The organism is Pseudodonghicola flavimaris (genome assembly GCF_030164425.1).
Taxonomy (GTDB): domain Bacteria; phylum Pseudomonadota; class Alphaproteobacteria; order Rhodobacterales; family Rhodobacteraceae; genus Pseudodonghicola; species Pseudodonghicola flavimaris.
Genome location: NZ_JASNJD010000016.1, coordinates 1 through 56,774, shown reverse-complemented (window position 1 = coordinate 56,774; position 56,774 = coordinate 1). Strand labels below are relative to the sequence as shown.

52 protein-coding genes (1 of these 52 running past the window's edge) are annotated in these 56,774 nt (G+C 66.6%); 31 read left to right on the top strand and 21 right to left on the bottom strand.

All coding sequences use genetic code 11. The features are described from left to right. The 3 genes from QO033_RS18130 to QO033_RS18120 all read right to left on the bottom strand — a co-directional run. Positions 1 to 899, bottom strand: the 5' portion of a protein-coding gene (locus tag QO033_RS18130) for an NAD(P)/FAD-dependent oxidoreductase (RefSeq protein WP_284482377.1). 433 nt of this gene lie to the left of the window's left edge; only the first 899 of its 1,332 coding nucleotides appear in the window; its start codon is at positions 897 to 899; the stop codon falls past the left edge of the window. Between the two features lie 33 nt (positions 900 to 932). Continuing rightward, positions 933 to 1,895 carry a DMT family transporter gene (locus tag QO033_RS18125; protein WP_284482376.1) on the bottom strand — a complete coding sequence of 321 codons (963 nt, stop codon included), beginning with the start codon at positions 1,893 to 1,895 and terminating at the stop codon, positions 933 to 935. A 97-nt stretch (positions 1,896 to 1,992) separates the two neighbouring features. After that, positions 1,993 to 3,651 (bottom strand): NAD+ synthase, encoded by a 1,659-nt coding sequence (locus QO033_RS18120; protein ID WP_284482420.1) that lies wholly within the window; start codon positions 3,649 to 3,651, stop codon positions 1,993 to 1,995. A 204-nt stretch (positions 3,652 to 3,855) separates the two neighbouring features. Between QO033_RS18120 and QO033_RS18115 the strand changes: the two genes are divergently transcribed. Then, complete coding sequence (locus QO033_RS18115) at positions 3,856 to 5,268, top strand: MORN repeat-containing protein (RefSeq protein WP_284482375.1); 1,413 nt, start codon at positions 3,856 to 3,858, stop codon at positions 5,266 to 5,268. Positions 5,269 to 5,367: 99 nt separating this feature from the next. On the opposite strand, the gene QO033_RS18110 is transcribed toward QO033_RS18115, so the two are convergent. The 3 genes from QO033_RS18110 to QO033_RS18100 all read right to left on the bottom strand — a co-directional run bounded on the left by QO033_RS18110 (position 5,368) and on the right by QO033_RS18100 (position 8,107). Next, positions 5,368 to 5,937, bottom strand: a complete 570-nt coding sequence (locus tag QO033_RS18110; RefSeq protein ID WP_284482374.1) for a peroxidase-related enzyme — start codon at positions 5,935 to 5,937, stop codon at positions 5,368 to 5,370. 183 nt (positions 5,938 to 6,120) lie between these two features. Beyond that, the gene (acuR, locus tag QO033_RS18105; RefSeq protein ID WP_284482373.1) at positions 6,121 to 6,765 is read right to left on the bottom strand and encodes an acrylate utilization transcriptional regulator AcuR; all 645 of its coding nucleotides are present in this window, start codon (positions 6,763 to 6,765) and stop codon (positions 6,121 to 6,123) included. 67 nt (positions 6,766 to 6,832) lie between these two features. Next, entirely contained in the window at positions 6,833 to 8,107 is a 1,275-nt protein-coding gene (locus tag QO033_RS18100) for an NAD(P)/FAD-dependent oxidoreductase (protein ID WP_284482372.1), read from the bottom strand. A gap of 412 nt (positions 8,108 to 8,519) precedes the next feature. Here QO033_RS18100 and QO033_RS18095 point away from each other — a divergent pair, with 412 nt between their 5' ends. The 7 genes from QO033_RS18095 to QO033_RS18065 all read left to right on the top strand — a co-directional run bounded on the left by QO033_RS18095 (position 8,520) and on the right by QO033_RS18065 (position 17,061). Next, positions 8,520 to 10,094 carry a 2-isopropylmalate synthase gene (locus QO033_RS18095; RefSeq protein ID WP_284482371.1) on the top strand — a complete coding sequence of 525 codons (1,575 nt, stop codon included), beginning with the start codon at positions 8,520 to 8,522 and terminating at the stop codon, positions 10,092 to 10,094. Positions 10,095 to 10,456: 362 nt separating this feature from the next. Then, positions 10,457 to 11,503, top strand: coding sequence for a rod shape-determining protein (locus tag QO033_RS18090; RefSeq protein ID WP_284482370.1), 1,047 nt, complete (start codon positions 10,457 to 10,459; stop codon positions 11,501 to 11,503). 59 nt (positions 11,504 to 11,562) lie between these two features. Then, positions 11,563 to 12,498, top strand: a complete 936-nt coding sequence (gene mreC, locus QO033_RS18085) for a rod shape-determining protein MreC (RefSeq protein ID WP_284482369.1) — start codon at positions 11,563 to 11,565, stop codon at positions 12,496 to 12,498. Beyond that, positions 12,491 to 13,030 (top strand): rod shape-determining protein MreD, encoded by a 540-nt coding sequence (locus tag QO033_RS18080; RefSeq protein ID WP_284482368.1) that lies wholly within the window; start codon positions 12,491 to 12,493, stop codon positions 13,028 to 13,030. Before mreC ends, QO033_RS18080 begins: the two co-directional genes overlap by 8 nt. Further along, positions 13,027 to 14,970 carry a penicillin-binding protein 2 gene (gene mrdA, locus QO033_RS18075; RefSeq protein WP_284482367.1) on the top strand — a complete coding sequence of 648 codons (1,944 nt, stop codon included), beginning with the start codon at positions 13,027 to 13,029 and terminating at the stop codon, positions 14,968 to 14,970. Before QO033_RS18080 ends, mrdA begins: the two co-directional genes overlap by 4 nt. Then, positions 14,967 to 16,106, top strand: coding sequence for a rod shape-determining protein RodA (gene rodA / locus QO033_RS18070; RefSeq protein WP_284482366.1), 1,140 nt, complete (start codon positions 14,967 to 14,969; stop codon positions 16,104 to 16,106). The genes mrdA and rodA overlap by 4 nt, the downstream gene beginning before the upstream one ends. Before the next feature lie 16 nt (positions 16,107 to 16,122). Beyond that, on the top strand, positions 16,123 to 17,061 hold the full coding sequence (locus tag QO033_RS18065) for an NAD(P)-dependent oxidoreductase (protein WP_284482365.1): 939 nt from the start codon (positions 16,123 to 16,125) through the stop codon (positions 17,059 to 17,061). Between the two features lie 157 nt (positions 17,062 to 17,218). Here QO033_RS18065 and QO033_RS18060 read toward each other — a convergent pair whose 3' ends face one another. The 6 genes from QO033_RS18060 to QO033_RS18035 form a co-directional block, all read right to left on the bottom strand. Further along, entirely contained in the window at positions 17,219 to 19,231 is a 2,013-nt protein-coding gene (locus tag QO033_RS18060) for a M3 family metallopeptidase (RefSeq protein ID WP_284482364.1), read from the bottom strand. Between the two features lie 151 nt (positions 19,232 to 19,382). Then, a complete protein-coding gene (locus QO033_RS18055) occupies positions 19,383 to 20,474 on the bottom strand; it encodes a HesA/MoeB/ThiF family protein (protein ID WP_284482363.1) in 1,092 nt (363 codons plus the stop codon). Then, positions 20,474 to 20,929, bottom strand: coding sequence for a dUTP diphosphatase (gene dut, locus QO033_RS18050; RefSeq protein WP_284482362.1), 456 nt, complete (start codon positions 20,927 to 20,929; stop codon positions 20,474 to 20,476). Before dut ends, QO033_RS18055 begins: the two co-directional genes overlap by 1 nt. 19 nt (positions 20,930 to 20,948) lie before the next feature. Further along, positions 20,949 to 22,145 carry a bifunctional phosphopantothenoylcysteine decarboxylase/phosphopantothenate--cysteine ligase CoaBC gene (coaBC, locus tag QO033_RS18045; RefSeq protein WP_284482361.1) on the bottom strand — a complete coding sequence of 399 codons (1,197 nt, stop codon included), beginning with the start codon at positions 22,143 to 22,145 and terminating at the stop codon, positions 20,949 to 20,951. Between the two features lie 102 nt (positions 22,146 to 22,247). After that, positions 22,248 to 23,060: a ChaN family lipoprotein gene (locus QO033_RS18040; RefSeq protein ID WP_284482360.1), complete on the bottom strand. Its 813-nt coding sequence runs from the start codon at positions 23,058 to 23,060 to the stop codon at positions 22,248 to 22,250. Beyond that, positions 23,057 to 23,935 (bottom strand): RNA polymerase factor sigma-32, encoded by an 879-nt coding sequence (locus tag QO033_RS18035; RefSeq protein ID WP_284482359.1) that lies wholly within the window; start codon positions 23,933 to 23,935, stop codon positions 23,057 to 23,059. Before QO033_RS18035 ends, QO033_RS18040 begins: the two co-directional genes overlap by 4 nt. 108 nt (positions 23,936 to 24,043) lie before the next feature. On the opposite strand from QO033_RS18035, the gene cobU reads away from it, so the two are divergent. From cobU to QO033_RS18015, 4 genes are all read left to right on the top strand, one after another. Next, positions 24,044 to 24,565, top strand: coding sequence for a bifunctional adenosylcobinamide kinase/adenosylcobinamide-phosphate guanylyltransferase (cobU, locus tag QO033_RS18030; RefSeq protein ID WP_284482358.1), 522 nt, complete (start codon positions 24,044 to 24,046; stop codon positions 24,563 to 24,565). Next, a complete protein-coding gene (locus QO033_RS18025; RefSeq protein ID WP_284482357.1) occupies positions 24,562 to 25,140 on the top strand; it encodes a histidine phosphatase family protein in 579 nt (192 codons plus the stop codon). The genes cobU and QO033_RS18025 overlap by 4 nt, the downstream gene beginning before the upstream one ends. A 106-nt stretch (positions 25,141 to 25,246) precedes the next feature. After that, positions 25,247 to 25,933 carry a glutathione S-transferase gene (locus tag QO033_RS18020; RefSeq protein WP_284482356.1) on the top strand — a complete coding sequence of 229 codons (687 nt, stop codon included), beginning with the start codon at positions 25,247 to 25,249 and terminating at the stop codon, positions 25,931 to 25,933. A gap of 111 nt (positions 25,934 to 26,044) precedes the next feature. Continuing rightward, positions 26,045 to 27,559: a YifB family Mg chelatase-like AAA ATPase gene (locus QO033_RS18015; RefSeq protein WP_284482355.1), complete on the top strand. Its 1,515-nt coding sequence runs from the start codon at positions 26,045 to 26,047 to the stop codon at positions 27,557 to 27,559. Here QO033_RS18015 and QO033_RS18010 read toward each other — a convergent pair. The 4 genes from QO033_RS18010 to rsmI all read right to left on the bottom strand — a co-directional run bounded on the left by QO033_RS18010 (position 27,525) and on the right by rsmI (position 30,697). Beyond that, positions 27,525 to 28,424: an alpha/beta hydrolase gene (locus tag QO033_RS18010; protein ID WP_284482354.1), complete on the bottom strand. Its 900-nt coding sequence runs from the start codon at positions 28,422 to 28,424 to the stop codon at positions 27,525 to 27,527. The two genes, QO033_RS18015 and QO033_RS18010, sit on opposite strands and share 35 nt — an antisense overlap. After that, positions 28,421 to 29,356, bottom strand: a complete 936-nt coding sequence (gene gshB, locus QO033_RS18005; RefSeq protein ID WP_284482353.1) for a glutathione synthase — start codon at positions 29,354 to 29,356, stop codon at positions 28,421 to 28,423. The genes QO033_RS18010 and gshB overlap by 4 nt, the downstream gene beginning before the upstream one ends. Positions 29,357 to 29,433: 77 nt before the next feature. Next, positions 29,434 to 29,835, bottom strand: a complete 402-nt coding sequence (locus tag QO033_RS18000; protein ID WP_284482352.1) for a YraN family protein — start codon at positions 29,833 to 29,835, stop codon at positions 29,434 to 29,436. Positions 29,836 to 29,839: 4 nt separating this feature from the next. Continuing rightward, a complete protein-coding gene (rsmI, locus tag QO033_RS17995; protein ID WP_284482351.1) occupies positions 29,840 to 30,697 on the bottom strand; it encodes a 16S rRNA (cytidine(1402)-2'-O)-methyltransferase in 858 nt (285 codons plus the stop codon). Between the two features lie 87 nt (positions 30,698 to 30,784). On the opposite strand from rsmI, the gene QO033_RS17990 reads away from it, so the two are divergent. From QO033_RS17990 to QO033_RS17975, 4 genes are all read left to right on the top strand, one after another. Further along, entirely contained in the window at positions 30,785 to 31,960 is a 1,176-nt protein-coding gene (locus QO033_RS17990) for a penicillin-binding protein activator (protein WP_284482350.1), read from the top strand. After that, positions 31,950 to 34,751 (top strand): [protein-PII] uridylyltransferase, encoded by a 2,802-nt coding sequence (locus tag QO033_RS17985; protein ID WP_407682132.1) that lies wholly within the window; start codon positions 31,950 to 31,952, stop codon positions 34,749 to 34,751. Before QO033_RS17990 ends, QO033_RS17985 begins: the two co-directional genes overlap by 11 nt. Before the next feature lie 36 nt (positions 34,752 to 34,787). Further along, positions 34,788 to 36,335, top strand: coding sequence for a murein biosynthesis integral membrane protein MurJ (gene murJ, locus QO033_RS17980; protein WP_284482348.1), 1,548 nt, complete (start codon positions 34,788 to 34,790; stop codon positions 36,333 to 36,335). 87 nt (positions 36,336 to 36,422) lie between these two features. After that, positions 36,423 to 36,614, top strand: coding sequence for a YgaP family membrane protein (locus QO033_RS17975; RefSeq protein ID WP_284482347.1), 192 nt, complete (start codon positions 36,423 to 36,425; stop codon positions 36,612 to 36,614). 51 nt (positions 36,615 to 36,665) lie between these two features. On the opposite strand, the gene QO033_RS17970 is transcribed toward QO033_RS17975, so the two are convergent. Continuing rightward, positions 36,666 to 37,352 (bottom strand): rhomboid family intramembrane serine protease, encoded by a 687-nt coding sequence (locus QO033_RS17970; protein ID WP_284482346.1) that lies wholly within the window; start codon positions 37,350 to 37,352, stop codon positions 36,666 to 36,668. 134 nt (positions 37,353 to 37,486) lie between these two features. Here QO033_RS17970 and trpS point away from each other — a divergent pair, with 134 nt between their 5' ends. The 12 genes from trpS (at position 37,487) to QO033_RS17910 (ending at position 48,351) form a co-directional block, all read left to right on the top strand. Further along, a complete protein-coding gene (trpS, locus tag QO033_RS17965) occupies positions 37,487 to 38,521 on the top strand; it encodes a tryptophan--tRNA ligase (RefSeq protein ID WP_284482345.1) in 1,035 nt (344 codons plus the stop codon). 133 nt (positions 38,522 to 38,654) lie between these two features. Further along, positions 38,655 to 39,518 (top strand): branched-chain amino acid aminotransferase, encoded by an 864-nt coding sequence (locus tag QO033_RS17960; RefSeq protein ID WP_284482344.1) that lies wholly within the window; start codon positions 38,655 to 38,657, stop codon positions 39,516 to 39,518. 70 nt (positions 39,519 to 39,588) lie between these two features. Then, entirely contained in the window at positions 39,589 to 40,044 is a 456-nt protein-coding gene (locus QO033_RS17955) for a universal stress protein (protein WP_284482343.1), read from the top strand. Between the two features lie 114 nt (positions 40,045 to 40,158). Continuing rightward, on the top strand, positions 40,159 to 40,722 hold the full coding sequence (locus tag QO033_RS17950; protein WP_284482342.1) for a NifU family protein: 564 nt from the start codon (positions 40,159 to 40,161) through the stop codon (positions 40,720 to 40,722). 18 nt (positions 40,723 to 40,740) lie between these two features. Further along, positions 40,741 to 41,391: a tRNA (adenosine(37)-N6)-threonylcarbamoyltransferase complex dimerization subunit type 1 TsaB gene (tsaB, locus tag QO033_RS17945; RefSeq protein ID WP_284482341.1), complete on the top strand. Its 651-nt coding sequence runs from the start codon at positions 40,741 to 40,743 to the stop codon at positions 41,389 to 41,391. Then, positions 41,388 to 41,816, top strand: coding sequence for a GNAT family N-acetyltransferase (locus tag QO033_RS17940; protein ID WP_284482340.1), 429 nt, complete (start codon positions 41,388 to 41,390; stop codon positions 41,814 to 41,816). The genes tsaB and QO033_RS17940 overlap by 4 nt, the downstream gene beginning before the upstream one ends. Before the next feature lie 144 nt (positions 41,817 to 41,960). Continuing rightward, the gene (locus QO033_RS17935) at positions 41,961 to 42,956 is read left to right on the top strand and encodes a BMP family lipoprotein (protein WP_284482339.1); all 996 of its coding nucleotides are present in this window, start codon (positions 41,961 to 41,963) and stop codon (positions 42,954 to 42,956) included. A gap of 2 nt (positions 42,957 to 42,958) precedes the next feature. Further along, positions 42,959 to 44,521 (top strand): ABC transporter ATP-binding protein, encoded by a 1,563-nt coding sequence (locus tag QO033_RS17930; protein ID WP_284482338.1) that lies wholly within the window; start codon positions 42,959 to 42,961, stop codon positions 44,519 to 44,521. Beyond that, entirely contained in the window at positions 44,521 to 45,615 is a 1,095-nt protein-coding gene (locus tag QO033_RS17925) for an ABC transporter permease (RefSeq protein ID WP_284482337.1), read from the top strand. Before QO033_RS17930 ends, QO033_RS17925 begins: the two co-directional genes overlap by 1 nt. After that, positions 45,615 to 46,580 (top strand): ABC transporter permease, encoded by a 966-nt coding sequence (locus QO033_RS17920; protein WP_284482336.1) that lies wholly within the window; start codon positions 45,615 to 45,617, stop codon positions 46,578 to 46,580. The genes QO033_RS17925 and QO033_RS17920 overlap by 1 nt, the downstream gene beginning before the upstream one ends. 75 nt (positions 46,581 to 46,655) lie before the next feature. Then, positions 46,656 to 47,579 carry a sulfite exporter TauE/SafE family protein gene (locus tag QO033_RS17915; RefSeq protein ID WP_284482335.1) on the top strand — a complete coding sequence of 308 codons (924 nt, stop codon included), beginning with the start codon at positions 46,656 to 46,658 and terminating at the stop codon, positions 47,577 to 47,579. 1 nt (position 47,580) lies between these two features. Beyond that, on the top strand, positions 47,581 to 48,351 hold the full coding sequence (locus QO033_RS17910) for a TIGR02186 family protein (RefSeq protein WP_284482334.1): 771 nt from the start codon (positions 47,581 to 47,583) through the stop codon (positions 48,349 to 48,351). 35 nt (positions 48,352 to 48,386) lie between these two features. On the opposite strand, the gene QO033_RS17905 is transcribed toward QO033_RS17910, so the two are convergent. The 3 genes from QO033_RS17905 to ccrA form a co-directional block, all read right to left on the bottom strand. Continuing rightward, the gene (locus tag QO033_RS17905) at positions 48,387 to 49,121 is read right to left on the bottom strand and encodes an SDR family oxidoreductase (RefSeq protein ID WP_284482333.1); all 735 of its coding nucleotides are present in this window, start codon (positions 49,119 to 49,121) and stop codon (positions 48,387 to 48,389) included. Beyond that, on the bottom strand, positions 49,118 to 50,653 hold the full coding sequence (locus tag QO033_RS17900; RefSeq protein WP_284482332.1) for an ATP-dependent DNA helicase: 1,536 nt from the start codon (positions 50,651 to 50,653) through the stop codon (positions 49,118 to 49,120). The genes QO033_RS17905 and QO033_RS17900 overlap by 4 nt, the downstream gene beginning before the upstream one ends. A gap of 162 nt (positions 50,654 to 50,815) precedes the next feature. Next, on the bottom strand, positions 50,816 to 52,105 hold the full coding sequence (ccrA, locus tag QO033_RS17895) for a crotonyl-CoA carboxylase/reductase (RefSeq protein WP_284482331.1): 1,290 nt from the start codon (positions 52,103 to 52,105) through the stop codon (positions 50,816 to 50,818). 260 nt (positions 52,106 to 52,365) lie between these two features. Here ccrA and QO033_RS17890 point away from each other — a divergent pair, with 260 nt between their 5' ends. The 3 genes from QO033_RS17890 (at position 52,366) to deoD (ending at position 55,601) form a co-directional block, all read left to right on the top strand. Then, positions 52,366 to 54,444: a methylmalonyl-CoA mutase family protein gene (locus tag QO033_RS17890; protein WP_407682131.1), complete on the top strand. Its 2,079-nt coding sequence runs from the start codon at positions 52,366 to 52,368 to the stop codon at positions 54,442 to 54,444. Between the two features lie 110 nt (positions 54,445 to 54,554). Next, positions 54,555 to 54,878, top strand: a complete 324-nt coding sequence (locus QO033_RS17885; protein ID WP_284482329.1) for an H-NS histone family protein — start codon at positions 54,555 to 54,557, stop codon at positions 54,876 to 54,878. 15 nt (positions 54,879 to 54,893) lie between these two features. Beyond that, on the top strand, positions 54,894 to 55,601 hold the full coding sequence (deoD, locus tag QO033_RS17880) for a purine-nucleoside phosphorylase (protein ID WP_284482328.1): 708 nt from the start codon (positions 54,894 to 54,896) through the stop codon (positions 55,599 to 55,601). Positions 55,602 to 55,607: 6 nt separating this feature from the next. On the opposite strand, the gene QO033_RS17875 is transcribed toward deoD, so the two are convergent. Then, the gene (locus QO033_RS17875; RefSeq protein ID WP_284482327.1) at positions 55,608 to 56,453 is read right to left on the bottom strand and encodes an urea carboxylase-associated family protein; all 846 of its coding nucleotides are present in this window, start codon (positions 56,451 to 56,453) and stop codon (positions 55,608 to 55,610) included. Positions 56,454 to 56,774 lie beyond the last annotated feature (321 nt).

Genomic DNA, 56,774 nt, shown 5'->3' with positions numbered 1-56,774 from the left:
GACCATTCGTGGAACAACGCCGGCAGGAACGCCCGCATAAGCCGGAAGCTGTCAGGCACCAGATCGCAGGTATTCTCCACCCCGGAGGCGACGGTATAGCCGCCATCGGCGCGTTTCCTCAACGCGAAGCGATCGGCCCAGACCGACACCTCCGGCCCGCCCTCGACCGCAGAGGTCCGCATCACCGTGTTCAAAAGCTTGAGCTGCGGCAGCGCGATCCCGGCATTGCCGGCAAAGAGCCGCGACCAGGCCCCGCCGGCCAGCACCACCGCCTCGCAGGCGACGCGGCCCCTTTCGGTGAAGACCCCGGAAATCCGCCCGGCGGCCAGATCGACGGCCCGCACGGCGCAGCCGGTCAGCACGGCGGCCCCGGCGGCGCGCGCGCCCTCGGCCACGGCGGGAGCGGCCCATTGCGGCTCGGCCCGCCCGTCCAGCGGTGTATGGAGCGCGCCCTTCAGCCCGATCTGCCGCCCCGGCAGCAGCCCGTCCAGGTCCGCGCCAGAGACCATCCGCGCCTCGATCTGATATGGCCGCAGGTTTTCCGCCCAACGCTCCTGCTGCCGAAAGGTCTTCGTATCGGCGGCGGTGAACAGGATGCCGGCGCGGCGATAGCCGGTGGCGCCGCCGACGCGGGCGTCCAGCCCCTCCCACAGCCGCAGCGCCTCGATCATCAGCGGGATCTCGCGCGGATCGCGCATCGACAGACGCACCCAACCCCAGTTGCGGCTGGATTGCTCCCCGCCGATCTCGCCCTTTTCGCAGAGCAGGACGGACAAGCCGCGCTCCGCCAGCTCAAGCGCGGTGGAGGTGCCGACGATACCGCCGCCGATCACCACCACATCGACACGCGGCGGCAGATCGGGATCGGAAACAAAGGGGGTCAACTGAGGTCCGGGCATGGCGCGACTATAGGACCGGCGCCAGCGGGCGCATCACATTTTCGCAGGTCCCTGTGGAACCGGCGCGGGTGTCGTAACGGCAACCGCCTTCGGCTGCCGCGGCTGCACCAAAGTCAGCCCCAGAACAATCACCGCCAGCGCCGCCCAGACCCAGACCGAATGCCGTTCGCCGAAGAACGCCATACCCAGCAGAACCCCGGTGCCGGTCATCGCATAGCCGACCTGGGCGGCGAACACCGGCCCGGCCCGGCCGATCAGCCAGATATAGCCGGCATAGGCCACCATGTTCAGCGCGGTGATGCCCAGCACCGCCAGCTCCGGCGGGCCGAAAACCGTGAGATCGAAACCGGCGCCCGTCACCAGCATGACCGGCGTCAGCAGCGCCAGCGCCCCCCAGCTCAGCCCGCAGAGCGTGGACAACGGGCCGAGGTCGCGGATCTCGGACTTGGCGATGACGATATTCTCGCCGGAATAGGAAATCGCCACCGCCAGCGGCGCCAGGATCCAGATCGCCTGCGACGGGTCCGGCAGGCTGCTGCCCGGCAGCACGATCAGCGCCACGCCCGCGGCACCCAGACCCAGCCCCAGGACCCGGCCTGCCGACGGGGCCTCCAGCCCCAGCGGCCAGGCCAGCAGCAGCGTCACCATCGGAATCGCCGACAGCAGCATCACCGTGACGCCGACCGGCAGATGCGCATAGGCGGTATAGGAAAGGCTGCTGGGCAGCGCCGTGCCCAGCAGGCCGCAGACCAGAAAGAACCGGATGTGGCGCGGACTGAGGGGCAGCCGCCGCCGGCGCAGAACCTGAATCGATGTCGTCACCAGCGCCGCCAGCAGCGTGTTCCAGAACGAGATCCCGATGGCGCCGTGCCCGGTGGAGACCGCCAGTTTGGACAACGGTCCGGTCGCCCCCCAGCACAGCCCGACCCCGAGCACGGCAAGCCAGAGCCGCAGGGTCGAAGGCGCCAGGCCCTGCAATGCGGGATGATGAACCACCGGCAAACCCTCCTGAACCGTCAATGAGCCCCCCCGTCGAACGGGTCCCCTCAACCAGCGCCGGAGCCCTGACCTCTGTCAAGCCTGACCACGCGGCTCAGGACGGATCGCGCCAGCGGTTGACGATGGGATAGCGCCGGTCCAGCCAGAACGCCCGTTTGGTCAGCCGGGCCCCGGGCGCCGACTGGAAGCGTTTGTATTCGCTGATATAGAGCAGATGCTCCACCCGTTTGGCGGTGGCCCGATCGAAGCCGGCGGCGACGCAATCGGCGATGGATCCGTCCTGATCGACCAGAATATCCAGGATCGCATCCAGTTCCGGATAGTCCGGCAGGCTGTCGCTGTCCTTCTGGTCGGCGCGCAGCTCGGCGCTCGGCGGCTTGTCGATGACACGCGGCGCGATCACCTCGCCCGCCGGTCCCTTCATCCAGGGCCGATGGTTGGCGTTGCGCCAGCGGCAGGTCTCGAACACCCGGGTCTTGTAGAGATCCTTGATCGGGTTATAGCCGCCAGCCATATCGCCGTAGATGGTGGCATAGCCCACCGCCACCTCGGATTTGTTGCCGGTAGTCAGCAACATCTCGCCGAACTTGTTCGACAGCGCCATCAACAGCAGACCGCGCAACCGCGACTGGATGTTTTCCTCGGCCAGGTCGGGCTCCCGCCCGGCGAAGAGCGGCGCCAGCGTGTTGGTGATCGCCGCCCGGCCCTCGGTGATCGGCACATAGTCGTAGCGACAGCCCAGGGCCTTGGCGACGGCCTCGGCATCCTCCAGCGACTCCGGGCTGGTGTATTCCGACGGCAGCATGACGCAGCGCACATTCTCCGCCCCCAGCGCATCGACGGCAATGGCCGCGACAATGGCCGAATCGATCCCGCCCGAGAGGCCCAGCAGCACCTTGGAGAAGCCGGTCTTGCCCATGTAGTCGCGCAGCGACTGCACCATCACACGATAGTCCTGCTCCCATTCGGAGGCATGGACATGCTCCTCGCCTCGCAGGATGCGCCAGCCGTCCGGGCCGCGCGCCAGATCGACATGCACCAGCGCCTCGTCGAACTGCGGCAGCTGAAACGCCAGCTCACCGCCCGGGTTCAGCCCGAAGCTGGCGCCGTCAAAGACCTGATCGTCCTGACCGCCGACCATGTTCAGATAGATCAGCGGCAGCCCGGTCTCAACCACGCGGGAGACCATATGCGCCAGCCGGACGTCGTGCTTGCCGCGATAATAAGGCGACCCGTTGGGCACCAGCAGGAATTCCGCCCCGGTCTCGGCCAGCGTCTCCGGCACTTCCTCATGCCAGGCGTCTTCGCAGATCGGACTGCCGATGCGGGTATTGCCCACCGAATAGGGGCCGCCGAGCGGACCGGAATCGAAGATCCGCACCTCGTCGAAGACCAGCTCGTTGGGCAGGTTGTGCTTCAGCATCCGGCTGGCGATCTTGCCGCCCTTGAGGATGAAATAGGCGTTGAACAGCTGGCCGTCCTCGACCCAGGGGCCGCCGATGGCCAGGGCCGGACCGTCGGTGATCTGCGCCGCCAGCGCCTGAACCTCGGCAATGGCATCGCGGTGAAACGCCGGTTTCATCACCAGATCCTGGGTGTTGTAGCCGGTGATGAACATCTCCGGCAGCGCCACCAGATCGGCCCCCGCCGCGCGCCCCTCCCGCCAGGCCGCCAGCGCCTGCGCCGCATTGCCCTTCAGGTCGCCCATCACCGGGTTGGCCTGCGCCAGCGTGACACGGAACCGGTCCGACATCGCCTCTTGCATCCTGTCCTCGCGTCTTTCTTCGTCGCAAATGCCCTCAAGGCCATTTAACAGATCCCGCCCCGAGGGGAAGGCCACAGCCGCAAAGTCACCGCAAAAGACATTGCCTGTCCCCTGCCCCTCGCCTAGTTTCTAGAGGCGCCGCAGAGCAGTCAGAGCGCAGCACAGCGGCAGTCGAGGCAAGCAGGATATCCGATGAAACAGTTTGGCAAGGCATTGGCGGCGGCAGCGACCGGCCTGGCACTGACCGGGGCGCTGGCCGGCACGGCAGCGGCGCAGGACGGTCAGGTTCTGACCACCGAAGACGATATCGGCGGCGTCTACGAGGGCACTTTCCGCGGCGGATTGCAGCACGGCAAGGGCACCTACCGTCTGCCCAACGGCTATGAGTACAGCGGCGACTGGGTCGATGGCGAGATCCGCGGCAAGGGCACCGCGCGCTTCCCCAACGGCTCGGTCTACGAGGGGGATTTCGCCAAGGGCAAACCCAACGGGCTGGGCAAGATCACCTTTTCCGACGGCGGCACCTATGAGGGCGAATGGGTCGATGGGGTGATCAACGGCCAGGGCGTGGCGACCTATGCCAATGGCGTGCGCTACGAGGGCAGCTTTCTGAACGCTCAGCACAATGGCTACGGGGTGATGACCAGCCCCGGCGGATACGAATATCGCGGCGACTGGGTGAATGGCGAAAAACAGGGCCACGGGGTGATCACCTATCCCGACGGCGCCATCTACGACGGCGAGATCAAGGCCGGCCAGCGCGACGGCCAGGGCACGCTGACGCTGCCCGACGGTCTGACCTATGTCGGCACCTGGGTCGATGGCCAGATCAGCGGCAAGGGCACGCTGACCCAGCCCAACGGCGATATCTATATCGGTGAGCTGGTCGCCGGCCGGCGCGAGGGCAAAGGCAAGGTCACCTATGCCAACGGCGACACCTATGAGGGCGATTTCGCCGACGACCGCCGCCATGGACAGGGCACCTTCACCGGTCAGGACGGCTATGTCTACACCGGGTCCTGGGTCGCCGGGCAGATCGAGGGCCAGGGCCGCGTCACCTATCCCGACGGCTCGATCTACGAAGGCCAGTTCCGCGCCGATCTGGCCGATGGCACCGGCAAGATCACCTATCCCGACGGCTCGACCTATGAGGGCGAGTGGAAGGCCGGGGTGATCGACGGCGAGGGCACCGCCAGCTACACCAACGGCATCACCTACAAGGGCGGCTTCAAGAACGCCAAGAACGACGGCTACGGCGTGATGACCTATGCCGACGGCTACCGCTACGAAGGCGACTGGAAAGACGGTCAGCGCCACGGTCAGGGCAAGGCCACCTATGCCGACGGCTCGGTCTATACCGGCCAGTTCGTCGGCGGCCAGCGCGATGGCGAGGGCGAAATCGCGATGGCCGACGGCTTCCGCTACAAGGGCCAGTGGTCGGGCGGCGAGATCAACGGCCAGGGCGTGGCCACCTATGCCAATGGCGATGTCTACGAAGGCATGTTCCGCAACGGCAAACGGCAGGGCGAGGGCACCATGCGCTATGCCACCGGACAAGAGGCCAGCGGCACCTGGGAAAACGGCGCCCTGAAGAACGGCGGCTGAGCCGGACACAGAGCGGTAAATCGCGAAGACGGAAAAGGGGGCCCTGCAAGGCCCCCTTCGGTCTTTCGGCGGCTCTCAGGGCCAGCCGGATCGGGCGCCTCAGCGGCCCATGGCATAGAATTCGTCGTTGGGCCGCATGCTGGTGACATTGGCCATCCGGTTCGACAGCCCGAAGAAGGCGGCGATGCCGGCGATGTCCCAGACATCCTCCGGCTCGAACCCGTGGCCGGCCAGGGTGTCGAAATCCGCCTCGCCGACCTGATGTGCCTCCTGCGACACCTTCATGGCGAAATCCAGCATCGCCCGCTGCCGCGGAGTGATATCGGCCTTGCGATAGTTGACCGCAACCTGATCGGCGATCTGCGGGTTCTTCGCCCTGATCCGCAGGATCGCCCCATGCGCCACGACGCAATACTGGCACTGGTTGGCGTTCGAGGTCGCCACCACGATCATCTCACGCTCGGCCTTGGTCAGATTGCCGGGCTTGTCCATCAGCGCATCGTGATAGGCGAAGAAAGCACGGAATTCGTCCGGCCGATGGGCCAGCACGAGAAAGACATTGGGGATGAAGCCGGATTTCTCCTGCACCGCGAGAATGCGGTTGCGGATATCCTCCGGCATCTCATCGAGAGCGGGCACCGGAAAGCGGCTGATCGGGGCGGATGTCACGGGGTAAACCTCCTGTGGGGTAAAATCATCGTCTGGGTATATCTGGAAACGGACGCAGCACGGCGGCGGCACCAAGGCCCCGCCCGCCCCCTCCTTCCGGGGGCCGGTCCTGCGCGGCGCCGTGCGGGCTCAGTCGCTGTCGTGTGATCTGTTCATGGGTCTCCTCCCCCAAATTGTCCGGGTTCAGGGCGCGTTGCCGGTCAGGCCGGCGAAATAGCCCCTTGCGAAAATCTCCAGCGGGGCCGCGCGACGCTCCAGCTTGGCGCGCAGCACCGCCCCCTCCCATCCGATCCAGAACACCGCCGCCAGCTCGTCGCAGTCGCGCCCGGCGGCGATCTCTCCGGCGGCCTGGGCCCTGCGCAGACAGGCGGCGGTCCGCGCCTGCCAGTCATCGAACACCTGCATCAAAGCGGCGCGAAACGATTCCGGCAGCGTCCCCATCTCCTGCCCCAGATTGCCGACCAGACAGCCCCGGGCGAAACCGTGACGCGCCATGCCGTCGCGGGCATCCTCGGTGAAATTCACCAGCCGTTGCAGCGGTTGCACCGTCTCGTCCAGGAACCAGCGGTCCAGCTTGCGCGCGAAATAGCCGGCGTAGGCGGCGATCAGCTCCAGCCCGAAGGCCTCCTTGCTGGCGAAATAGTAGTAGAAAGAGCCCTTGGGCATCGCCGCCGCCTGCAGGATTTCCTCGATCCCGACCGCGGAAAAGCCCTTTTCCGTCAGCGTCGCGACACCGGCGCGGATCAGCCTGCCACGTGTTTCCGTCAGCTCCGCCTCCGTCTTGCGGGGGCGGCCACGCTTGCGGGGGGCGGCTTCGGTCCGGGTCATACAGGTTTATTAGACCGAACGTCTAATAAAATCAACGCCCGGCTTTTCCCGCCGTCGCTGCTGCCTGCTATTCCCCCTTCAGCTTGTGGATTTTGGCCAGCTTCATCACGAACCGCTCATAGAAGGGTTCGCTCACCCCGGTGCGAATCTTGCGCATGAAATACCATTCGAAGACCAGCTTCGCCCAATGCACCCAGCGCCCTTCGGAGGCCCAGTTGAGATTGCGCGGCGGCAGCTGCGGCATTGCCAGGAAGGCCGCGCCCCGGTCGCCGAAATCCGCCAGGCACAGCGCGTTCCAGGTCGGCTGATAGACCGGCTCCTTGCCCTCGATCAGCAGCGGGATGTTCCGCGCCGTCGCCGTCACCATGCTTTCGATCATAAAGCCGGTCTTCGGCACACCGGTCGGCACCGGGGTCGGCTCCGGCGGCGCGATGGCGATGCAAACCCCGATCCCGAAGATATTGGGATAGGTCGGGTTGCGCTGATAATCGTCGGTGATCACGAAACCGCGCGGGTTCACCAGCCCCTCGATCCCCATCAGCGCCGGGATACCGCGGAAGGCCGGCAGCATCATGGAATAGGAGAAAGGCAGCTCGTAGGTCTTCCTGTCGGCGCCATCGTCGTCCACCTGGGTCACAAAGGCGGTACCATCGGCGAATTTGTCGACCCGGGCATTGGTGATCCACTTGATGTCGCGATCGCGCATGATGCTTTCCATCATGCCCTTGGTATCGCCCACCCCGTTCAGCCCCATATGGCCCACATAGGGTTCCGAGGTCACAAAGGTCATCGGCACCTTGTCGCGGATCTTGCGCCGGCGCAAATCGGTATCCAGCGTCATGGCGTATTCATAGGCCGGTCCGAAGCAGGAAGCCCCCTGCACCGCCCCCACCACGATGGGGCCCGGGTTGGCGCAGAACGCCTCCCAGTTCCGGCTCGAGATCTCGGCGTCCTCGACATGGCAGATCGAATTGGTCAGCCCCTGCGGCCCGAAGCCCTCGATCTCGTCAAAGGCCAGATCGGGGCCGGTGGCGATCACCAGATAGTCGTAGTCGACCTCCCGGCCGCTGGCGAGCCGGATCCGCTGCGCCTCGGGGTCGAGCCCGGTGGCCGCGTCGCAGATGAATTCGATGCCGCGCCGGTCCATCACCGGTGCCAGATCGATGGTGATCTCCTCCTTCTTGCGCCAGCCGATCCCGGCCCATGGGTTGGAGGGGGTAAACTGGAAATAGGGCTTGTTCGATATCACCGTGACCCGATCGGTCTCGGCCAGCGACTGGCGCAGCTCATAGGCCTGAATGGTGCCGCCCAGACCGGCGCCCAGGACAACGACATGTGTCATCTTCGATCCTCCTCATCAACGGCCCTCCGTCGCCCTTGAGACGACTCTCCCCTGCCGTTTCCGGGTCGGGGCCACCGCGGATTGCCGCCACCCCTCCTCTTGAACATATGCAAAAATCATAACCTGACAATCGCCCGCGGTTTCTGACCAGGATCAAGTCCGGCCGAAATCCCCCGCGCGGGCCCATGCCGCAGTGCAGCGGCGTTTTGGGCTTTCCCTTTCTCAGGATCGGCGTATAAGCTGCGCCCCATGACCAGCCAGGCGCATATCCCGACCCCGACCGTTTCCAACGGCGCGTCGCTGCGTGGCCTACTGATCCTAACCCGCCTCTGAGCGTGCCCTTTGGCGCGCCCGCTCAGAGGAGGACGCCTGCGCGCCACTAGGCTTTAGGACAGATACGAAAGTTACCGACATGACCAATGCTTCCGAACAAGACCGCGTCTTGATTTTCGACACGACTCTGCGCGACGGCGAACAAAGCCCCGGCGCCACCATGACCCACGACGAGAAGCTGGAAATCGCCGGCCTGCTCGACGACATGGGCGTCGATATCATCGAGGCCGGGTTCCCCATCGCCTCGGAGGGCGATTTCCGCGCCGTGTCCGAGATCGCGAAGAATTCGCGAAATTCGGTGATCTGCGGCCTCGCCCGGGCCAATTTCGCCGATATCGACCGCTGCTGGGAGGCGGTGCGGAATGCCGCCAAGCCGCGCATTCACACCTTTATCGGCACCTCGCCGCTGCACCGCGCCATCCCCAACCTGACGATGGACGAGATGGCGGAGAAAATCCACGAGACCGTCAGCCACGCCCGCAATCTCTGCGACAACGTGCAATGGTCGCCGATGGATGCCACCCGGACCGAATGGGATTACCTCTGCCGCGTGGTGGAGATCGCCATCAAGGCCGGCGCCACCACCATCAACATCCCCGATACCGTCGGCTATACCGCGCCGGAAGAAAGCGCCACGCTGATCCGCAAGCTGATCGAAACCGTGCCCGGTGCCGATGAGGTGATCTTCGCCACCCATTGCCACAACGACCTGGGCATGGCGACCGCCAACGCGCTGGCCGCCGTCGCCGGCGGCGCCCGGCAGATCGAATGCACCGTCAACGGTCTGGGCGAACGTGCCGGCAACACCGCGCTGGAAGAGGTGGTGATGGCGCTGAAGGTGCGCCACGACATCATGCCCTGGTCCACCGGCGTCGACACCACCAAGATCATGCATATCTCCCGCCGTGTCGCCACCGTCTCGGGCTTCCCGGTGCAGTTCAACAAGGCCATCGTCGGCAAGAACGCCTTCGCGCATGAATCCGGCATCCACCAGGACGGCATGCTGAAGAACAAGGAAACCTTCGAGATCATGCGCCCCGAGGATGTCGGTCTCACCGGCTCCAGCCTGCCGCTCGGCAAGCATTCGGGCCGCGCCGCGCTGCGCGACAAGCTCAAGCAGCTCGGCTACGAGGTGGGCGACAACCAGCTGAAAGACATCTTCGTGCGGTTCAAGGCGCTCGCCGACCGCAAGAAAGAGGTCTACGACGACGATATCATGGCCCTGGTCACCGTCACCGCCGACCCCTCCGCCGAGCGGCTGCAGATCGTCTCGCTCAAGGTACTCTGCGGCACCGGCGGCCCGGCCGAGGCGACGCTGGAGATGGAGGTCGACGGCAAGGACGTGATCGCCACCGAACATGGCGACGGCCCGGTCGATGCCACCTTCAAGGCAGTGCGGGCGATCTACCCCAATGCCGCGCGGCTGCAGCTCTATCAGGTGCATGCGGTGACCGAGGGCACCGATGCTCAGGCCACCGTCAGCGTCCGGCTGGAGGAAGACGGCATGATCACCACCGGCCAGTCCGCCGATACCGATACCGTGGTCGCCTCGGCCCGCGCCTATGTCAACGCGCTGAACCGTCTGGCCGTGCGGCGGGAAAAGGCAGGCCCCGGCGCCGACGCCCGCGAAATCTCCTACAAGGACATGAGCTGATCACATCTTCGGCATGGCCGGCGCCCCCGGCCATGCCATCCCCCGGGGTCTGACCGCCGGCGCCCCGTCCCGGCACCGGCGCTTCGACCGGCGGTGCGATCGCGCGCCACATCCACAATCGCCCTGAAAACCGGGAAATTCGCGCCAGGCCCGCCATCGCACGCGCGCCGCCGCTTCTTCTCTGCCCAAATACTCCCGCCGGACGCACCTGCCGCGGCCGCCCGCGCGCCCCGCCGGCGAAAACGCGCGCCCCGCCGGATTCCACCCTTTCGCCCACAGCCGCTGCCGCATATAAGGCGAAAGTCAAGCGGTCATCAGAGTCGCGGGACAAATTTGCAGTATCTTAGCAGGATCTCACAGGAATGGCGGTGTTTGGAAATCTGGGCGGTCTCTTTTCTTCGGATATGGCGATCGACCTCGGCACGGCGAACACGCTGGTCTATGTCAAAGGCCGCGGTGTGATCCTGTCCGAGCCCTCGGTGGTGGCGTATCATATCAAGGATGGCGTCAAGAAGGTTCTCGCCGTCGGCGAAGACGCCAAGCTGATGCTGGGCCGGACCCCCGGCTCGATTCAGGCGATCCGGCCGATGCGCGAAGGCGTCATCGCCGACTTCGACACTGCCGAAGAGATGATCAAGCATTTCATCCGCAAGGTGCACAAGCGCTCGACCTTCTCCAAGCCGAAGATCATCGTCTGCGTGCCGCACGGCGCCACCCCGGTCGAGAAGCGCGCGATTCGCCAGTCGGTCCTGTCCGCCGGCGCCCGCCGCGCCGGGCTGATCGCCGAACCGATTGCCGCGGCGATCGGCGCCGGCATGCCGATCACCGATCCCACCGGCTCCATGGTCGTCGACATCGGCGGCGGCACCACCGAGGTGGCGGTGCTGTCGCTCGGCGATATCGTCTATGCCCGCTCGGTCCGGGTCGGCGGCGACCGCATGGATGAGGCGATCATTTCCTACCTGCGGCGCAACATGAACCTGCTGATCGGCGAAAGCACCGCCGAGCGGATCAAGACCACCATCGGCACCGCCCGCATGCCCGACGACGGCCGCGGCTCTGCCATGCAAATCCGCGGGCGCGACCTGCTGAACGGGGTGCCGAAGGAAATCGAGGTCACCCAGGCGCAGATCGCCGAGGCACTGGCCGAGCCGGTGCAGCAGATCTGCGAGGCGGTGATGACCGCGCTGGAAACCACCCCGCCCGATCTGGCCGCCGACATCGTCGATCGCGGCGTAATGCTCACCGGCGGCGGCGCGCTTCTGGGCGATCTGGATCTGGCGCTGCGCGAGCAGACCGGGCTGGCCGTCTCCATTGCGGACGAAAGCCTGAACTGCGTGGCGCTCGGCACCGGCAAGGCGCTGGAATACGAAAAGCAGCTGCGCCACGCCATCGATTACGACAGCTGAGCGGCGCCGATTTGTGACGCCGGCCGGGCGCCGTTGCCCGGCGTGACGGAAGGAAGCCATTGGCGAAAGACCGGTCACAACGCGACGATTACGCGGCCCCTTTGCGCCGGCTGGTGCTGGGGATCCTGGTCCTTTGCCTGATCGGCATCTTCCTGGTCTGGCGGATCGACAGCCCCCGCGTCGAACGGTTCCGCGCCCAGGTGGTCGACCGGGTGGTGCCGTCAATGGACTGGGCGATGGCCCCGGTCACCGGCGCCATCAACCTGCTGCGCGATTTCCAGAGCTATCGCCGGCTGGCCGAACAGAATCAGGAGCTGCGCCGCGAGCTGCGCCAGATGAAGGCCTGGAAAGAGGCGGCACTGCAGCTGGAGCAGGAAAACGCCCGCCTGCTCGATCTCAACAACGTCCGGCTCGACCCGCGGCTGACCTATATCACCGGCGTGGTGCTGGCCGATTCAGGCTCGCCCTTCCGGCAATCTGTGCTGCTGAACGTCGGCGCCCGTGACGGCATCCGCGACGGCTGGGCGGCAATGGATGGCATCGGGCTGGTCGGCCGCATCTCCGGCACCGGAGAGAACACCGCCCGGGTGATCCTGCTGACCGATGCCTCCAGTTCGATCCCGGCAATCATCCAGCCGTCGCGCCAGACCGCGCTGATCACCGGCAACAACACCGCCGCGCCGCTGATCGACTTTCTGGAAAACCCCGACCTGGTCCGCCCCGGCGACCGGGTGATCACCTCCGGCGACGGCGGCGTGTTTCCCGCCGGCCTGCTGATCGGCCAGGTTGCCGCCGACCCCAGCGGCCGGCTGCGAGTGCGGCTGGCCGCCGATTACGAGCGGCTGGAATTCCTGCGGGTGCTGCGCCACCACGGCACCGAGACGGTAACCGATCCCGGCGATGTGGTGCGGCCCGACGGCGCGGCCGTCGCCCAACCCGATGCCGCACCCGATGCCGCCGCCCAGAGCCCAGCGGAGCCCGGCGTCGATGGCTAATTTCTCCGCCTCCCGGCTGTGGCTGATGCGGGCCGCCTTCCTCGGGCTGGGGCTGCTGATCATCTACTTCCACCTGCTGCCGCTCGACACCGTGCCGCGCCGCTGGGCACCGCCGGATTTCCTGATCGCCTTCGCCTTCGCCTGGAGCCTGCGGCGGCCGGATTACGCCCCCATGCTGATCATCGCCGGCATCATGCTGACCGCCGATTTGCTGTTCCAGCGCCCGCCCGGGCTGATGGCGCTGCTGGTGGTGCTGGGCAGCGAATACCTGAAGAACCGCGCCGCCGCGCTGCGCGGCGCCAGCTTCGTCGCCGAATGGCTGGCGGTCTGCCTGACGCTGCTGTCGATCACCGTTCTCAACCGCATGGTGCTGGCCGTCTTCGCGGTGCAGCAGGCGCAGCTCAGCCTCAGCCTGATCCAGATGGTGATGACCATGCTGGCCTATCCGCTGGTGGTGCTGGTCACGCAATCGGTGCTGGGCGTGCGCAAACTCACCCCCGCCGACATCGAAGCCATGGGAGGCCGCGCATGAGACGCAATCCCCGGGAACTGATGATGCTGAACCGGGTGTCGACCCGGCGGGCACTGCTGCTGGGCGGGGTTCAGCTGGCCTTTGCCGGCGGGCTGGCGATGCGGATGCGCTATCTGCAGGTCGATCAGGCCGATCAGTTCCGCCTGCTGGCCGAGGAAAACCGGATCAACATCCGCCTGATCCCGCCGACCCGTGGCAAGATCTTCGACCGCAACGGCAACGTGCTGGCGCAGAATTCGCCCAGCTACCGAATCGTCATCGTGCGCGAGGATGCCGGCGACGTCGATCAGGTGCTACAGAATCTCTCGGAACTGATCGAGCTCGACCCCGAGGATCTGGACCGCGCCCAGAACGAAATGCGCCGCAGCCCGCCTTTCCTGCCGGTCACCCTGGCCGATCAGATCGACTGGAACGATATCTCCAAGGTCGCGGTCAACGCTCCCGCCCTGCCCGGCATCACCCCGGAGGTCGGCCTGACCCGGGTCTATCCACGCGGCGCCGATTTCGCCAATGTGATCGGCTATGTCGGCCCGGTCAGCGATTACGACCTCAGCAAGATGGAAGACCCCGAGCCGGTGCTGCGCATCCCGCGGTTCCAGATCGGCAAGGTCGGGCTGGAGGCCAAGCGCGAGGACATGCTGCGCGGCAAGGCCGGCGCCAAACGGGTCGAGGTCAACGCCACCGGCCGCGTGATGCGCGAGCTCGACCGCCGCGAAGGTCAGCCCGGCGCCGATCTGCAGCTGACCGTCGATGCCGAACTGCAGGCCTATATTCAGGCCCGGCTGGGCCAGGACAGCGCCAGCGCCGTGGTGCTGGACTGCGAAACCGGCGATCTGCGGGCCATGGGGTCCTCGCCCAGCTTCGATCCCAACCTCTTCGTGCGCGGCATTTCCGTCGCCGATTACCGCGGTCTGCTCGAAGACCCCTATCGCCCGCTGGCCTCGAAATCGGTGCAGGGGGTATATCCCCCCGGCTCCACCTTCAAGATGATCACCGCCATGGCGGCGCTGGAAGACGGGCTGATCGGCCCCGACGACACCGTCTATTGCCCCGGCTATCTGGAGGTCTCGGGCCGGCGGTTCCACTGCTGGCGGCGCGGCGGCCACGGCCACGTCGACCTGCAGACTTCGCTGAAACAGAGCTGTGACGTCTATTACTACGATCTCGCTCTGAAGGTGGGGATCGACAAGATCTCTGCCATGGCACAGCGCTTCGGCATCGGCGTGCGCCACGATCTGCCGCTGTCGGCGGTGGCCCGCGGGCTGGCACCGGACCGCGACTGGAAACAGCGGGTTCATGGCCAGGACTGGCTGATCGGCGACACTGCCAACGCCTCCATCGGCCAGGGCTACATGCTGGCCTCGCCGCTGCAGCTGGCGGTGATGACGGCACGGATCGCCACCGGGCGCACGGTCACGCCGCGGCTGATCAAATCCATCGACGGCATCGAGCAGCCTTCCGGTGCCGGCGAGCCGCTGGAGATGAACGAGACCAACATGCGCACCATCCGGCGGGCGATGTACGCGGTCTCCAACGACCGGCGCGGCACCGCCTATGGCAGCCGCATCATCGAGGACGCCTTCCGCATGGCCGGTAAGACTGGCACCAGCCAGGTGCGCAACATCACCGCCGCCGAACGCGCCGCCGGAGTGACCCGGAACGAGGACCTGCCCTGGGAACGCCGCGACCACGCGCTGTTCGTCTGCTTCGCCCCCTATGACAAGCCGCGCTATGCGGTCTCAGTGGTGATCGAACACGGCGGCGGCGGCTCCAGCGCCGCGGCGCCGGTGGCCCGCGATATCCTGCTGCAGGCGCTCTATGGTGACACCCCGCCCCTGACCGCCTATCCCGCCAAGGACCGCGACCGCGTCAAGGCGCTGCAGGAGCGGCTGCACCGCGAGAAGCTGCGCCGCGATACCGAGGGGAGCGGCCGCGCATGAGCTATCTCGAATATGCCGTCAAATCGACACCGACCGGTTTCCGCAAGATCCTCTATCTGAACTGGCCGCTGACGCTGCTGCTGATCTCGGTTGCTGGCGTCGGCGTTCTGATGCTCTACTCCGTCGCCGGCGGCTCCTTCACGCCCTGGGCGGAACCGCAGATCAAGCGCTTCGCGCTCGGCATGGCGGCGATGCTGTCGATCGCCATGGTGCCGATCTGGTTCTGGCGCAACATGGCCGCCCTGGCCTATGGGCTGTCCGTGCTGCTGCTGATCGCGGTGGAACTGTTCGGATCGGTCGGCATGGGGGCGCAGCGCTGGATCGATCTCGGCTTCATGCGGCTGCAGCCCTCCGAGCTGACCAAGATCACCCTGGTGATGATGCTGGCCGCCTATTACGACTGGCTGCCCGCGCAGAAGACCTCGCGCCCGTTCTGGGTGCTGGTGCCGGTGATCCTGATCCTGCTGCCCACCGCCCTGGTGCTGAAACAGCCCGATCTGGGTACCTCGATCCTGCTGCTGGCCGCCGGCGGCGGGGTGATGTTCCTGGCCGGCGTCCACTGGGCCTATTTCGCAGCGGTGATCGCCGCCGGCATCGGCCTGGTGACGGCGGTCTTCGAATCCCGCGGCACCCCCTGGCAGTTGATCAAGGACTACCAGTACCGCCGCATCGACACCTTTCTCGACCCGGGCAGCGATCCGCTGGGCGCCGGCTATCACATCACCCAGTCGAAGATCGCGCTGGGATCGGGCGGCTGGGCCGGGCGCGGGTTCATGCAGGGAACCCAGTCTCGGCTGAACTTCCTGCCCGAGAAGCATACCGACTTCATCTTCACCACCCTCGCCGAGGAATTCGGCTTCATCGGCGGCATCTCGCTGCTGACGCTTTACGCGCTGATCATCGTCTTCTGCATCGCCACCGCGATTTCCGCCCGAGACCGGTTTTCGTCTCTGGCGACGCTGGGCATCGCCATCACCTTCTTCCTGTTCTTCGCCGTCAACATGTCGATGGTGATGGGGCTGGCGCCGGTGGTGGGGGTGCCGCTGCCGATGGTCAGCTATGGCGGCTCGGCCATGCTGGTGCTGATGGCCGCCTTCGGCATCGTGCAAAGCGCCCATGTCCACCGCCCCAGATAGACCCGAAGAAGGCCCCATGACGACCAATGTACTCTTCCACTCCACCCCGAAACGCTGGGCCGAGTATCAGGCACCCCTGACCCGCGCCTTCGCGGCCGCCGGCCTCGACGACATCCACCTGGCCGAGGATATCCCGGCGGCGGAGGTCGATTACATGATCTATGCCCCCGGCGGCGCCACCGATCACGACTTCTCGCAACACCCCCGGCTGAAGGCGGTTCTCAGCCTCTGGGCCGGGATCGAGACGATCATCGACAACCCCACACTGACCGTGCCGCTGGCACGCATGGTCGATCACGGGCTGACCCAGGGGATGACCGAATGGGTCACCGGCCATGTGCTGCGCCACCACCTGGGGATGGATGCCCATATCCTCGGCCAGACCGGCACCTGGGACCCGGTCGCCCCGCCGCTGGCGCAGGAGCGCCGGGTGACGATCCTGGGCCTCGGCACGCTGGGAACCGCCGCCGGCCTAGCCCTCGCCGCGCTCGGCTTCCCGGTCACCGGCTGGAGCCGCAGCCAGAAATCCGTGGCCGGGCTCAGCTGCCTGTCCGGCGACGCCGGCCTGCTGCAGGCGCTGACCGTCGCCGACATCCTGGTGCTGCTGCTGCCCGACACCGCCGCCACCCGCGACATCTTGAACGCCGACACCCTGGCGGCGCTGCCAGAGGGCGCCGTGGTGCTGAACCCCGGTCGCGGCGCGCTGATCGACGACGCCGCCCTGCTCGCGGCCCTCGACAGCGGCCATATCCGCCATGCCACGCTGGACGCCTTCCGCATCGAACCGCTGCCACCGGAGGACCCCTATTGGGCCAACCCGAAGGTGACGGTCACCCCGCATATCGCCTCGGAAACCCGCGCCATCACCGCCTCCGAGGTCATCGCCGAGAATATCCGTCGCGGCGAGGCGGGAGAGCCGCTCCTGCATCTGGTGGACCGCTCTCTGGGCTACTGACCCGCCCGGACCAGACGGCGGCGTTTGAGTATTTTTGCAGAGAAGAAGATACCGGCCTGACGAGAAAACCCGGGGCGTGCACCATCGCTCCGGGCTTCTTCTCTGTCCAAATACTCCCGCCGGAGGCTTGCGCCGCAGGCGCAATCCCTTTCCCGGCTCAGGCCGCCAGGCCGCGGCCCTTCAGCAGCGCCTCGACCCCCGGCAACCGGCCGCGGAAGGCGGTATAGAGCGCCTCCGGTTCGTCCGAGCCGCCCTTCGACAGGATGTTCTCCGCCAGAGCACGGGCGCGCTCCGGATCGAAGGCGCCGCCGGCTTCCTCGAAGGCGGCGAAGGCATCGGCATCCATCACCTCGGACCACATGTAGCTGTAGTAACCCGAGCTGTATCCATCGCCGGAGAAGACATGGGCGAATTGCGGCGTCGCGTGGCGCATGCCGATGGCATGGGGCATGCCCAGATCGGCCAGAACCTCGGCCTGTTTCGCCATCGGATCGCTGGGTGCCGGGCCGTCATGGAACGCCAGATCGACCAGGGCGGAGGCGACATATTCCACCGTCTGGAACCCCATGTCATAGGTCGCCGCCTTCAGCACCTTGTCGCGCATCGCCTCGGGCATCGGCGCGCCGGTCTCCACATGGGTGGCGAATTCGCTCAGCACCTCGGGCACCTCCAGCCAATGTTCGTAAAGCTGGCTGGGCAGTTCGACGAAATCACGCGCCACCGAGGTGCCGGAGATGCTCTCATAGGTCACATTCGACAGCATCTGGTGCAGCGCATGGCCGAATTCGTGGAACAGCGTGCGCGCATCGTCATAGGACAGCAGCGCCGGCGTCGATTTGGCGAAATTGCACACGTTGATCACCACCGGCGTCTGCACCTCGGGGTATTTCGCCTGGCTGCGCATCGCCGAACACCAGGCACCCGAACGTTTCGAGCCGCGGGCGAAATAATCCCCGATGAACACCGCCAGATGCTGACCGTTCCGGGTCACGTTCCAGGCCAGGCAGTCGGGATGATAGAGCGGCACGTCCAGCGGTTCGAACTCCAGCCCGAACAGGCGGCTGGCGCAGGCGAAAGCCGCCTCGCGCATCCTGTCGAGCTGCAGGTAGGGCTTCAGCTCCGCCTCATCGAGGTCATACTCCGCCTTGCGCCGTTTCTCCGCGTAATAGCGCCAGTCCCAGGGCTCCAGATCGCCGTTGATCCCATCGGCATGCATCATGCCTGTCAGGATCTCGCCATCCGCCTCGGCCCGCGCCCTGGCCGGGCCCCAGACCTGCATCAGCAGGCCCTTCACCGTCTCCGGTGTCTTCGCCATCTCGGTTTCCAGCTTGTAGGCCGCGAAATTCTCATAGCCCAGCAGCTGCGCGCGCTCTTCCCGCAGCTTTAGGATCTCTGCCGCGATCCCTCGGTTGTCGGTCTTGCCGCCGTTGGCGCCGCGCGCCGCCCAGGCGCGATAGGCGGTCTCGCGCAGATCGCGGCGGGGCGAGAATTGCAGGAACGGCACGATCAGCGATCGCGACAGGGTGATCACCGGACCGGTCACGCCCTTCTCCGCGCCAGCCGCGCGGGCGGCATCGACGACAAAGCCGGGCAGCCCCTCCAGGTCCTCTTCCGTCAGCTCCATCTTCCAATCGCGCTCATCGGCCAGAAGATTCTGGGTGAATTCGGTACCCAGGGTCGCGAGCCGCGCCTTGATCTCCTTCATCCGCGTCTCCGCCGCCCCCTCCAGCGCCGCGCCGGATCGGACAAAGCCACGATGCGTCAGCATCAGCACCCGCGCCTGTTCCGGCGTCAGCCCCAGCTCGTCGCGCCGCGCCCAGAGTTCCGCCACCCGGGCGAACAGCGCCTTGTTGGCGGAAATCTCCGACCAGTGCTGCGCCAGCCGTGGCGAGAAGGCGCGCTGCAGCTCCTCGCGCCGGGGCGTGCTGTCGGCACCCGCGACGGTGAAGAATACCGACAGCACCTTGTCCAGATCGCGCCCCGCACCTTCCAGCGCCTCGATCGTATTGACAAAGCTCGGCGCCTGCGGGTTGGCGGCGATCGCCTTGATCTCGGCATCGTGCTCAGCCAGCGCCTGATCCAGCGCCGGGGCGAAATCCTCGTCCGAAATGCGGTCGAAAGGGGCGATTTCAAAGGGGGTGGTCCAGTCAGAGAGGATCGGGTTGGTCATGTTGATCTCCTTTGACACTGAAGCTAGGGGCGCCACCGGAAATGGTCCAGTGGCAGGCCACCGCGATCTCCGCCCGCCCGCCATTTTTCACCGGTCTTTTTCCGGCTGCAAATATCCCCGCCGGAGGCTTGCGCCGCTCGCGGCGGCGCAATCACCCGTCCCGGGCCTCATGCACACCGCCGCAAACAGGACAATCGGGGCGGGGTTTCAGCCCGATGCGCCGGGTTTCGGCGTAAAGCCCGTCATAGATCAGCATCGCGCCCCGCAGCGGCGCGCCGGTGCCGGCAATCACCTTGATCGCCTCCATCGCCATCATCGTGCCGATCACCCCGGGCAGCGGCGCGATCACGCCGGCCTCGGCACAGCTCGGCGCCAGGCCGGGGGCCGGCGCCTCGGGGAAGATGCACTGATAGCAGGGGGCGCCATGGGCCGGATCGAACACGCTCAGCTGGCCTTCCCATTGCGCCAGCGCGCCGGAGACCAGCGGCTTGCCCTGCGCCACCGCCACCCGATTGACCAGATAGCGGGTCTCGAAATTGTCGGTGCCGTCCAGGATCAGATCGTAATCGGCGAAAAGCGCCGGCGCCATCTCCGGCTCCAGCGGCCGGTGATAGGGACGGACCTGGACATGCGGGTTCAGCGCCTGCATCGCCAGTTCTGCCGAAAACACCTTGGGCATGCCGATCCGCGCCTCGGTATGGATCACCTGCCGCTGCAGGTTCGAGGCATCGACAGTATCACCGTCGATCACCCCGATGGTGCCGACACCGGCGGCGGCCAGATACATCAGCGCCGGAGAGCCGAGCCCGCCGGCCCCGATCACCAGCACCCGCGCCGTCTTGAGCCTGGTCTGCCCCGGGCCGCCCAGTTCACGCAGCACGATATGACGGGCATAGCGGGTGATCTCACCCTCGGCATAGGGGCCCGTCGCGGGGACGTCGGCCGCCCCCGGTGCGGTCCCGGCATCCGAAGCACTGTTGCCCCGGGCCAGCGCCCGGCGTTTCAGCGCCCGAACCCCGGCGCCATAGATCAGCGCCAGCGCGGCAGCCCCGCCCAGCAGCAGCCAGAGCGCCGGGCTTTCGCCGGTGGCCAGGCGCAACGGATGGCGCGCCGGCAGGGTCAGATGCAGCCCCAGCACCGCGACATAGAGCAGGCCGATCCCGACCCAGCGCAACCGGGTGGGCAGGCCGATGATCCAGCCCAGCCCCCAGATCGCCGCGCCCAGTGCCAGAACCAGCAGCATCAACGCCGCCCGGTGGATCCGAAGCCGCCGCTGCCGCGGTCGGTCTCGCTCAGGTCGTCCGCCAGCTCGAACCGCGCCTGCACCACCGGGGCCACCACCATCTGGGCGATGCGGTCGCCGTGGGTGACGGTGAAGCTCTCGCTGCCGGCGTTCATCACGATGACGCCAAGCGGGCCGCGATAATCGCTGTCGATGGTGCCGGGCGTGTTCGGCAGGGTGATGCCGTGTTTCAGCGCCAGACCGGAGCGCGGCCGGATCTGCACCTCATAGCCATCGGGGATCTCGATCCTCAGGCCGGTGGGGATCAGCGCCCGGGCGCCGGGTGCCAGCTCCACCTCGCCCCGGTCGGGAAGGTTCGCGCGCAGATCGGCACCGGCGGCACCGGCGGTTTCATAGGCCGGCAGCGGCACCTGCCGGTCGGCGCCCTCATCGTGGATCAGCCGGATCGCAACCATTGATCTTCGTCCTTTCGTCTCAATCAGCCAGCGCGGCGGCGATGCGGTGGGCCAGACGGTCTGCCACCTCAGCCTTTCCCATGCGCGGCCAGTCTTCCGCCCCGTCGCCGGTGATCAGGGTCACCGCGTTCTCGCTGCCGCCCATGATACCGGTGGCATGGCTCACGTCATTGGCGACGATCCAGTCGCAGCCCTTGCGCAGCCGCTTGGCGGTGGCGTGTTCCAGCACGTTGTCGGTCTCGGCGGCGAAGCCCACCACCAGCCCGGGGCGGCCTTCGGTCAAATGCGACACGGTCTTGAGGATGTCGGGGTTCTCCGCGAATTCGAGCACCGGCAGACCGTCACGGCTCTTCTTCAGCTTCTGATCCGAGGCGCTCGCCACCCGCCAGTCGGCAACGGCGGCGACGAAAACGCCGGCATCGGCGGGCAGCGCCGCCTCGACCGCCGCCAGCATATCCCGCGCGCTTTCCACCGCGACCACCTCGACCCCGGCGGGGGGCGGCACGTCCGCCGGGCCGGTGACGAAGACCACATGCGCCCCGAGCGCGGCCAGCGCCGCGGCGATCGCGGTGCCCTGCGCGCCAGAGGAACGGTTGGCGATATAACGCACCGGGTCGATGGGTTCATGGGTCGGGCCGGAGGTTACCAGAATGCGCTTGCCGGTCAGCGGCCCGTCGCTCAGCGCGGTGTCGATGGCAGCGACGATCTCCAGCGGTTCGGCCATCCGGCCGGGGCCGAATTCGCCGCAGGCCATGCCGCCTTCGTTCGGGCCGACGAAGGCCACACCGTCGGCCCTGAGCTGTGCCACGTTACGGCGGGTCGCCGGGTGATCCCACATCCGCACATTCATCGCCGGCGCCAGCAGCACCGGCGTATCCGTCGCCAGCAGCAGGGTCGAGGCCAGATCGTTCGCCAGCCCCTGCGCCATCTTCGCCATCAGATCGGCGGTCGCCGGTGCCACCACGACCAGATCGGCGCTGCGCGACAGCTGGATATGGCCCATCTCCGCCTCTTCGGTCAGATCGAAGAGCTCGCGATAGACCTTCTGCCCGGCCAGCGCCGAGACCGACAGCGGCGTCACGAATTCGGCGCCGGCGGCGGTCAGCACCGGGGTGACGCTTGCGCCGCGCTCCTGCAGGCGGCGGATCAGCTCCAGCGATTTATAGGCGGCGATGCCGCCCCCGACGATCAACAGAATGCGTTTTCCGGCCAGCATCGGCTCTCGATCCTCCAGTCTTTCGGCAGCCACCCACCCGATGGCCGGCCTGCCCGGGACCCTAGGCAAGCGGCGGACGAAGCGCCAGCGGAGATTGCCCGCTCAGGGCTTGGCGAAGGCGGCGCAGGGATCGGGGCGTGCCACCTCCGGCGCGTCGATCACCGCGTCGAAGGTCCCGGCCAGCTGCCCCGCCTCCGACTGGCCCAGAGCGAAGAGCCCGAGACCCGGCGCGGCCCGCCGCAGATAGACCGGCACGCCGCGATCGGCGCGGGCATGGCCATTGCCGGTGATCACCGCCACCGGGCCGCCGGTCTGCTCCAGCGCGTGCAGCACCGTCCGGGCCAGGGTGGCATCGCGCAGCCGCTGGATATCGACCAGCATCCACAGCTTGTCCGCCGGCATGGCGTTGCAATGGGCCGCCTGCTGATCAGCCTCCCGCGCGACCTGTTCCGCCTCGGGCAGCGGGTCGGTCAGGCCGAACTCTGTCGCCTCAGGCCCGAAGCTGGCCGACAGCCCTTCGGCCATCACCGTACCGACGGCAGCGCGCGGCACCAGCGCGCCATAGTTCCGCGCCCCCCGGGCGGCGCGGAACACCGGCAGATACTCCGCCAGCGGCGGCCAGCCGCTGTCGTCCCAGCCGGTGACCTCTGCCAGCCGGTCGGGATCGTCGATCACCTCGGCAGTCACCTGCGCCGCGGTCTCGGCGGTCATCATCTCCCAGACCACCGCCCGGGGGGCGAGGGCCGCCAAGGCCTCCGCCTGTATCAGATGATGCGCCGGATTGTCATGGATTTCGCCCAGCATCACCACGTCGGCGGCGCGCATCGGCGCCACCACCTCCGCCGGCAGCGGCGCGGCCGCCAGCGGCAGGGCAAACGACAGGGACAGGGCGAGACCGATCAGAGCTTCCTTCATGACAGGAAGTTCTGCACCTCTTCCGACTGCGCCTCAAGGCTCTTGCGCATCTTCTGGAACGCCGCCGCTTCCAACTGCCGCACCCGTTCCTTCGACAGACCCAGCTCCTGACCGAGGCTTTCCAGCGTGCGCGGCTCCGCCCGCAGCTTGCGTTCCCGCACGATCAGCTGTTCCCGCGCGCTCAGCACCGACATCGCCTGCACCAGCCAGTCCCGCAACTGGGCGTTGTCCAGCGTCTCCTCGACGATCTCCGAGGTCTGGGCGCCATCGTCTTCCAGCGTATCGATCCATTCGCGGCCATCCTCGTCCGCCGACTGCACCGCGTTCAGCGAGAAATCGCTGCCCGACAGCCGCCCGTCCATCATCTCCACATCCCGCAGCGGCACGCCAATCTCGCTGGCGATCATCTGATGCAGCTGATGCCGGTCCAGCTCGGCGCCCTCGGCGCTCGCCTCCCGCTCCAGCTTGGCCTGCACCCGGCGCATGTTGAAGAACAGCGATTTCTGCGACGAGGTCGAGCCGGTGCGCACCATCGACCAGTTGCGCATCACGTAGTCCTGGATCGAGGCCTTGATCCACCAGACCGCATAGGTCGAAAACCGGACGCCCCGGTCGGGGTCGAACTTGTCGGCGGCCTTCATCAGGCCCAGACCAGCCTCCTGGATCAGGTCGTTCATCGGCGCACCATAGCGGCGGTATTTCGACGCCATGGAAATCGCCAGCCGCATATAGGCGGTGATCAGCCGGTGCAGCGCGGCTTCGTCCCGCTGGTCGCGCCAGGCATAGGCCAGCGCCAGCTCGGTCTCGGCGTCGAGGAGCTCGGCCTTCATAGCGCGGCGAGACAGTGAGGTATCTTCAGTCAGATCGAGTGCCATGTCGTCCCCCTTCCCCTTGCAGGTCTGTGGCGGCGAATCTTGCGTTACCCTCTCAGCATGCTACCCCTGCGGCCCGGACAGGGGCGCGGATCGCGATGAGGACGAAAGATGTTTCCTAGACTCACATTCATACTCGGCGGTGCCGCCTCGGGCAAATCGGAATTCGCCGAAAGGTTGACCGAAACGGCCGGTCTGGCAAAGCATTACCTGGCCACCTCACAGCCTGTTGATCGCGAAATGCGTGATAAAATCGAACGACATAGAGGCCGCCGCGGCGCCGATTGGGTGACCCATGAGGAACCGCTCGATGTCGGACCGGTGCTGGCGGGCCTGGATCACGATTGCGTGTGCCTGTTCGATTGCGCGACACTCTGGCTCGGCAATCAGATGATGGCGGAACGCGATCTCGACGACGCGCAGACCCTGCTGATCGCCGCGCTCACCGCCTGCCGGGCGCCGGTGATCTTGGTCAGCAACGAGATCGGCCAGGGCATCGTCCCCGCCGATGCGCTGAGCCGCCGGTTCCGCGAGGCGCAGGGGCGGCTGAACATCGCCCTCGCGCGGGAGGCCGATCTGGCGGTGCAGGTGATCGCCGGCCTGCCCAACGTGCTGAAGGGGCGGCTGCCATGACCCGCCTGCACCTGATCCGCCACGGGCCGACCCATGCCCGGGCCATGGTCGGCTGGACCGACCTGCCCGCCGATCTCTCCGACACCGCGGCGCTGGCACGGCTGACCGCTGAACTGCCGGCGGCGGCGCCGGTGATCTCATCCGACCTCTCCCGCGCGGTCACCACCGCCGACGCGATCCAGCACGACCGCCCTCGCCTGCCCCACGATCCCCGCCTGCGCGAGATCAATTTCGGCGGCTGGGAGATGCGCGGCTTCGCCGAGGTCGAGGCCGAGGAACCCCGCCGTATCCGCGCCTTCTGGGAAACCCCGGGAGAGATCAGCCCGCCCGGCGGTGAAAGCTGGAACGCGCTGCGGGCCCGCGCCGATGCCGCCATCGACGCGCTGATCGCCCGCCATCCGGGCGGCGATCTCGTGGTGGTGGCGCATTTCGGCCTGATCCTCAGCCAGATCCAGCGGGCGCGGGGCATCGGCGCGGCCGAGGCCTTCGGACAGAAGATCGACAATCTGTCGCTGACCGAACTCAGCCACGGCCCCGGCGGCTGGTCGCTCGGGCGGATCAACCACCGGCCCTGAGACAGGCACTGACATCGGCCCGGCGACCGATCCATCATCACCGGTGAGCCCCGCCGTCACGAAATGTCGTTTCCACCGCGCCGGCCCGCCGGTCTAGGCTCGGCCCATGACATACGATCTCTTTATCGCCGACCGGAGCTTTTCCAGCTGGTCGTTGCGCGGCTGGCTGATGCTCGAGAACTTCGGCCTCTCCAGCCGGCTCCATATGGTGGGTCTCTACAGCGGGACAATGGCCGCGGATCTGGCCGCCCTCGCCCCGGCGCGGCTGGTGCCGGTGCTGCGCACGCCCGAGGGCACGGTGGTGGGCGAAAGCCTCGCCATCGGCGAAACCCTGGCCGAACGCCACCCCGAAGCCGGCCACTGGCCCGCCGATCCCGCCCTGCGCGCCACTGCCCGCTGGCTGGTGGCAGAGATGGCGACCGGCTTCACCGCCCTGCGCAGCGCCTGCCCGATGCAGCTGCTGCACTGCTACGACGGCTTCACCCCCTCTGACGCGGTGCGCGCCGATCTGGACCGGCTGGAAACCCTCTGGGCCCATGCCCGCAGCCTGTCCGGCGCCACCGAAGGCTGGCTCTTCGGTGCCTACAGCCTCGCCGATGTCTTCTACACCCCCGTCGCCGCCCGCATCATCGGCTACGACCTGCCGGTCAGCCCGGAGGCCCGCAGCTACGCGCTGGCGCTGCTCTCCGATCCGGCGGTGCGCGCCTGGCGGGCCGAAGGCCTCAAGGTCAGCTACGATCCCCTGCCCTACCCCAACCCGCTGCCGACGCGTGCCTGGCCGGTCCCGGCCTGAGCCTTCTTCTCTGCCCAAATACTCACATCCCGACGGCGCCCCCGCGGCGCCGTTAACACTTCCTAAACCACCTTGACGCTAGCGATAGGGACCCCAATCGCAGGACGTCCCATGGTCGCACGCGCCTATACGGTCGCCTTTCAGGGCATCGACGCCCGGCTGGTCGAGGTGCAATGCGCCGTCACCGCCGGGCTGCCGGGGTTTTCCATCGTCGGGCTGCCCGACAAGGCGGTCTCGGAGGCGCGCGACCGGGTGCGCAGCGCGCTGAGCGCCCTGGCCATCGCGCTGCCCGCCAAGCGCATCACCATCAACCTGTCGCCTGCCGATCTGCCGAAGGAGGGCAGCCATTTCGACCTGCCGATCGCGCTGGCGCTGCTCGCCGCCATCGGCATCCTGCCGGAGGATGCGGTGGCCACCGCCGTCGCCCTGGGAGAGCTGTCGCTCGACGGCCGGTTGATCGCGGTGCCGGGGGCCCTGCCGGCGGCGATGACCGCGGCCGAGGAGGACCGCAGCCTGATCTGCCCCGCCGCCTGCGGACCGGAGGCCGCCTGGGTCGGCCAGTGCCAGGTGATCGGTGCCGCCGACCTCGGCGCGGTGATCCGCCATGCCACCGGCCAGGCGGCGCTCGATCCGGCCGAACCCGGCGAGGTGATCGCGCCGCCCGGCGACCGTGACCTCGCCGATGTCAAAGGCCAGGAACGCGCCAAGCGGGCGCTGGAGATCGCCGCCGCCGGCCGCCATCACCTGATGCTGGTCGGCACGCCCGGGTCCGGCAAATCCATGCTCGCCGCTCGCCTGCCCGGGCTGCTGCCCCCTCTCACCCCGGCGGAGGCGCTGGAAACCTCGATGATCCAGTCGCTCTGCGGAGTGCTGGAGGAGGGCGGCATCAGCCGCGCCCGCCCGTTTCGCGAACCCCATCACACCGCCTCGATGGCCGCCATCGTCGGCGGTGGCCGCGGCGCCCGGCCCGGCGAAATCAGCCTGGCGCACAACGGTGTCCTCTTCATGGACGAATTCCCGGAGTTTTCGCGCACCGTGCTGGAGACCCTGCGTCAGCCGGTCGAGACCGGCGAGGTGATGGTGGCCCGCGCCAATGCCCATGTGACCTATCCCTGCCGCTTCCTGCTGGTGGCCGCCGCCAACCCCTGCAAATGCGGCTATCTCTCCGACCCCGCCCGCGCCTGCGCCCGAGTGCCGCAATGCGGCGCCGATTACCTCGGCCGCATCTCCGGCCCGCTGATGGACCGTTTCGACCTGCGGGTCGAAGTGCCCCCGGTCGCCTTCACCGACCTCGACCTGCCAGCGACGGGGGAGCCCTCGGCCACCGTCGCCGAACGGGTGGCCCGCGCCCGCGCCCGGCAGAGTGCGCGGTTCGACGCCCACCCCACCGCGCGGCAGAACGCCGACGCCGAAGGTCGCCTGCTGGAGGAGATCGCCACCCCGGATGCCGAGGGGCGGGCGCTGCTCGGTCAGGCGGCGGAACGGTTCGGCCTCTCCGCCCGCGGCTATCACCGCATCCTGCGGGTGGCCCGCACCATCGCCGATCTCGACGGGTCCGACGCCCTGCGCCGGCCGCATCTGGCCGAGGCGCTCAGCTTCCGGCTGACGGCACAGCTGTCGTCCTGATCCAGCCGGCCAGGGCCTGCAGCGTCATCTCCGCCTCCGGAAGCCAGCGCCAGGAGAACGGCCAGACATGCGGCAGATCGCCGGCGATGACGGCCTCCACCGCGACTCCCTGGGCGCTGAGGCGTGCTGCCAGCCGGCGGGTATCGTCCAGCAGGATCTCGGTTCGGCCGACGGTCAGCCAGACCGGCCCCGCCCCCGCGAAATCGGCGAACAGCGGCGAGGCGCAGGGATCGCGGGGATCGGCGCCCTGCAGATAGCTTGCCGCCAGGTCCCGGGTGCGGGCCGCCGGCAGCATCACATCGCGATCCGCATTGTCGCGCAGGCTGTCGCCCGAGAAGCTCAGATCGGTCAGCGGCGAGAAGGCGAAACAGCCAGCCGGCCGCGGTGCACCGCGGGCGCAGAGGTCGCCCAGAAGCGCCAGCGCCAGGCCACCGCCGGCACTGTCGCCCCCCAGCACGATCCGCCCGGCCGGCACGCCGCGCGCCAGCAGCGCCTCATAGGCGGCGCGAGCATCGTCGAGCGCGGCGGGAAACGGATGTTCCGGCGCCAGCCGATAGCGTGGCAGAACCGCCGGCAGGGCAGCCAGTTGGCTCAGCCGCGCCAACAGGCCCATATGCGTCTCCGGGGTTCCGAAGACATAGGCGCCGCCGTGGAAATAGAGGATCACCGGCCCCGGCCCCGGCGCACCGCCGACCCAGAGCCCGCCCGGCACCGCCGTCACCGGCACCGGCCGCGGCACCGGGAAAAACAAACGCGCCCGGCGGGAAAACCGGGCGCGCAACGCCTCCGGGTCATCGGCCCGGGACAGATAGGGCTTTTCCGTCAGCCGCAGCAGGCGGTTGAAGACGGCGCCCTGCCAGCTCATCCAACCCGGGCTTCGATCGCTTCCCAGATCTTCTCGGCCGCATTGGTGCCGTCGAACCGCTCCAGTTCCTGGATGCCGGTTGGAGAGGTCACGTTGATCTCGGTCAGATAATCGCCGATCACGTCGATGCCGACAAAGATCTGGCCCTTTTCCTTCAGCAGCGGCCCGATGGTGGCGCAGATTTCCAGATCGCGCTCGGTCAGGCCGACTTTCTCGGGACGGCCGCCCACGTGCATGTTCGACCGCGTCTCGCCCGCCGCCGGCACCCGGTTGATCGCGCCCACCGGCTCGCCATCGACCAGGATCACCCGCTTGTCGCCATTGCGCACATCCGGCAGGTATTTCTGCACGATCAGCGGCTCACGCGAGAAGCCGGTGAACAGCTCATGCAGCGACGACAGGTTGCGGTCGTTGGTATCCAGCCGGAACACCCCGGCGCCGCCATTGCCATAAAGCGGCTTGAGAATGACATCGCCATGCTTTTCCTTGAACGCCCGGATGGTGCGCAGGTCACGGGCGATGGTGGTCGGGGGCGTCAGCTGCGGGAAGTTCAGAACCAGCAGCTTTTCCGGGTAGTTGCGCACCCAGAACGGGTCGTTGACCACCAGCGTATCGGGCTTCAGACGATCCAGAAGATGCGTCGAAGTGATGTAATGCATGTCGAAGGGCGGGTCCTGACGCAGCCAGACCACATCGTAATCGGCGAGATCGACTTCGCGTTCCTCGCCCAGGATCGCCGGTGTGCCGGCAACCCGCTGCACGGTCATGTCCTGGCCGCGCGCGGTGATCCGGCCTTCCTGATAGGCCAGCTGATCCGGGCCGTAGAAAAACAGCTCATGCCCGCGCGCCTGGGCCTCTTCAGCCAGCCGGAAGGTGCTGTCGGCATTGATATCCACGGCCCCGATCGGGTCCATCTGAAAGGCGATCTTCATGGCGCTCTCCCTGTTCCGGCACTGCAGGGATACATGGCGCAGCCAGCCCGGGGGATCAATGGGGCGCGGACGCGAAGTCAGGCGCCGAACGCATTTTCGACGATCTGATAGGCGCCCTGCCCATTCACCAGCGCCACGTCGAAGCGCGCCTCGGTCAGCAACCCGGCCGGCTCCCCGCCCAGAAATTCGCTGGCCGCCTCGTAGAGCCGCGCCATCTGCCACGGTCGCAGCGCCTCTGCCGCGCGGGCGAAATCGCGGGCGGCCTTCACCTCGATGAAAACGACGACATCGCCGCGACGCGCGATCAGGTCGATTTCCCCGCCCCGGCCGCGCCAGCGCCGCCGCACGATGGTGAAGCCGCGCCGCTCGTAATCCTGGGCGATCCGCGCCTCGGCGGCCGCCCCGGCAAGATGCGCCCGCAGGCCCCGGTCGCGCCGCTGAACCGTCTGAACCGTTCGCCCGGCCCCGATGCCTGCCATCGCCTCACCCTTTCGACAGTTGCAACGCCAGTTGATAGACTTCGCGTCGCTTCTGCCCATGCATCCTGGCCACCAGATCGGCGGCGTCCCGAACGCTGTGATCCTCCAGCGCGGCGCGCAGATCCGCTTCTATATCGGAGGCCTTAACAGGCTCTGAATGGCCACGATCCACCAGGATGACGATTTCGCCCCGCGGCGGCTCCGTCAGGGCGCCCTCGGCCAGCTCCGCCAGGCTGCCGCGGCGGATCTCCTCGAATTTCTTGGTCAGCTCGCGACAGAGCGCCGCCGGCCGGTCGGGCCCCAGCACCTCGGCCATGTCGGACAGGCTGGCGGCGGCGCGCTTGGGGGATTCGTAGAAGATCAGCGTGCCGGGGATCGGCTTCAGCTCTTCCAGCCGGGTGCGCCGGGCGGTCTTCGCATTGGGCAGAAAACCCGCGAAGAAGAAGGCATCGGTGGGCAACCCCGCCAGGGTCAGCGCCGCCAGCGCCGCCGAAGGCCCCGGCGCCACGGTGACGGCAAAGCCGGCCTCCGCCGCGGCCCGGCCCAGATCATAGCCGGGATCGGCGATCAGCGGCATGCCCGCTTCGGAGGCATAGGCGACCGAATGACCCGCCTCCAGCGCCGCGATCAGCTGGCCCCGCGCCCCCGGCCCGCTGTGATCGTGATAAGCGAGGATCCGCCGCCCCTCCAGCGGCACGCCGTGGATCTCCATCAGGTGGCGCAGGCTGCGGGTATCCTCGGCTGCGATGACATCGGCGGAGGCGAGAATATCCAGCGCTCTCAATGTGATGTCGCGGGCGGTTCCGATCGGGGTGGCAAGGAAGTAAAGCCCCGGGGTCAATCTGACCTTTTGGTGATTCAACGCTGGACCCGACCTTTCTGACGTCTATTATCCGAGGCGTATTGAAACGCGGTCCCGCCGCCTTCGGATTTGGGAGTTCATTTGCTCATGTTTGCCGTTTTCGCCACCGCCCGCAAGGCGGCGACTTTGTTTGTCGCATTGTTCGCCCTCCTCTGGGTCGCGGCCTGCGATACCGCCATGGTCGGCGGCGGCGGTCCGATGATCAATACCGACAAGCCGGTGCCCGTGGCCCTTCTGGTGCCCAAGGGATCGGGGCAGAGCGGCGACGCCATCCTGTCCCAAAGCCTTGAAAACGCGGCCCGTCTGGCAATCGCCGACCTGCAGAACGTGCAGATTGACCTGCGTGTCTACGACACCCGCGGCGATGCCGCCACCGCCGCCGCCGCCGCCAGCACCGCGGTGAACGACGGCGCCCGCATCATCCTCGGCCCGGTCTATGCCGAAGCCGCCAATGCCGCCGGCCTCGCCGTCGCTTCGCGCAATGTCAACGTGCTGTCCTTCTCCAACAACGCCTCCATCGCCGGCGGCAATGTCTTCGTGCTGGGGCCGACCTTCGACAATACCGCCAACCGGCTGGCCGGCTATGCCGCGCGCAATGGCCGCAAGAACATCCTGATCATCCATTCGACCGATGTGGCCGGCCAGGCCGGGCGCAACGCCATCCGTCAGGCGCTGGCCGCCAATGGCGCGACCGAGGCCGGAGCGATCAGCCACGAGCTGTCGCAACAGGGCGTGATCAACGCGGTCCCGGCGATCCGCGACGCGGTGCAGACCCAGGGGGCCGACGCGATCTTCCTCACCGCTACCACCGCCGGCGCGCTGCCGCTGTTCTCCCAGCTGTTGCCGGAGGCCGGCGTGACCCCGCAGACGGTGCAATACATCGGCCTGACCCGCTGGGATATCCCGTCGCAGACGCTGGAACTGCCCGGTGTGCAGGGCGGCTGGTTCGCCCTGCCCGACCCGACGCTGTCGCAGCAGTTCCGCAACCGCTATGCCATGGCCTACGGTGGCTTGCCGCATCCGATCGGCGGGCTGGCCTATGACGGGATCGCGGCCATCGGCGCCCTGGTCGGCGCCGGCAAGTCCGACGCGCTGACCGGCGCCGCACTGACCCAGCGGGCCGGTTTCCGTGGCGTCAGCGGCATCTTCCGGCTGCGCCCCGACGGCACCAACGAACGCGGCCTCGCAGTGGCCACGATCCAGAACAAACAGGTGGTTGTGATTGACCCGGCTCCCGCAAGCTTCTCCGGCGCTGGCTTCTGAGCCGGCGCACCCCCAACAGACCCGGCGCCGCCAGGATCCCGACGGCCTGCTGATCTGCGACCCCAGGGATATATTCGACGTCGCCGGCATACGCGACCGGATCGACGCCGCCGCGGCGGGCAAGGACCCCACCGCGCTGCGCGCGGCGGTGATGGACATCCTGCGCGAGGCGAAGGCGGCCGGCCGCGAGGCGATCGCCGAGGCCTTTGCCGAGGCGCCCTTCGCCGCCCGGCCGCTGACCCGCTCCTATACCTTCCTGACCGACGGGTTGGTCACCGCCGCGCTGCATGTCGCCGTCAGCTATCTGCAGCCGCATCCGACCCCGCATTCGGCCGAGCGGCTGGCGGTGATCGCAGTCGGCGGCTATGGCCGGGGCGAAATGGCGCCGTTCTCCGACGTCGACCTGCTGTTCCTGACCCCGAACAAGATCACCTCCTGGGCGGAGAACGTGATCGAAACCATGCTCTACATGCTCTGGGACCTGAAGCTGAAGGTGGGCCATGCCAGCCGCACCGTCCGCGATTGCGTCAAGCTCGGGCATGAGGATTTCACCATCCGGACCGCGCTGCTGGAACACCGGTTTCTGGACGGCGATGCCCAGCTGGCGGAGAAGTTCGCCAGCACCCTGCGCCAGGAGCTGTTTTCCGACGGCGCCCGCGCCTTCATCGAGGCCAAGCTCTCGGAACGCGAGGCGCGGCACCGCAAGCAGGGCGAACGCTATGTGGTGGAGCCCAACGTCAAGGAGGGCAAGGGCGGCCTGCGCGATCTGCAGTCGCTGTTCTGGATCGCCAAATACATCCACGGCGTCCAGGACGTCGCCGAACTGGTGCCGCTGGGCGTGTTCCGCCCCGACGAATTCGCCCGCTTCGAGGAAGCGGAGGATTTTCTCTGGGCGGTGCGGGCGCATATGCATCTGGCCACCGGCCGGGCCACCGAGCAGCTGACATTCGACCTCCAGGTCGAGGTGGCGGACCGCATGGGCTATCGCGACCGGGCCGGGCGGCGCGGCGTCGAAATCTTCATGCAGCGCTATTTCCGCGAAGCCACCGCGGTGGGCGATCTGACCCGGATCTTCCTGACCAAGCTGGAAGCGATCCACCTGAAGAGCGAACCGCTGCTGGAGCGTATCTTCCGCCGCCGGCCGAAGGTACGCGACGGCTATAAGGTGATCAACAACCGCCTTGCCATCGTCGACCCCAAGGCCTTCCTGTCGGACAAGCTGAACCTGCTGCGGCTGTTCGAGGAAGGCCTGCGCACCGGTATGCTGATCCACCCCGACGCGATGCGGCTGGTGACGGCCAACCTGGCGCTGATCGACGACGACATGCGCAACGACAAGGAAGCGCAGCGCATCTTCCTGGATCTGCTGCTGAAACACGGCAACCCCGAACGCGCGCTCAGACGGATGAACGAACTGGGGGTGCTGGCGGCCTTCATCCCGGAATTCGAACCCATCGTCGCGATGATGCAGTTCAACATGTATCACAGCTATACGGTGGACGAGCATATCATCCAGTGTATCGCCCAGCTCGCCAAGCTGGAGCGGGGTGAGCTGAAGGAGGCGCTGCCGACCTCCTCGACCATCCTCAAGCGCGGGGTGAACCGGCGTATCCTCTATGTGGCGCTGCTCCTGCACGATATCGCCAAGGGCCGGCCCGAGGATCATTCGATTCTCGGCGCCAAGATCGCCCGCCAGGTGGCGCCGCGGCTGGGGCTGAACAAATCGGAATCCGAAACCGTGGAATGGCTGGTGCGCTATCACCTGCTGATGTCGGATCTGGCGCAGAAACGCGATATCGCCGATCCACGCACGATCCGCGATTTCGCCAAGGCGGTGCAGACCACCAAGCGGCTGGAACTCCTGACGGTGCTGACGGTCTGCGACATCCGCGGGGTCGGTCCCTCGACCTGGAACAACTGGAAGGCGGCACTGATCCGCGCGCTCTATCGCCAGACCCGCAAGGCGCTGCAGGGCGGGATGGAGGACCTGACCCGCGAGAACCGCGGCGCCGAAGCCAAGCGCGCCCTGCGCGCCGCCCTGCCCGACTGGACCAAGGCGCTGCTCAAGGCCGAAACCGCCCGGCATTACCCGCCCTACTGGCAGGGGCTGCATGTCACCGCCCATGTCGACTTCGCCGAGATGCTGCGCGAGCTGGAGGAAAAGGGCGATTCCGCCGGCATGGTCATCCGCCTGCACCCGGACGAGGACCGCGATGCCACCCGGGCGAGCTTCGTCATGGTTGACCATCCCGGCATCTTCGCCCGCATCGCCGGCGCGCTGGCGCTGGTCGGCGCCAATGTGGTCGACGCGCGCAGCTATACCACCAAGGACGGCTATGTCACCGATGCCTTCTGGATTCAGGATGCCGAAGGCCGCCCCTATGAAGTCAGCCGGCTGCCCCGGCTGACGCAGATGATCCAGAAGACCCTGGCCGGAGAGGTCATCGCCGCCGAGGCGCTGAAATCGCGCGACAAGATCAAGAAACGCGAGAAGGCGTTCAACGTGCCGACCCATGTCACCTTCGACAACGAAGGCTCCGACATCTACACCATCATCGAGGTCGATACCCGCGACCGGCCCGGGCTGCTCTACGATCTGGCCAGCGCGCTGGCCTCGGCCAACGTCTATATCGCCAATGCGGTGATCGCGACCTATGGCGAACAGGTGGTCGACAGCTTCTACGTCAAGGATATGTTCGGCCTGAAGTACCATTCGCCGGCCAAGCAGAAATCGCTGGAGGCGAAGCTGCGGCAGGCCGTCGCCGCCGGGGCGGAACGGGCCGACGGCTGACCCGATGCCCGCTGTCTCCCGCGCCAAGAGGACCCCATGAAACCGATCCGCCTGATGGCCGGCTTCTTCACCGTCGGCGTCTGGACCCTGGCCAGCCGGGTGCTGGGCTTCGTCCGTGATGCGATGATCCTGGCGCTGGTCGGCCCCGGCCCGCTCTATGAGGCCTATGTGGTCGCCTTCCGGCTGCCCAACATGTTCCGCCGCTTCTTCGCCGAAGGCGCCTTCAACATGGCCTTCGTGCCGATGTTCTCGAAGAAGTTCGAACGCGAGGAAGACCCCCGCGCCTTTGCCGAGGACGCGCTGAGCGGGCTGGCCAGCATCCTGATCGTCCTGACGCTGATTGCCCAGGTGGCGATGCCCTGGCTGATCTTCGCCACCGCGAGCGGTTTCAGCGGGCAGGAGCAATTCGCCCTGTCGGTGGAATTCGGCCGCATCGCCTTTCCCTATATCCTGTTCATCTCGCTGGCGGCGCTGTTCTCCGGCATCCTGAACGCGACCGGCCGGTTCGCCGCCGCCGCCGCCGCGCCGGTGGTGCTGAACGTGTTCCTGGTCGGCGGCATGCTGGTCGCCAACACGGTGGGCGGCGATGTCGCCCGCGCGCTGATCTGGATGATCCCGGTCTCCGGCGTGGCGCAGCTGGCGCTGGTCTGGATCGCCGCCGCCCGCGCCGGCTTCGCGCTCAGGCTTAAACGGCCGCGCTGGACGCCGGAACTGGCCCGGCTGGTCAAGATCGCGGTGCCCGCCGCGCTCGCCGGTGGCGTGGTCCAGGTCAATCTGCTGGTGGGGCAGCAGGTCGCCAGCTACTTCGATCGGGCCGTCGCCTGGCTCTATGCCGCCGACCGGCTGTATCAGCTGCCGCTGGGCGTGGTCGGTATCGCCATCGGAGTGGTGCTGCTGCCGGATCTGTCGCGCCGGCTGTCGGCCAGCGATCACGACGGCGCCCGCCACGCGTTTTCCCGCGCCGGAGAAGTGTCGCTGGCGCTGACCGTGCCCTCGGCGGTGGCGCTGGTGGCGATCCCGCTGCCGCTGGTCTCGGTGCTGTTTCAGCGCGGCGAGATGACCGCCGCCGACAGCGCAGCCATCGCCCAGGCGGTGGCGATCTACGGGCTGGGGCTGCCCGCCTTCGTGCTGCAGAAGATCCTGCAACCGCTGTTCTTCGCCCGCGAGGACACCCGGACGCCGTTCCACTATGCGCTGGTGGCGATGATGCTGAATGCGGTGGCCGCCATCGGCCTGGCGCCGGTGCTGGGCTGGATCGCCCCGGCGATCGCCACCACGGCGGCGGGCTGGGCCATGGTGTTTCTGCTGGCGCGCGGCGGCCGCCGGTTCGGCGATGTCGCCCGGTTCGACGACCGCTTCCGCAGCCGCATCTGGCGCATCTGCCTCGCCGCCCTGATCATGGGCGCGGTGCTGCGCGCCGCGGCCTGGGCCCTGGCCGACGCGTTGCAGACCGGCGGGCTGCGCTATCTGGCGCTGGCCGGGCTGATCGGGCTGGGCATCGTCGTCTATTTCGGCGTCGCCGGGGCGATCGGTGGTGTCAGGCTGTCGGAATTCGGGCGTGCCCTGCGCCGGCGGCGGGGCTGATCCCGCCGCGGCATCCAATCGCAAGACGCGGCGACAAAACCGGTCTATCCTCGGGGCATATGGCTGAGTCTCAGAAAGGAGAACGTGATGCCGCGCAATGAAGGCACCCTGGACCGCACCCTTCGCATCATCGTCGGGCTGATCCTGCTGTCGCTGATTTTCATCGGCCCGAAATCCATGTGGGGGCTGGTCGGCCTGATCCCGCTGATCACCGGGCTAGTGGGCTATTGCCCGCTCTATTCGATCATCGGCCTGAACACCTGCCCGATGAAGAAATAAGCCTGCCGGGGCCGGCCCGGACCGCGGGCCGCCCCCCTTCTGGCAGCGGCGTCAGTCGTGGCGGATCCTGTTGCGCACCCGCGCCCAGCCGCCCGGCGCCACGAAGAAGGACAGGGCAAATCCGGTGGCGAAGCCGCCCAGATCGGCGATCCAGTCGGGGTTGCCACCGAAAATCAGCCCGAACAGCAACTGTACCCCCAGCAGCATCGCGATCAGCGAAAATGCCCGCGCCTGATTGGCGCCCACCGCCTCGAGCCGGCGCCACAGGATATAGGTGAAAGCGCCGATCAGCCCGTAGACCGCCGGAAAGCCGCCGATCAGCGGCAGCGGATCGTTCAGCACCAGCCCGTAGATCAGCGCGCCGCCGGCGGCCGAGACCACGAAGACGAGCAGCATTGCCAGGCTGCCGAAGATCTCTGCCACCATCTTGCCCATCGCCAGCACGAAGACGCCGACGAACAGCGCCTGGGTAAAGGTCACATGCACGAAGGCATAGGCCACGAAGCGCAGCAGATGCTGGACCGGCCAGTTGCCGCTTTCCCACATCCAGCGCAGGATCTCGCCCGAGAACGCGTAGCGCTGGATCGCCTCCAGCCGCCAGCCGACAGCGGCGGGACCGCCGATCAGGCCGCGCGTGCCCAGCCAGAACGTCATCTCGATCCCCATGATGACCAGAAACAGCGCCACCACCACCGGCGGCAGCGGGTTGACCGCGGGGTGTTTTTCGTTCGGCTGCATCGATTGCTCCTTGGCTTGCCTGTTCTGCCTCTACGCCATGCCGGCTTTGCGCCGGCACCATGGCGCCTGTTGACGCCACCTGGGCGCATGGGTAAGCGACACTGGGCCTTTTTTCCAGACGGGAGTTGTCTCAGATGACCGAGACCAGTTTCACGCCCCGCGTGTTTTCCGGGATCCAGCCTTCGGGCAACCTGCACCTTGGCAATTACCTCGGCGCGCTGAAACGCTTTGTCGACATGCAGGAGGCAGGCGGGTACGAGACCGTCTACTGCATGGTCGACCTGCATGCGATCACCGTCTGGCAGGACCCCGCCGATCTGCGCCGCTCGACCCGCGAGCTCTGCGCCGGGTTCATCGCCAGCGGCATCGACCCGGAGAAATCCATCCTGATCAACCAGTCCCAGGTGCCCGAACACGCGCAGCTGGCCTGGGTGTTCAACTGCGTCGCCCGCATGGGCTGGATGGGCCGGATGACCCAGTGGAAGGACAAGACCGCCGGCAAGAACGCCGAGGCCGCCTCGCTCGGGCTGTTCGCCTACCCGTCGCTGATGGCCGCCGACATCCTGATCTATCACGCCACTCATGTGCCGGTGGGCGAGGATCAGAAACAGCATCTGGAACTGACCCGCGACATCGCCACCAAGTTCAACCACGATTACGGCGTCGATTTCTTCCCGATCACCGAACCGGTGATCGAGGGCGCCGCCACCCGGGTGATGAGCCTGCGCGACGGGTCCAAGAAGATGTCGAAATCCGATCCCTCGGATGCCAGCCGGATCAACATGACCGACGATGCCGACGCCATCGCCAAGAAGATCCGCAAGGCGAAGACCGACCCCGAGCCGCTGCCGTCCGAGGCCGCCGGCCTGGCCGAACGCCCCGAGGCGCGCAACCTGGTCAATATCTTCGCCGCGCTGAACGGCCAGACCGTCGATCAGGTGCTGGGCGATTTCGGCGGTCGGGCGTTCTCGGAATTCAAGCCGGCGCTGGCCGAACTGGCGGTGGCACATCTGGCCCCGATCTCCTCCGAGATGTCGCGGCTGATGGACAATCAGGACGAGATCGACCGCATCCTGACCCGTGGCGCCGAACGCGCCCGCGAGATCACCGCGCCCATCCTGAAGAAAACCTACGAGATCGTCGGCATGGTCGGCCCGGTCGAACTCTGATCCCATCGGCGGCCTGCCCCGGCGGGCCGCCCCTCAGCCCCGCGACAGCCGCGACATCCCGGGGGCTGGACCTTGTCGCCCCTTCTGCCTAGGGTCCGTCCGATTGTAGGGCCCGATCCGAGGGAGAACGCATATGGCGACCGGCACCAATATCCGCACCTATTTCAACGGCAGCTGGCATGATGGCGATGTTCCGATCATGCAGGCCGCCGATCACGGCGCCTGGCTCGGGTCCACCGTCTTCGACGGCGCCCGCTTCTTCGACGGGCTGAGCCCCGATCTGGACCTGCATTGCGCCCGCATCAACCGCTCTGCCAAGGCGCTGATGCTGACCCCCACGATCGGCGACGCCGAGATGGTCGAGATCGTGAAAGAGGGGCTCAAGGCCTATTCCGACGATGCCGCCGTCTATATCCGGCCGATGTACTGGGGCATCGACGGCGATGCCAGCGCCATCGGCCCCAGCCCCGACACCACCGGCTTTGCCATCTGTCTGGAGGAAATCCCGATGGCCCCCGCCGATGCCGGCGCCACGCTGACCCGCACCCGGTTCCGCCGCCCGGTGCTGGAAAACGCCGTCTGCAACGCCAAGGCGGGATGCCTCTATCCCAACAACGCCCGCATGCTGGCAGAAGCCAAGTCCAAGGGCTTCTCCAACGCGCTGGTGGCCGACGCGATGGGCAATGTCGCCGAAAGCGCCACCGCCAATGTCTTCATGGTCCGCGATGGCGAGGTCTTCACCCCGATCGCCAACGGCACCTTCCTGTCCGGCATCACCCGCGCCCGCCACATCAAGAACCTGCGCGCCGACGGCTTCATCGTGCATGAGGCGGTGCTGAGCTTCGACGACTTCCACGCCGCCGACGAGGTCTTCCTGTCCGGCAACATGTCCAAGGTCACCCCGGTGACCGCCTTCGACGACACCCAGTATCAGATGGGCCCGGTCACCCGCCGCGCCCGTGAGCTGTACTGGGACTGGGCGGCCTCGACCCGCTGAGCGGTCCGGCAACAGCCGCTTGCCTGAGCTTGCGCCTTGGGGCATGATCCGCGCCAAGGAGACGGCCCCAATGCGCAAGTTTCTCGTCGTTCTGGACGACAGCCGCGAATGCCTCAATGCCATGCGTTTTGCCGCGATGCGCGCCGCCCACACCGGGGCGGGCGTGACCATCCTGTCGGTGATCCCGCCGGAGGAATTCAACCACTGGATCGGGGTGGGCGAAGTCATGCGCGAAGAGGCGCGTGAACGGATTCATGCGCATTTCGAGGTCTTCGCCAAATGGATGCGCGACAAGCAGAATGTCGATCCGGAACTGGTCATCCGCGAAGGCCGCCCGGTCGAGGAGATCATCGAACAGGTGCAGGAGGACCCGAGCATCGGCGTGCTGGTGCTGGGGGCCGGAACCGGCCGCAAGGGCCCCGGCCCGCTGGTCACCCAGATGACCAAGAGCTCCGGCAGCCTGCCGATCCCGATCACCATCGTGCCCGGCGATCTGAGCAAGGAAAAGCTGGAAGCCATCACCTGATAACCGCAGGTGGCCGCAGCGCCCCGGCAAATCCCGGTTTAGAATCGTTCCAAACCTTGACGCGCCGCGCGCCCGGGCGCATATATTCTGCAACCGAGGAAAGGTGCAAACCAGATGTTCATTCAGACCGAATCGACCCCGAACCCGGCAACGCTGAAGTTCCTGCCCGGACAGACCGTGCTTGAGGCCGGCACCGCCGATTTCCCCTCGGCAGAGGCGGCAGCGAAATCGCCGCTGGCATCGCGCGTCTTTGCCGTCAACGGGGTGACCGGCGTGTTCTTCGGCAATGATTTCGTCACCGTTACCAAGGCCGACGGGGTCGAATGGGATCACATCAAGCCCGCCATCCTCGGCGCCATCATGGAGCATTACCAGTCCGGCGCCCCGGTCATGGAAGGCGAAGAGAAGATGGCCTCCGGCCATGCCGATTTCGCTGGTGAGGACGAAGAGATCGTCGGCCAGATCAAGGAGCTGCTCGACAGCCGCGTGCGGCCGGCGGTGGCCCAGGACGGTGGCGACATTACCTTCTACGGCTTCGATCGCGGCGTTGTCTATCTGCACATGCAGGGCGCCTGCGCCGGCTGCCCCTCCTCGACCCTGACGCTGAAGATGGGGATCGAGAACCTGCTGCGCCACTACATCCCCGAAGTGGTCGAGGTGCGACCGGTTTCGGCCTGACCGGTCCCCGAACAGACGATGACCGACAGCCCGCTGATTCTGGCCTTCGACACATCGGCCGCGCATTGCGCGGCCGCTCTCGTTTCCGGCGACACCCTGCTGGCCTCCCGCACGGAGGAGATGGGCCGGGGTCAGGCGGAACGGCTGATGCCGCTGCTCGAAGAGCTGCTGGCCGGGGCCGGCAGGACCTGGGGCGATCTCGCGGCCATCGCGGTGGGCGAAGGTCCGGGCAATTTCACCGGTATCCGCATTGCCGTGGCCGCCGCCCGTGGGCTGGCGCTGGGGCTGAAGGTGCCGGCCATCGGCGTGACCAGCTTCGATGCGCTGCGCGCCGGGCTGGATCGGCCTGCCCTCGCTGCCGTCGCCGCGCCACGTGGGGCGGTCTATCTGCAGGCGCCCGGGGCCACGCCGCTGGGACCGCTGATGCCCGAGGACATGCCCGGCGATCTGCACGACAGCGGCCTGCCCGTCGTCGGGGCGGAGGCAGAGGTGCTCGCCGCACTGACCGCCGGCCCCTCGCTTGCCACCGCCTGCCCGATTGCCGAGGGGATCGCCCGTACCGCGCGCAGCCGGCTGGGGCTGGATGCGCCCCTGCCCCGCCCGCTCTATGTCCGGCCCGCCGACGCCGCGCCCTCGCGCGATCTGCCGCCGGTGCTGCTGGACGAATGACCCCTGCGGACATGGCGGCCACCCATGCCGCCGCCTTCACCCAATCGCGCCCGTGGCGCGCCGAGGAATTCGCCGACCTCCTGTCGATGTCCGGCAGCTTTGCCTGTGGCGATGCCCGCTGCTTTGCGCTGGTGCGGGTGATTGCCGATGAAGCCGAACTTCTGACCATCGCCACCCACCCCGATCATCAGCGCCTGGGGCTGGCCCGGGCGCTGATGCCGCTGTGGCAGGCAGAGGCCGCCGGTCGCGGCGCCACCCGCGCCTTTCTGGAGGTCGCCGCCGACAACGCCCCGGCCCGCGCGCTCTACCTTCAGACGGGGTATGAGGCCGTCGGCCTGCGGCGCGGCTATTATCCACGCCCTTCCGTAACGGCAAGTGACGCCATTTTGATGGCGCTGAGCCTGCGCCCCTCGACGGATCGCTAAACCTGTACCAGCCGGTCAAAAACCTGTTGACCCCCTGCTGAGCCTCCGGCCTTAATCGGCTCAGTCCGGGCACCAACGCGCCGGACCGGGCCGGCGGCTTTCGCCTGTTCGCCCCAAAAGCAAATTCGCACCGGGAGCTACTCGATGACCTTTATGAAATCCCTTCTGGGCGCCGCCGCCGCATCCGCGTTGATGGCCGGTGCCGCTGCGGCAGAGCCGGCGATGATCTACGATCTGGGCGGCAAATTCGACAAATCCTTTAACGAAGCCGCTTTTGGCGGCGCCGAACGCTGGGCCAAGGAAACCGGCGAGAGCTTCCGCGAAATCGAGCTGCAGTCCGAAGCCCAGCGCGAACAGGCGCTGCGCCGCTTTGCCGAGGCCGGTTCCAACCCGATCGTGATGGCGGGCTTTGCCTTCGCCGATGCGCTGGGACAGGTTGCCGCCGATTACCCCGATACCAAATTCGTCATCATCGACATGGTGGTGGACGCGCCCAACGTGCGGTCGGTCGTCTTCAATGAAAACGAGGGCTCTTATCTGGTCGGCATGCTGGCGGCGATGGCCTCGAAAACCGATACCGTCGGCTTCGTCGGCGGCATGGATATCCCGCTGATCCGCAAATTCGCCTGCGGCTATGCCGAGGGCGTGCTGGCGGTGAAACCCGAGGCCAAGGTCATCGCCAATATGACCGGCACCACGCCGGCCGCCTGGAACGACCCGGTGAAAGGCTCCGAACTGACCAAGGCACAGATCAGCCAGGGCGCCGATGTGGTCTATGCTGCCGCCGGCGGAACCGGCGTGGGCGTGCTGCAGACCGCCGCCGACGAAAACATCCTGTCGATCGGCGTCGACAGCAACCAGAACTACCTGCACCCGGGCAAGGTTCTGACCTCGATGCTCAAGCGGGTCGACAATGCGGTCTACGATGCCTTCAAGGACGGCCCCGAAATGGAAACCGGGTTCCAGGTGATGGGCGTGGCCAATGGCGGCGTCGGCTATGCGCTGGACGACTACAACGCGCCGCTGGTCTCGGACGAGATGAAGGCCGCCGTCGATGCCGCCGCCGCCAAGATCGCCAGCGGCGAGCTGAAGGTGCATGACTATATGGCCGACGACAGCTGCCCGGTGCTGAGCTTCTGAGCATGACGGACGACCAGGCGGGGGGGCGGCAGGCACCTGCCGCTCCGGCCATCGAACTGCGCGGGATCTCCAAGGCCTTCGGTCCCGTACAGGCCAACAAGGACATCTCGATCCGGGTGATGCCGGGTACGATCCACGGCATCATCGGCGAAAACGGCGCCGGCAAATCCACGCTGATGAGCATTCTCTACGGCTTTTACAAAGCCGATGAGGGAGAGATTTTCATCAACGGCCGCAAGACCGAGATCCCCGACAGCCAGGCGGCCATCGCTGCCGGTATCGGCATGGTGTTTCAGCACTTCAAGCTGGTGGAGAATTTCACCGTGCTGGAGAATATCATCCTCGGAGCCGAGGACGGCGGCCTGCTGCGCCCCTCGCTGTCAAAGGCACGCAAGGTGCTGTCGGAACTGGCGGTGGAATACGAACTGAACGTCGATCCGGAATCGCGCATCGACCAGATCGGCGTCGGCATGCAGCAGCGGGTGGAGATCCTCAAGGCGCTCTACCGACAGGCGGATATCCTGATCCTGGACGAACCGACCGGCGTACTGACCCCGGCGGAGGCCGATCAGCTGTTCCGCATCCTCGACCGCCTGCGGGCGGAGGGCAAGACGATCCTGCTGATCACCCACAAGCTGCGCGAGATCATGGAGATCACCGATACCGTAAGCGTCATGCGGCGCGGCGAGATGACGGCGACAGTAAAGACTGCGGACACCAGCCCCGAGGAGCTGGCAGAGCTGATGGTCGGCCGCAAGGTTCTGCTGCGCGTCGACAAGGTTCCGGCCCGCCCCGGCCAGACCGTGCTGGAGGTCGATAACCTCCGGGTCCGCGATCCCAAGGGGGTGGAACGGGTCAAGGGCATCGACCTGACAGTGCGGGGGGGTGAAATCCTCGGCATCGCCGGGGTCGCTGGCAACGGCCAGTCCGAATTGCTGGAGGTGCTTGGCGGCATGCGCCCAGGCCACGGCCAAATCCGGCTGAACGGAACGCCTTTGGCGCTGGAGGGGCCCGGCTCAGACGGGCGGGCGCGGCGCGCCGCCGGCATCGCCCATGTGCCGGAAGACCGTCAGCGCGAAGGGCTGATCATGGAATTTCACGCCTGGGAAAACGTCGCCTTCGGCTATCACCGCGATCCCGCCTATCAGAGCGGCCCGCTGATGAACAACGCCGCCCTGCTGCGCGACACTCAAGCGAAGATGCAGAAATTCGATGTTCGTCCACCCGACCCGTCGCTGGCGGCGAAGAATTTCTCCGGCGGCAATCAGCAGAAGATCGTCGTCGCACGTGAGATCGAGCGCAATCCCAACCTCCTGCTGGTCGGCCAGCCGACCCGCGGCGTCGATATCGGCGCCATCGAATTCATCCACAAGCAGATCGTCGCCCTGCGCGATCAGGGCGCCGCGATCCTTCTGGTCAGTGTCGAGCTGGACGAGATCCTGTCGCTGTCGGATCGGATCGCGGTGATGTTCGACGGCCGCATCATGGGCGAACGCCTGCCCGGCGAAACCGACGAACGCGAGCTGGGCCTGCTGATGGCCGGCGTGTCGGGGGAGGCCGCCTGATGGACAGAATGCCCAAATGGGCCGATGTGGTCCTGATCCCGCTGATCAGCCTGATCCTCGCCGCCATCCTGTCGGCGCTGGTGATCCTCGGCATCGGCGAGGATCCCGTCGCTGCGGTCAAGATGATGGTCTCCGGCGCTCTGGGGTCGACCTATGGCTGGGGCTATACGCTCTATTACGCGACCAATTTCATGTTCACCGGCCTGGCGGTGGCGGTGGCCTTCCATGCGCGGCTCTTTAACATCGGCGGCGAGGGTCAGGCGATGCTGGGCGGCTTGGGCGTGGCGATCGCCTGTCTCTATGTGCCCTGGCCGCACTGGACCCTGGCGCTCGGCGGTGCGGCGGTGCTGGCGGCGCTGTTCGGTGCGGCCTGGGCGGCGATCCCGGCCTGGCTGCAGGCCAAGCGCGGCAGCCATATCGTGATCACCACCATCATGTTCAACTTCATCGCCTCGGCGGTGCTGAATTACGTTCTGGTCAACGTGATGCGGCCGCAGGGGTCGATGGACCCGGCAACGGCGCGATTCTCCGAAACCGTGCATCTGCCCACCCTGCACGAGCTGCTGGCCCCGATCGGCATCAGTTTTTCCAAGGCCGCGCCCGCCAATGTCAGCCTGCTGGTGGCGGTGGCCGCCTGTGTCCTGGTCTGGCTGCTGATCTGGCGCACCCGGCTGGGGTATGAGATCCGCGCCTATGGCCATTCCGAGACCGGCGCGCTCTATGCCGGGATCTCTCCGGTGCGGATCACCATGATCGCGATGCTGATCTCTGGCGGTCTGGCCGGGTGCATGGCCATCAACAACGTGATGGGCGAAGCCGAGCGGCTGGTGCTGAACGCCACCGAGGGCGCGGGTTTCATCGGCATCGCGGTGGCGCTGATGGGCCGCAGCCATCCCTTCGGCGTCTTCCTTTCCGCCATCCTCTTCGGCTTTCTCTATCAGGGCGGGGCGGAACTGGCGCTCTGGACCTCGATCCCGCGCGAGCTGATCGTGGTGATCCAGGCGCTGGTGATCCTGTTCACCGGCGCGCTCGACAACATGGTGCGGATGCCGCTCGAGAAACTGTTCCTGAGCCTCAGGAAAGGACGCGCGTGATGGATTTTCTGACGCTGATCCAGATCTTCGACAGCACCATCCGCCTCTCCACCCCGCTGTTGCTGGCCTGTCTGGCCGGGCTGTTTTCCGAACGGGCCGGCGTCTATGACATCGGGCTGGAAGGCAAGATGCTGATGGCGGCCTTCTTCTCCGCCGCAGTGGCGGCGGTCACCGGATCGGTCTGGCTGGGGCTTCTGGCCGGGATCGCCGCATCAATGGTTCTGGCCGGGCTGCACGGGGTGGCGGCGATCACCTTCCGCGGCAATCAGCTGATCTCCGGCGTGGCGATCAACTTCCTCGCCGCCGGGCTGACCGTGCTGATCGCCCAGGACTGGTTCCAGCAGGGGGGCCGCACCCCGTCGCTGATGGGCGGTGGCCGTTTCACCCCGCTCAGCCTGCCGCTAGCCGAGACACTTGCGCCGGTGCCGGTGATCGGCCCGATCTATGCCGAGCTTCTCTCCGGTCATTCGATCCTGGTCTATCTGGCCTTTCTGGCAGTGCCCGCCAGCTGGTGGGTGCTCAACCGCACCCGTTTCGGCCTGCGGCTGCGCGCGGTGGGCGAAAACCCCGCCGCTGTCGATACCGCCGGCGTCTCTGTCGTCGGGCTGCGCTTTGCCGCGGTGGCGATCTGCGGGCTCCTCTGTGGCATCGCCGGCGCCTATCTCGCCACCGCGCTGCAGGCGGGCTTCGTCAAGGACATGACCGCCGGGCGCGGCTTCATCGCGCTGGCGGCGCTGATCTTCGCCAAATGGCGGCCCTGGCACGCGATGTGGGCCTGTCTCCTGTTCGGCTTCCTGCAGGCTGTCGCATTGCGGTATCAGAATCTTGATATCGGCGGGTTGGTGATTCCGGTGCAGGTGATGGATGCCCTGCCCTATATCCTGACCGTGGTGATCCTGGCCGGCTTCGTCGGCAAGGCGATCCCGCCGCGCGCCGGCGGCGAACCCTATGTGAAGGAGCGCTGAGAGAAATTCCCTTTCGGCGCCGGGACCATGGTAATGTGAATTGACGCCATCCGAGCGGGGAGCCTAACTGAACCCATGCAAACCTACCTTCCGGTCGCCGAAGTCTCTGTAAACGCCTTTCTTCTTCTGGGGCTGGGCGGGATCGTGGGGATCCTTTCGGGGATGTTCGGCGTTGGCGGCGGGTTCCTGATCACCCCGCTCCTGTTCTTCATTGGTGTACCACCCTCGGTGGCGGTGGCGACCGGAGCCAACCAGATCGTCGCCTCCTCCTTCTCCGCCGTTCTGGCGCATCTCAGGCGCCGCACCGTCGATTTGACCATGGGCAGCGTGCTGCTGGTCGGCGGCCTGATCGGCGCCGGCCTGGGCGTCTTCGTCTTCAACTATCTCAAGAGCCTCGGCCAGGTCGATCTGCTGGTACGGCTCTGCTATGTGATCTTTCTCGGCATCATCGGCGGGCTGATGTTCATCGAGAGCCTGAACGCCCTGCGCAAGGCCCGCCGCAGCGGCCCGGCACAGCCGAAACGGCGGCGGTCGCGCAAGCTGATGCATGCGCTGCCCTTCAAGATGCGGTTCCGCACCTCGGGCCAATACATGTCGGTGATCCCGCCGCTGATGGTCGGGCTGGCGGTCGGTGTGCTGTCGGCGATCATGGGGGTCGGCGGCGGCTTCATCATGGTGCCGGCGATGATCTATCTGCTGGGCATGCCCACCAAGGTGGTGGTCGGCACCTCGCTGTTCCAGATCATCTTCGTCACCGCCTTCACTACCATGCTGCATGCCACCACCAACCAGACGGTGGACATCATGCTGGCGCTTTACCTGATCATCGGCGGGGTGATCGGGGCGCAGGTCGGCACCCAGATCGGGCTGAAGCTGAAGGCCGAGCAGCTGCGGGTTCTGCTGGCCGCACTGGTGCTGGCGGTCTGCGGCAAGCTGGCGCTGGAGCTGCTGATCGAACCGTCGGAACTCTATAACCTCACCAGCCTCGACGGGGGCTGAGATGAGACTGCGCCACTTGCTTCCCGCCCTGTTGCTCTGGCTGATCGCCGCCCTGCCCCTGCGGGCGGAGGAGGTGGTGCTGGGCCTGTCGACCGACCGGGTGGCGATCACCACCAGTTTCGACGGCTCGGAAATCCTGATCTTCGGCGCCGTGAAACGGGAAAAGCCGATCCAGGAAATCCCGTTGGAAATCGTCATCACCGTCGCCGGCCCGTCGCATCCGGTGCTGGTGCGGCGCAAGGCGCATCGTTACGGCATCTGGATCAATGCCCATGCGGTGACGGTGGATTCGGCGCCGTCCTTCTACGCCGTCGCCACCACCGGCCCGTTGAAGGAGGTGCTGACCCAGACCGAGGATCTGCGCCATCGCATCAGCATCGACCGCGCCATTCGATCGGTCGGCGCGCCATTCGATGTGACCGATTCCGAGCAATACACCCAGGCGCTGATCCGCATCCGCCAGAAAGAGGGGCTGTATCAGGAGCTGGAGGGCAAGGTGGCGCTGGACCAGCAGACCCTGTTCCGCACCGCCATCGACATGCCTGCGGACCTGACCGAAGGCGCCTATTCCACCCGGATTTTCCTGACCCGCGAGGGCCGGGTGGTATCGCAATACGAAACCACCATCAACGTGCGCAAGGTGGGGCTGGAACGCTGGCTCTATGTGCTGTCACGCCAGCACGCGGCGCTCTATGGCCTGCTGTCGCTGGCCATCGCCATCCTCGCCGGCTGGGGAGCGTCGGCCGGGTTCAGCCTGCTCAGGGACCGCTGAGCTGCCGACCCTACCGGGGGCGCCGGATCACGGCCTCAGCCACGGCCGATATAGGGCATCTTGGTCGCCATGACCGTCATGAACTGGACATTGGCCGCCAGCGGCAGATTGGCCATATGCAGGACCGAGGCGGCGGCATCCTCGACCGCCATCGTCTCCAGCGGCGGCGCGGCGGGATCGGCGGCCTGCAGCTTGTCGGCCATATCCTCGACCAGCGGCGTGCGGGCATTGCCGATGTCGATCTGGCCGCAGGCGATGTCGAACGGCCGCCCGTCCAGCGACAGGCATTTGGTCATCCCGGTGATCGCGTGCTTGGTCGCCGCATAGGGCATCGAGCCCGGCCGCGGCACATGGGCAGCGATGGAGCCGTTGTTGATGATCCGCCCGCCCTGCGGGCGCTGCTGCCGCATGACCGCAAAGGCGGCGCGGGCGGCGAGGAACATGCCGTTAAGATTGACGTTGACCGAGCGATACCAGTCGTCCAGCGGCGTTTCATCGATGGTCGCTGGCGGGGTGAAGATGCCGGCGTTGTTGAACAGCACATCAAGCCGCCCGGCCACAGCGATGAATTCGGCAAAGGCCCCGTCCACCGCCGCCGGATCGGTCACATCCGCCGCCAGCACCACGGCGCCGGGCCGGTCGGCGGCGACCTCCTCCAGCAGGTCGGTGCGGCGGGCCAGCAGCCCCACGCGCCAGCCCTCGGCCAGAAACAGCTCCGCGGTGGCGCGGCCGATGCCGGAGCTGGCCCCGGTGATCAGAATGCTCTTCATAGCAGGCTCTCCTCCGTCTCAAGTGTCAGGGCCGCCGCCGGCACCGCCCGCAGGTCATCGACCCTGAGCGGATGGCTTGGTTTCGACAACCGGTTCCGCACCACCCAGATCAGCCGCTCCTGCGCGCGGGTGATGGCGACATAGGCCAGCCGTTTCCACAGCGGCTGCCCTGCCTCGACCCGTCCCATGCGCGCGGCGGCATAGAGATCGGGGGCGAAGACCTGCACCGTGTCCCACTGGCTGCCCTGCGCCTTGTGGATGGTCACCGCTGCCCCATGCAGAAACGCCGCGCCCATGCGGGCGGCGAAGGGGATGAAAGGCTCTTCCTCATCCGGCTTCTCGATCTTGATGATCGAGGCGGCAGAGACCTGCGGATCCTCGGCACCGATCACATGCAGCCGCGAGAATCCCGGCTTGCGCCCCGGCCCGAGATAAATCACCTGGGCACCCTTGATCAGCCCGCGCGCCTCAAGGTCCAGCCGTTTCTTGCGATGCTTCAGCGGTAGTTCGATGCCGTCGCAGATCAGCGGCTCGCCCTCCAGCAGATCGTCTTCGGGCGCGCCGTAGACATGGCGGAAGGCGGTGATCAGCCGGATCCGGGTGGCATTGCGCCAGACCAGCACCGGGCTGCGCGCCATCAGATCGACTTCCACCCGCTGGCCCCAGACGACGCGATCGTCACGGCGCGAGGTTTCTTCGACCATCCGTTCGAAGTCCTCGAAGGTCAGCGCCGGATCGGCCAGCGCATGCGCCAGATCGAGGATCGGGTTGTCGGCCTCCTGCCGGTGGATCCGGTGCAGGATGCGCTTGCGCTCCTCCGGCAGGGCATCGAAGACCATGGCGCCCGACTGGTTGACCGGCGCCAGCTGGGCCGGATCTCCGAACAGGATCAGGTTGGGAAAGATCTCCTGCAGGTCCTCGAACTGGCGGTTGTCGAGCATCGAGGCCTCGTCGACGAAGCCGATGTCCAGCGGATCCTCCCGCCGTTTCCAGCCGGTGATGAAATCCGATCCGCGCAGCCCGGCGGCGGCCAGCGCCCCGGGGATCGATTTGTTGGTCTGGAAGAACGCAAAGGCACGGTCCAGCGCCTGATCCGTCAGCCCCTCGATCTCCGGCCGTTCATCGTTGCCGGCGAGCCATTCGGCGATCCGCTCGTAATCCGGGTCGTAGACCGGGGTATAGAGAATGCGGTGGATGGTCGTCGCCGGCACCCCGCGGAACCGCAGCACGCTGGCCGCCTTGTTGGTCGGCGCGAGGATCGCGAGCGTTCGCCGTTCGCGTCGCTTGCGGCCTTCGTAATCGCCCGAGACGACCTCGACGCCCGCCTCTTCGAGGGACTTGTAAAGTTCTGACAGCAAAAGGGTTTTCCCCGATCCCGCCTTGCCGATCACGGCCATGACGCCGGTGCCTTCGGCGCGCGGCGGCACCAACAGGCTGTTGTCCATATCGACACCGGATCCGCGCAGCATCTCGGCCACGCTATCGAAAGCGGCGGCCTGGTCTTCGGAAAAGGCGATGGGGGGCTTGCTCATGCCCGGACCCTACCTTGCCCCCGGGACCGGCACCAGAGCCAAGCCGCGGTCAGCCCCCGATGCTCCCCGCCTCAGCCACCCGGGCGCGGCCAAAACAAAACCCCCGCGACCGGATCGGCCACGGGGGTTCCTGTATCTGGCGGGCGCTGCTGCGCAGGCAAATCAGCCGCGTCCGGCTTCCAGAACCTCTTCGAAGGTGCGCAGGCCGGTTTTCGGCGACTGCACCAGCACCGACATGTTGCCGGGCTTATGTTCGTTGCGCAGCATCTTCATATGCGCCTGCGGCAGGTCTTCCCAATCGAAGACCTCCGACATGCAGGGGTCCAGCCGGCGCTCCAGCATCAGCCGGTTGGCGGCGGCCGCCTGCTTGAGATGGGCGAAGTGCGAGCCCTGCAGACGCTTCTGGTGCATCCACATGTACCGCACGTCGAAGGTGCAGTTGAACCCGGAGGTCCCGGCGCAGATCACCACCATGCCGCCCTTCTTGCAGACCAGCGAACTGACCGGGAAAGTCGCCTCACCGGGGTGTTCGAAGACCATGTCGACGTTCACACCCTTGCCGGTGATATCCCAGATCGCCTTGCCGAACTTGCGCGCCTCTTTCAGCCACTCGTTATATTCCGGCGTGTTGACGGTGGGCAGACGGCCCCAGCATTTGAAGTCCTTGCGGTTGATCACGCCCTTGGCGCCCAGCTCCATGACGAATTCGCGTTTGTCTTCGTCCGAGATCACCCCGATGGCATTGGCGCCGGCGGTGTTGATCAACTGGATCGCATAGGAGCCCAGGCCACCCGACGCGCCCCAGACCAGAACGTTCTGGCCCGGTTTCAGATCGTGCGGGTGATGCCCGAACAGCATGCGATAGGCGGTGGCCAGGGTCAGCGTGTAGCAGGCCGATTCCTCCCAGGTCAGATGCTTGGGACGCGGCATCAGCTGCTGCGCCTGCACCCGGGTGAACTGGCCGAAGGAACCGTCCGGCGTCTCATAGCCCCAGATCCGCTGGCTGGGAGAGAACATCGGGTCGCCGCCGTTGCATTCCTCGTCGTCGCCATCGTCCTGGTTGCAGTGGATCACGACCTCGTCGCCGACTTTCCAGCGCTTGACCTTGTCGCCAACCGCCCAGACGATCCCGGCCGCATCCGAGCCGGCGATGTGATAGGGCTGCTTGTGGCCGTCGAAGGGGCTGACAGGCGTGCCGAGCGCGGCCCAGACACCGTTGTAGTTGACGCCCGCGGCCATCACCAGAACCAGCACTTCCTGGCTGTCCAGTGTCGGGGTGTCGACCACTTCCAGCTGCATGGCCGTATCGGGTTCGCCGTGCCGCTCCTTGCGGATGGCCCAGGCATACATCTGCTTCGGCACATAGCCGAGCGGAGGCATTTCGCCCATTTCGTACAGGTCTTTTTCGGGCGCCTCATACGGCGCGATGCCACCGTTGGTGTCCAAAGCCATGACGGCCTCCTTGATCTAACCACTCCGCCGCGATGCAGAATCGCGGCTCTCTCGGTGGGATAAGAATTGCCGCGCAACAATGCAACACCAAAAGTACTTCTTTTGTAATTTTATGACCTCGCGGATGCAGAATATCCCTTTGCCTGCGCAGAATCCCTCTTCCGCGCAGCCCGAACCGGGGTAGACTTGCCTGACACGCCGGGGCCCGCGCGCCCGCCAAGGCGCCGGTCCCCCGATTCCTGTCGCCGCTTCGCCCCGTCGTGCCGCCCTCCAGTGCGGTGCCGCAGCGCAGCGAATTGACAAGGGACGAAAATTACGATCTAGAACGCCAAAGCGAAATATTATTGCGACCCCGATTCAAGAGGCTCCCGATGACGCAGACGCAGAAAGACCGCCCCTGGCTGATCCGTACCTATGCCGGCCATTCCACGGCGAAAGCCTCGAACGCGCTTTACCGTGGCAACCTCGCCAAGGGTCAGACCGGCCTCTCGGTGGCCTTCGACCTGCCGACCCAGACCGGCTATGACAGCGACCACAAGCTGGCGCGCGGCGAGGTCGGCAAGGTTGGCGTTCCGGTCTGCCACCTGGGCGACATGCGGGTCCTGTTCGACCAGATCCCGCTGGAACAGATGAATACCTCGATGACCATCAATGCCACCGCCCCCTGGCTGCTGGCGCTTTACATCGCGGTGGCAGAGGAACAGGGCGCGGATATTTCCAAGCTGCAAGGCACCGTTCAGAACGACCTGATCAAGGAATACCTGAGCCGCGGCACCTATGTCTGCCCGCCGAAACCGTCGTTGAAGATGATCGCGGATGTCGCGGAATATTGCTATAACAATGTTCCGAAATGGAACCCGATGAATGTCTGTTCCTACCATCTGCAAGAAGCGGGGGCGACGCCGGAACAGGAACTGTCCTTTGCGCTGGCCACCGCGATTGCGGTTCTCGACGAATTGCAGCCCCGCGTCCCGGCCGAGGATTTCCCGGCCATGGTCGGGCGGATTTCCTTCTTCGTGAACGCCGGCATCCGCTTCGTCACCGAAATGTGCAAGATGCGCGCCTTCGTCGACCTGTGGGACGAAATCTGCGAAACCCGGTACGGGGTGAGCGATCCGAAGTTCCGCCGCTTCCGCTACGGGGTGCAGGTGAACTCTCTCGGGCTGACCGAACAGCAGCCGGAAAACAACGTCTACCGCATCCTGATCGAAATGCTCGCCGTGACGCTGAGCAAGAAGGCCCGGGCCCGGGCCGTGCAGCTGCCGGCCTGGAACGAGGCCCTGGGCCTGCCCCGCCCCTGGGATCAGCAATGGTCGATGCGGATGCAGCAGATCCTGGCCTATGAAACCGACCTGCTGGAATATGGCGACCTCTTTGACGGCAATGCGGTGGTCGATGCCAAGGTCGAGGCGCTGAAAGAAGGCGCCCGGGCGGAACTGGCCAACCTCGAATCGATGGGCGGCGCCATTTCGGCGATCGACTATATGAAATCGCGGTTGGTGGATTCGAATGCCGAACGGCTGAACCGGATCGAGCGGAATGAAACCATCGTCGTCGGCGTCAACAAATGGACCGAGGGCGAGCCCTCGCCGCTGCAGACCGAAGACGGCGGCATAATGGTGGTCGACCCGGCGGTGGAACAGGCGCAGATCACCCGCCTGCAGGACTGGCGCGCGGAGCGCGACAACGACGCGGTCGCACGGGCGCTGAATGCCCTGCGTGAGGCCGCTGCCAGCGGTGCCAATATCATGCCCGCCTCGATCGCCGCGGCCAAGGCCGGCGCCACCACCGGCGAATGGGCGGAAGAGATGCGCAAGGTCCACGGCACCTATCGCGGCCCCACCGGCGTGTCACAGGCGGTGTCGAACAAGACCGAAGGGCTGGACGATCTGCGCGCCGCGGTCGATGCGGCCAGCGACCGGCTGGGCCGGCGGCTGAAATTCCTGGTCGGCAAGCCCGGGCTCGATGGCCACTCCAACGGCGCGGAGCAGATCGCCTTCCGCGCTCGCGATTGCGGTATGGAGATCGTCTACGAGGGTATTCGCCTGACGCCCGAGGAAATTATCACCGCAGCACAAAACGAAACGCCGCATGTAATCGGACTTTCGATTCTTTCGGGGAGTCACATTCCACTTATTGAAGAAGTAATGGAGCGCCTGAAACAGGCCGGGCTGGGTCACATTCCTGTGATCGTGGGGGGAATTATTCCAGAAGATGACGCTCACAAATTGCAAACCATGGGTGTTACAAAAATATATACGCCTAAAGATTTTGAGCTAAACGTCATCATGAGCGATATCGTGACCCTGGTCGATCCGAAGAAAGCTGCTGCTGAATAAGATCAACTAACTCACATTTTGACGCTGATTAGCGTCACATTGATCGCTAGTGTGCCAACATTGTGCCGGAGTCACTCACCGGCACCTTTAATAATGGAATGGAGACAGAAATGGCGATCAACCTCGACGGCTTGTCCCGAAAGGACCTGTTGGAACTTCGGGATAATGTCGAAAAAGCGCTGAAAGACGCTGAAGTCAGGGAACGCAAAGAAGCGCTGAAAGCCGCAGAACAGGCCGCGGCGGAATTCGGGTTTTCCCTCGCCGACCTTTCCGCTGACGGAAAGGTTCGCACCGGCGGCAAGCAATCCAAGGCCCCGGCGAAATATCGCAACCCCAATAACCCCGAAGAAACCTGGTCCGGCCGCGGCCGCAAACCGCGCTGGGTGCATGAGGCGCTGAGCAGCGGCGCCGATATCGCCGACCTGGAAATCTGACGGATAAGGCCGGGCATGACCATTCACATCGACGCCGCCCCGGGTGATATCGCGGAAACCGTTCTGTTGCCGGGCGACCCCTATCGCGCCAAATGGGCGGCGGAACATTTCCTCAGCGATGTCCGGCAGGTCAACGCCGTACGCGGCATGCTCGGCTTTACCGGCTTCTGGCAGGGCCATCGGGTCACGTTTCAGGGCAGCGGCATGGGGATGCCGTCGCTCTCGATCTACGTGAACGAACTGATCCGCACCTATGACGCGCAGACGCTGATCCGTATCGGCTCCTGCGGGGCGATGCAGTCACACGTCGGGCTGCGGGATGTCATCCTGGCGATGACGGCAACCACGCTCAGCTCCCCCTCCGCGTCGATCTTTCGCGACGTGAACTTCGCCCCCTGTGCCGACTGGTCCCTGCTCCGGGCTGCGGCGGCCGCGGCAGAGTCCCACGACGTCCCCACCCATGTGGGCGGCATCTATTCTTCCGACACCTTCTATGACGAACGGCCCGACCTGAACGAACAGATGGTCCGCCACGGCATCCTGGGGGTGGAGATGGAGGCGGCCGAACTCTATACGCTGGCGGCCCGCTACGGCCGGCGCGCGTTGGCCGTGCTCACCGTATCCGACCATCTTGAGACCGGCGAGGCGCTGCACCACGACCTGCGCGAACGCAGCTTCTCCGACATGGTCGAAATCGCGCTCGAGGCGGCCTTCGCCGAGTAAGCGCCGTCACCGTCCGTGGCTGCGGTCATACCCATTCACGGGCGGCTGATTCCATCCGGCCAGCGCCCCGGCAACAGGGGCGAAAACCTCGATCAGCAGCGGATGGCAGGCGGCACTGTCGCTGGAATGCTCCGCCGAACAATCGCCCCCCGGACAGGCACTGAGCGCGCCGATCAGATCGATTTCCGCGAAAAGCTCCAGATAATCTCCCGGTCGCACCGGGCTCGCCTTCATGAAATACTGCCCGGTGTCGCGGGTGAATCCGGTACACATGAAGACATTCAGAACGTCATGCACATGCGGCTCCGCCTCCGCCAGGCTCATGCCGGTGTGATCGGCCAACGCCCGGGTCAGGTTGGAATGGCAGCAGTGGTGATACTGCCCGCCCGACAGCAGATTATGGGTGTAGGGATCACAACGGGTGCCGATCACATCGTGCACCGACCCGCCGAAGGCATCGATCCCGTACCATGACAGGCTGTCATCGGTGATCGTCGCCATCGGCCGCAGGGCGGGAAAACTGCTCCACAGCCGCTCTCCCGTGGTCACGTGGGTGCCATGCAGCGCCCGGGTCTTGCCGGAATAGAACCGCTCGCCCAGCTCCCGCGCATTCCATAGGTTCAGATCCCCCACCTGCGGGCCGCCGACGCAGGAAATGCGAAAGAACTGGCCCGCCTTCACCTCGAAACTCGCCGCTTCCCGCGGCGGCGCCAGCACCTCCGCGACCTTTTCGGCCCCGGCCCGCGCCCCGGCATAGAGCGCCAGATCGGGCACCGGCAGGCTGTCGTTGGGATAGCAGATCACCGGTGGGACCGCCCGGCGCAGGGCGGCATCTTCGGGGGCCTGGGTCATGGCAAAACCTCCTGTGGTTTCCCTCAGATGACCCGTTCGACGCCAGCCGCGCAAGCCCCGGCGCCTTCGATCTGGCCCAAATATCCCGGGGGGCGGCCGCAGGCCGGTGGGGGGGGGCGGCCCCCCCCCCCCCCCCCCCCCCCCCCCCCCCCCGCGGGGGGGGCGGGGGGGGGGGGGGGGGGGGGGGGGCCCCCCCCCCCCCGCAGCCGGTTCACGCCGGCCGGTCGCGGTCCAGCGGCTCGAGCGAGCCCATACGCGGCGTGCCGTCCATCATCGCGGGCAGCTTCATATCCATGCAGGTGCCGGCATCGACCAGCTTCC

Coding starts and splice junctions, on each gene's coding strand:
- QO033_RS18120 (WP_284482420.1), bottom strand. CDS start 3,651: ATGTCGGACCGGTTCCGTGTCACGCTGGCGCAGGCCAACCCGGTGATG.
- QO033_RS18115 (WP_284482375.1), top strand. CDS start 3,856: ATGAAACAGTTTGGCAAGGCATTGGCGGCGGCAGCGACCGGCCTGGCA.
- acuR (WP_284482373.1), bottom strand. CDS start 6,765: ATGACCCGGACCGAAGCCGCCCCCCGCAAGCGTGGCCGCCCCCGCAAG.
- QO033_RS18100 (WP_284482372.1), bottom strand. CDS start 8,107: ATGACACATGTCGTTGTCCTGGGCGCCGGTCTGGGCGGCACCATTCAG.
- QO033_RS18095 (WP_284482371.1), top strand. CDS start 8,520: ATGACCAATGCTTCCGAACAAGACCGCGTCTTGATTTTCGACACGACT.
- QO033_RS18090 (WP_284482370.1), top strand. CDS start 10,457: ATGGCGGTGTTTGGAAATCTGGGCGGTCTCTTTTCTTCGGATATGGCG.
- QO033_RS18080 (WP_284482368.1), top strand. CDS start 12,491: ATGGCTAATTTCTCCGCCTCCCGGCTGTGGCTGATGCGGGCCGCCTTC.
- mrdA (WP_284482367.1), top strand. CDS start 13,027: ATGAGACGCAATCCCCGGGAACTGATGATGCTGAACCGGGTGTCGACC.
- rodA (WP_284482366.1), top strand. CDS start 14,967: ATGAGCTATCTCGAATATGCCGTCAAATCGACACCGACCGGTTTCCGC.
- QO033_RS18065 (WP_284482365.1), top strand. CDS start 16,123: ATGACGACCAATGTACTCTTCCACTCCACCCCGAAACGCTGGGCCGAG.
- QO033_RS18060 (WP_284482364.1), bottom strand. CDS start 19,231: ATGACCAACCCGATCCTCTCTGACTGGACCACCCCCTTTGAAATCGCC.
- QO033_RS18055 (WP_284482363.1), bottom strand. CDS start 20,474: ATGCTGCTGGTTCTGGCACTGGGCGCGGCGATCTGGGGGCTGGGCTGG.
- dut (WP_284482362.1), bottom strand. CDS start 20,929: ATGGTTGCGATCCGGCTGATCCACGATGAGGGCGCCGACCGGCAGGTG.
- coaBC (WP_284482361.1), bottom strand. CDS start 22,145: ATGCTGGCCGGAAAACGCATTCTGTTGATCGTCGGGGGCGGCATCGCC.
- QO033_RS18040 (WP_284482360.1), bottom strand. CDS start 23,060: ATGAAGGAAGCTCTGATCGGTCTCGCCCTGTCCCTGTCGTTTGCCCTG.
- QO033_RS18035 (WP_284482359.1), bottom strand. CDS start 23,935: ATGGCACTCGATCTGACTGAAGATACCTCACTGTCTCGCCGCGCTATG.
- cobU (WP_284482358.1), top strand. CDS start 24,044: ATGTTTCCTAGACTCACATTCATACTCGGCGGTGCCGCCTCGGGCAAA.
- QO033_RS18025 (WP_284482357.1), top strand. CDS start 24,562: ATGACCCGCCTGCACCTGATCCGCCACGGGCCGACCCATGCCCGGGCC.
- QO033_RS18020 (WP_284482356.1), top strand. CDS start 25,247: ATGACATACGATCTCTTTATCGCCGACCGGAGCTTTTCCAGCTGGTCG.
- QO033_RS18015 (WP_284482355.1), top strand. CDS start 26,045: ATGGTCGCACGCGCCTATACGGTCGCCTTTCAGGGCATCGACGCCCGG.
- QO033_RS18010 (WP_284482354.1), bottom strand. CDS start 28,424: ATGAGCTGGCAGGGCGCCGTCTTCAACCGCCTGCTGCGGCTGACGGAA.
- gshB (WP_284482353.1), bottom strand. CDS start 29,356: ATGAAGATCGCCTTTCAGATGGACCCGATCGGGGCCGTGGATATCAAT.
- QO033_RS18000 (WP_284482352.1), bottom strand. CDS start 29,835: ATGGCAGGCATCGGGGCCGGGCGAACGGTTCAGACGGTTCAGCGGCGC.
- QO033_RS17990 (WP_284482350.1), top strand. CDS start 30,785: ATGTTTGCCGTTTTCGCCACCGCCCGCAAGGCGGCGACTTTGTTTGTC.
- murJ (WP_284482348.1), top strand. CDS start 34,788: ATGAAACCGATCCGCCTGATGGCCGGCTTCTTCACCGTCGGCGTCTGG.
- QO033_RS17975 (WP_284482347.1), top strand. CDS start 36,423: ATGCCGCGCAATGAAGGCACCCTGGACCGCACCCTTCGCATCATCGTC.
- QO033_RS17970 (WP_284482346.1), bottom strand. CDS start 37,352: ATGCAGCCGAACGAAAAACACCCCGCGGTCAACCCGCTGCCGCCGGTG.
- trpS (WP_284482345.1), top strand. CDS start 37,487: ATGACCGAGACCAGTTTCACGCCCCGCGTGTTTTCCGGGATCCAGCCT.
- QO033_RS17960 (WP_284482344.1), top strand. CDS start 38,655: ATGGCGACCGGCACCAATATCCGCACCTATTTCAACGGCAGCTGGCAT.
- QO033_RS17955 (WP_284482343.1), top strand. CDS start 39,589: ATGCGCAAGTTTCTCGTCGTTCTGGACGACAGCCGCGAATGCCTCAAT.
- QO033_RS17950 (WP_284482342.1), top strand. CDS start 40,159: ATGTTCATTCAGACCGAATCGACCCCGAACCCGGCAACGCTGAAGTTC.
- tsaB (WP_284482341.1), top strand. CDS start 40,741: ATGACCGACAGCCCGCTGATTCTGGCCTTCGACACATCGGCCGCGCAT.
- QO033_RS17940 (WP_284482340.1), top strand. CDS start 41,388: ATGACCCCTGCGGACATGGCGGCCACCCATGCCGCCGCCTTCACCCAA.
- QO033_RS17935 (WP_284482339.1), top strand. CDS start 41,961: ATGACCTTTATGAAATCCCTTCTGGGCGCCGCCGCCGCATCCGCGTTG.
- QO033_RS17930 (WP_284482338.1), top strand. CDS start 42,959: ATGACGGACGACCAGGCGGGGGGGCGGCAGGCACCTGCCGCTCCGGCC.
- QO033_RS17925 (WP_284482337.1), top strand. CDS start 44,521: ATGGACAGAATGCCCAAATGGGCCGATGTGGTCCTGATCCCGCTGATC.
- QO033_RS17920 (WP_284482336.1), top strand. CDS start 45,615: ATGGATTTTCTGACGCTGATCCAGATCTTCGACAGCACCATCCGCCTC.
- QO033_RS17915 (WP_284482335.1), top strand. CDS start 46,656: ATGCAAACCTACCTTCCGGTCGCCGAAGTCTCTGTAAACGCCTTTCTT.
- QO033_RS17910 (WP_284482334.1), top strand. CDS start 47,581: ATGAGACTGCGCCACTTGCTTCCCGCCCTGTTGCTCTGGCTGATCGCC.
- QO033_RS17905 (WP_284482333.1), bottom strand. CDS start 49,121: ATGAAGAGCATTCTGATCACCGGGGCCAGCTCCGGCATCGGCCGCGCC.
- QO033_RS17900 (WP_284482332.1), bottom strand. CDS start 50,653: ATGAGCAAGCCCCCCATCGCCTTTTCCGAAGACCAGGCCGCCGCTTTC.
- ccrA (WP_284482331.1), bottom strand. CDS start 52,105: ATGGCTTTGGACACCAACGGTGGCATCGCGCCGTATGAGGCGCCCGAA.
- QO033_RS17885 (WP_284482329.1), top strand. CDS start 54,555: ATGGCGATCAACCTCGACGGCTTGTCCCGAAAGGACCTGTTGGAACTT.
- deoD (WP_284482328.1), top strand. CDS start 54,894: ATGACCATTCACATCGACGCCGCCCCGGGTGATATCGCGGAAACCGTT.
- QO033_RS17875 (WP_284482327.1), bottom strand. CDS start 56,453: ATGACCCAGGCCCCCGAAGATGCCGCCCTGCGCCGGGCGGTCCCACCG.